The 55,492-nt window shown below is 65.1% G+C and carries 63 protein-coding genes, 3 tRNA genes, 1 riboswitch and 1 other annotated feature (1 of these 68 cut by a window edge); of the genes, 24 read left to right on the top strand and 42 right to left on the bottom strand.

The annotated features are described in order from the left end of the window. Positions 1-465, bottom strand: the 5' end (the start) of a protein-coding gene (locus QME71_05500; protein MDI6857752.1) for an ATP-binding protein. It extends 1,461 nt beyond the left edge of the window; only the first 465 of its 1,926 coding nucleotides appear in the window; the start codon lies at positions 463-465; the stop codon falls past the left edge of the window. Positions 466-826: 361 nt separating this feature from the next. Here QME71_05500 and QME71_05495 point away from each other — a divergent pair, with 361 nt between their 5' ends. Together QME71_05495 and QME71_05490 are read left to right on the top strand one after the other, a co-directional pair. Next, entirely contained in the window at positions 827-1,609 is a 783-nt protein-coding gene (locus tag QME71_05495) for a FliA/WhiG family RNA polymerase sigma factor (protein MDI6857751.1), read from the top strand. Positions 1,610-1,712: 103 nt separating this feature from the next. Next, entirely contained in the window at positions 1,713-2,861 is a 1,149-nt protein-coding gene (locus tag QME71_05490; protein MDI6857750.1) for a hypothetical protein, read from the top strand. Between the two features lie 28 nt (positions 2,862-2,889). On the opposite strand, the gene QME71_05485 is transcribed toward QME71_05490, so the two are convergent. From QME71_05485 to pdxS, 14 genes are all read right to left on the bottom strand, one after another. After that, positions 2,890-3,087, bottom strand: a complete 198-nt coding sequence (locus QME71_05485) for a carbon storage regulator (protein ID MDI6857749.1) — start codon at positions 3,085-3,087, stop codon at positions 2,890-2,892. Between the two features lie 191 nt (positions 3,088-3,278). Continuing rightward, entirely contained in the window at positions 3,279-3,533 is a 255-nt protein-coding gene (locus tag QME71_05480) for a hypothetical protein (GenBank protein MDI6857748.1), read from the bottom strand. 60 nt (positions 3,534-3,593) lie between these two features. After that, the gene (locus tag QME71_05475) at positions 3,594-4,370 is read right to left on the bottom strand and encodes a response regulator transcription factor (GenBank protein ID MDI6857747.1); all 777 of its coding nucleotides are present in this window, start codon (positions 4,368-4,370) and stop codon (positions 3,594-3,596) included. Positions 4,371-4,451: 81 nt separating this feature from the next. Beyond that, complete coding sequence (locus QME71_05470; protein MDI6857746.1) at positions 4,452-4,688, bottom strand: hypothetical protein; 237 nt, start codon at positions 4,686-4,688, stop codon at positions 4,452-4,454. A gap of 216 nt (positions 4,689-4,904) precedes the next feature. Continuing rightward, positions 4,905-5,306: a DUF3870 domain-containing protein gene (locus QME71_05465; protein MDI6857745.1), complete on the bottom strand. Its 402-nt coding sequence runs from the start codon at positions 5,304-5,306 to the stop codon at positions 4,905-4,907. Between the two features lie 207 nt (positions 5,307-5,513). Further along, entirely contained in the window at positions 5,514-5,678 is a 165-nt protein-coding gene (locus QME71_05460) for a hypothetical protein (protein MDI6857744.1), read from the bottom strand. Between the two features lie 87 nt (positions 5,679-5,765). Then, positions 5,766-5,886, bottom strand: a riboswitch (cyclic di-AMP (ydaO/yuaA leader). 195 nt (positions 5,887-6,081) lie between these two features. Then, positions 6,082-6,873, bottom strand: a complete 792-nt coding sequence (locus QME71_05455; GenBank protein MDI6857743.1) for an SDR family oxidoreductase — start codon at positions 6,871-6,873, stop codon at positions 6,082-6,084. A 47-nt stretch (positions 6,874-6,920) separates the two neighbouring features. After that, a complete protein-coding gene (locus tag QME71_05450; GenBank protein MDI6857742.1) occupies positions 6,921-8,033 on the bottom strand; it encodes an ABC transporter permease in 1,113 nt (370 codons plus the stop codon). After that, the gene (locus QME71_05445) at positions 8,026-8,760 is read right to left on the bottom strand and encodes an ABC transporter ATP-binding protein (protein MDI6857741.1); all 735 of its coding nucleotides are present in this window, start codon (positions 8,758-8,760) and stop codon (positions 8,026-8,028) included. The genes QME71_05450 and QME71_05445 overlap by 8 nt, the downstream gene beginning before the upstream one ends. After that, positions 8,757-9,437 carry a dTMP kinase gene (tmk, locus tag QME71_05440; GenBank protein ID MDI6857740.1) on the bottom strand — a complete coding sequence of 227 codons (681 nt, stop codon included), beginning with the start codon at positions 9,435-9,437 and terminating at the stop codon, positions 8,757-8,759. The genes QME71_05445 and tmk overlap by 4 nt, the downstream gene beginning before the upstream one ends. Next, on the bottom strand, positions 9,415-11,013 hold the full coding sequence (locus tag QME71_05435) for a R3H domain-containing nucleic acid-binding protein (GenBank protein MDI6857739.1): 1,599 nt from the start codon (positions 11,011-11,013) through the stop codon (positions 9,415-9,417). The genes tmk and QME71_05435 overlap by 23 nt, the downstream gene beginning before the upstream one ends. A gap of 12 nt (positions 11,014-11,025) precedes the next feature. Continuing rightward, positions 11,026-11,973, bottom strand: a complete 948-nt coding sequence (locus QME71_05430; GenBank protein ID MDI6857738.1) for a hypothetical protein — start codon at positions 11,971-11,973, stop codon at positions 11,026-11,028. 12 nt (positions 11,974-11,985) lie between these two features. After that, the gene (gene pdxT / locus QME71_05425; protein ID MDI6857737.1) at positions 11,986-12,591 is read right to left on the bottom strand and encodes a pyridoxal 5'-phosphate synthase glutaminase subunit PdxT; all 606 of its coding nucleotides are present in this window, start codon (positions 12,589-12,591) and stop codon (positions 11,986-11,988) included. An 8-nt stretch (positions 12,592-12,599) separates the two neighbouring features. After that, entirely contained in the window at positions 12,600-13,487 is an 888-nt protein-coding gene (gene pdxS, locus QME71_05420; GenBank protein MDI6857736.1) for a pyridoxal 5'-phosphate synthase lyase subunit PdxS, read from the bottom strand. A 501-nt stretch (positions 13,488-13,988) separates the two neighbouring features. Between pdxS and QME71_05415 the strand changes: the two genes are divergently transcribed. The 5 genes from QME71_05415 to QME71_05395 are packed head-to-tail and all read left to right on the top strand — an operon-like array spanning position 13,989 to position 17,207. Continuing rightward, positions 13,989-14,429: a universal stress protein gene (locus QME71_05415; GenBank protein ID MDI6857735.1), complete on the top strand. Its 441-nt coding sequence runs from the start codon at positions 13,989-13,991 to the stop codon at positions 14,427-14,429. Beyond that, the gene (locus QME71_05410; protein MDI6857734.1) at positions 14,426-14,848 is read left to right on the top strand and encodes a TrkA family potassium uptake protein; all 423 of its coding nucleotides are present in this window, start codon (positions 14,426-14,428) and stop codon (positions 14,846-14,848) included. Before QME71_05415 ends, QME71_05410 begins: the two co-directional genes overlap by 4 nt. A 1-nt stretch (position 14,849) precedes the next feature. Then, positions 14,850-15,536 (top strand): TrkA family potassium uptake protein, encoded by a 687-nt coding sequence (locus QME71_05405; protein ID MDI6857733.1) that lies wholly within the window; start codon positions 14,850-14,852, stop codon positions 15,534-15,536. Between the two features lie 4 nt (positions 15,537-15,540). Continuing rightward, entirely contained in the window at positions 15,541-16,392 is an 852-nt protein-coding gene (pheA, locus tag QME71_05400) for a prephenate dehydratase (GenBank protein MDI6857732.1), read from the top strand. Between the two features lie 5 nt (positions 16,393-16,397). Continuing rightward, complete coding sequence (locus QME71_05395; protein MDI6857731.1) at positions 16,398-17,207, top strand: DNA-formamidopyrimidine glycosylase family protein; 810 nt, start codon at positions 16,398-16,400, stop codon at positions 17,205-17,207. Positions 17,208-17,348: 141 nt separating this feature from the next. Here the strand turns inward: QME71_05395 and QME71_05390 are convergent, their stop codons facing one another. The 3 genes from QME71_05390 to QME71_05380 all read right to left on the bottom strand — a co-directional run bounded on the left by QME71_05390 (position 17,349) and on the right by QME71_05380 (position 19,293). Beyond that, positions 17,349-17,876 carry an HNH endonuclease gene (locus tag QME71_05390; GenBank protein ID MDI6857730.1) on the bottom strand — a complete coding sequence of 176 codons (528 nt, stop codon included), beginning with the start codon at positions 17,874-17,876 and terminating at the stop codon, positions 17,349-17,351. An 82-nt stretch (positions 17,877-17,958) separates the two neighbouring features. Further along, complete coding sequence (locus tag QME71_05385) at positions 17,959-18,459, bottom strand: CvpA family protein (protein MDI6857729.1); 501 nt, start codon at positions 18,457-18,459, stop codon at positions 17,959-17,961. A gap of 174 nt (positions 18,460-18,633) precedes the next feature. After that, positions 18,634-19,293 (bottom strand): phosphatase PAP2 family protein, encoded by a 660-nt coding sequence (locus tag QME71_05380; protein MDI6857728.1) that lies wholly within the window; start codon positions 19,291-19,293, stop codon positions 18,634-18,636. Between the two features lie 132 nt (positions 19,294-19,425). On the opposite strand from QME71_05380, the gene menA reads away from it, so the two are divergent. Together menA and QME71_05370 are read left to right on the top strand one after the other, a co-directional pair. Beyond that, entirely contained in the window at positions 19,426-20,934 is a 1,509-nt protein-coding gene (gene menA / locus QME71_05375) for a 1,4-dihydroxy-2-naphthoate octaprenyltransferase (GenBank protein ID MDI6857727.1), read from the top strand. A gap of 32 nt (positions 20,935-20,966) precedes the next feature. Then, positions 20,967-21,671 carry a ubiquinone/menaquinone biosynthesis methyltransferase gene (locus QME71_05370; GenBank protein MDI6857726.1) on the top strand — a complete coding sequence of 235 codons (705 nt, stop codon included), beginning with the start codon at positions 20,967-20,969 and terminating at the stop codon, positions 21,669-21,671. On the opposite strand, the gene QME71_05365 is transcribed toward QME71_05370, so the two are convergent. Continuing rightward, on the bottom strand, positions 21,672-22,283 hold the full coding sequence (locus tag QME71_05365; GenBank protein ID MDI6857725.1) for a helix-turn-helix domain-containing protein: 612 nt from the start codon (positions 22,281-22,283) through the stop codon (positions 21,672-21,674). 295 nt (positions 22,284-22,578) lie between these two features. On the opposite strand from QME71_05365, the gene QME71_05360 reads away from it, so the two are divergent. From QME71_05360 to QME71_05300, 13 genes are all read left to right on the top strand, one after another. After that, complete coding sequence (locus QME71_05360) at positions 22,579-22,971, top strand: hypothetical protein (GenBank protein MDI6857724.1); 393 nt, start codon at positions 22,579-22,581, stop codon at positions 22,969-22,971. A 124-nt stretch (positions 22,972-23,095) separates the two neighbouring features. Further along, positions 23,096-25,267, top strand: a complete 2,172-nt coding sequence (locus QME71_05355) for an HDIG domain-containing protein (protein MDI6857723.1) — start codon at positions 23,096-23,098, stop codon at positions 25,265-25,267. 101 nt (positions 25,268-25,368) lie between these two features. Further along, positions 25,369-26,073 carry a phosphoribosylformylglycinamidine synthase subunit PurQ gene (gene purQ, locus QME71_05350; protein MDI6857722.1) on the top strand — a complete coding sequence of 235 codons (705 nt, stop codon included), beginning with the start codon at positions 25,369-25,371 and terminating at the stop codon, positions 26,071-26,073. Between the two features lie 56 nt (positions 26,074-26,129). Continuing rightward, a complete protein-coding gene (locus QME71_05345) occupies positions 26,130-26,711 on the top strand; it encodes a DUF4389 domain-containing protein (GenBank protein MDI6857721.1) in 582 nt (193 codons plus the stop codon). Between the two features lie 11 nt (positions 26,712-26,722). Continuing rightward, the gene (locus tag QME71_05340) at positions 26,723-27,868 is read left to right on the top strand and encodes a DUF4389 domain-containing protein (protein ID MDI6857720.1); all 1,146 of its coding nucleotides are present in this window, start codon (positions 26,723-26,725) and stop codon (positions 27,866-27,868) included. A 4-nt stretch (positions 27,869-27,872) separates the two neighbouring features. Next, positions 27,873-30,098, top strand: coding sequence for a phosphoribosylformylglycinamidine synthase subunit PurL (gene purL, locus QME71_05335; protein ID MDI6857719.1), 2,226 nt, complete (start codon positions 27,873-27,875; stop codon positions 30,096-30,098). A gap of 46 nt (positions 30,099-30,144) precedes the next feature. Then, entirely contained in the window at positions 30,145-30,936 is a 792-nt protein-coding gene (locus QME71_05330) for an enoyl-CoA hydratase-related protein (protein MDI6857718.1), read from the top strand. A 275-nt stretch (positions 30,937-31,211) separates the two neighbouring features. After that, positions 31,212-31,793: a 50S ribosomal protein L9 gene (gene rplI / locus QME71_05325; GenBank protein ID MDI6857717.1), complete on the top strand. Its 582-nt coding sequence runs from the start codon at positions 31,212-31,214 to the stop codon at positions 31,791-31,793. Between the two features lie 21 nt (positions 31,794-31,814). Further along, positions 31,815-32,021 carry a hypothetical protein gene (locus tag QME71_05320; GenBank protein MDI6857716.1) on the top strand — a complete coding sequence of 69 codons (207 nt, stop codon included), beginning with the start codon at positions 31,815-31,817 and terminating at the stop codon, positions 32,019-32,021. 27 nt (positions 32,022-32,048) lie between these two features. After that, on the top strand, positions 32,049-33,449 hold the full coding sequence (gene dnaB / locus QME71_05315; GenBank protein MDI6857715.1) for a replicative DNA helicase: 1,401 nt from the start codon (positions 32,049-32,051) through the stop codon (positions 33,447-33,449). Positions 33,450-33,474: 25 nt separating this feature from the next. After that, a complete protein-coding gene (locus QME71_05310) occupies positions 33,475-34,932 on the top strand; it encodes an ATP-binding protein (GenBank protein MDI6857714.1) in 1,458 nt (485 codons plus the stop codon). 259 nt (positions 34,933-35,191) lie between these two features. Continuing rightward, positions 35,192-35,488, top strand: coding sequence for a helix-turn-helix domain-containing protein (locus tag QME71_05305; protein ID MDI6857713.1), 297 nt, complete (start codon positions 35,192-35,194; stop codon positions 35,486-35,488). A 33-nt stretch (positions 35,489-35,521) separates the two neighbouring features. Then, positions 35,522-36,871: a DUF2851 family protein gene (locus QME71_05300; GenBank protein MDI6857712.1), complete on the top strand. Its 1,350-nt coding sequence runs from the start codon at positions 35,522-35,524 to the stop codon at positions 36,869-36,871. A gap of 285 nt (positions 36,872-37,156) precedes the next feature. Here QME71_05300 and tsaD read toward each other — a convergent pair whose 3' ends face one another. Then, positions 37,157-38,182: a tRNA (adenosine(37)-N6)-threonylcarbamoyltransferase complex transferase subunit TsaD gene (gene tsaD, locus QME71_05295; protein ID MDI6857711.1), complete on the bottom strand. Its 1,026-nt coding sequence runs from the start codon at positions 38,180-38,182 to the stop codon at positions 37,157-37,159. After that, entirely contained in the window at positions 38,182-40,251 is a 2,070-nt protein-coding gene (locus QME71_05290; protein ID MDI6857710.1) for a hypothetical protein, read from the bottom strand. Before QME71_05290 ends, tsaD begins: the two co-directional genes overlap by 1 nt. A gap of 89 nt (positions 40,252-40,340) precedes the next feature. Between QME71_05290 and larB the strand changes: the two genes are divergently transcribed. After that, positions 40,341-41,105 carry a nickel pincer cofactor biosynthesis protein LarB gene (gene larB / locus QME71_05285; protein MDI6857709.1) on the top strand — a complete coding sequence of 255 codons (765 nt, stop codon included), beginning with the start codon at positions 40,341-40,343 and terminating at the stop codon, positions 41,103-41,105. Positions 41,106-41,134: 29 nt separating this feature from the next. Further along, the gene (gene larC, locus QME71_05280) at positions 41,135-42,343 is read left to right on the top strand and encodes a nickel pincer cofactor biosynthesis protein LarC (GenBank protein ID MDI6857708.1); all 1,209 of its coding nucleotides are present in this window, start codon (positions 41,135-41,137) and stop codon (positions 42,341-42,343) included. A 15-nt stretch (positions 42,344-42,358) separates the two neighbouring features. On the opposite strand, the gene QME71_05275 is transcribed toward larC, so the two are convergent. From QME71_05275 to QME71_05175, 21 genes are all read right to left on the bottom strand, one after another. Continuing rightward, positions 42,359-42,910: a hypothetical protein gene (locus tag QME71_05275; GenBank protein ID MDI6857707.1), complete on the bottom strand. Its 552-nt coding sequence runs from the start codon at positions 42,908-42,910 to the stop codon at positions 42,359-42,361. A 107-nt stretch (positions 42,911-43,017) separates the two neighbouring features. Further along, on the bottom strand, positions 43,018-43,725 hold the full coding sequence (gene radC / locus QME71_05270; GenBank protein ID MDI6857706.1) for a DNA repair protein RadC: 708 nt from the start codon (positions 43,723-43,725) through the stop codon (positions 43,018-43,020). An 11-nt stretch (positions 43,726-43,736) separates the two neighbouring features. Continuing rightward, the gene (locus tag QME71_05265) at positions 43,737-44,171 is read right to left on the bottom strand and encodes a hypothetical protein (GenBank protein MDI6857705.1); all 435 of its coding nucleotides are present in this window, start codon (positions 44,169-44,171) and stop codon (positions 43,737-43,739) included. Between the two features lie 12 nt (positions 44,172-44,183). Continuing rightward, positions 44,184-44,696, bottom strand: coding sequence for a LysM peptidoglycan-binding domain-containing protein (locus QME71_05260; protein ID MDI6857704.1), 513 nt, complete (start codon positions 44,694-44,696; stop codon positions 44,184-44,186). 68 nt (positions 44,697-44,764) lie between these two features. Further along, positions 44,765-45,190: a 50S ribosomal protein L7/L12 gene (gene rplL / locus QME71_05255; GenBank protein ID MDI6857703.1), complete on the bottom strand. Its 426-nt coding sequence runs from the start codon at positions 45,188-45,190 to the stop codon at positions 44,765-44,767. Between the two features lie 37 nt (positions 45,191-45,227). Then, complete coding sequence (gene rplJ / locus QME71_05250; GenBank protein MDI6857702.1) at positions 45,228-45,788, bottom strand: 50S ribosomal protein L10; 561 nt, start codon at positions 45,786-45,788, stop codon at positions 45,228-45,230. A gap of 11 nt (positions 45,789-45,799) precedes the next feature. Continuing rightward, positions 45,800-45,938, bottom strand: a sequence feature (ribosomal protein L10 leader region). 9 nt (positions 45,939-45,947) lie between these two features. Next, the gene (rplA, locus tag QME71_05245; protein ID MDI6857701.1) at positions 45,948-46,661 is read right to left on the bottom strand and encodes a 50S ribosomal protein L1; all 714 of its coding nucleotides are present in this window, start codon (positions 46,659-46,661) and stop codon (positions 45,948-45,950) included. Next, positions 46,661-47,095 (bottom strand): 50S ribosomal protein L11, encoded by a 435-nt coding sequence (gene rplK, locus QME71_05240; GenBank protein MDI6857700.1) that lies wholly within the window; start codon positions 47,093-47,095, stop codon positions 46,661-46,663. Before rplK ends, rplA begins: the two co-directional genes overlap by 1 nt. Before the next feature lies 1 nt (position 47,096). Next, positions 47,097-47,672 (bottom strand): transcription termination/antitermination protein NusG, encoded by a 576-nt coding sequence (gene nusG / locus QME71_05235; GenBank protein MDI6857699.1) that lies wholly within the window; start codon positions 47,670-47,672, stop codon positions 47,097-47,099. 82 nt (positions 47,673-47,754) lie between these two features. Further along, positions 47,755-48,057, bottom strand: a complete 303-nt coding sequence (gene secE / locus QME71_05230) for a preprotein translocase subunit SecE (GenBank protein MDI6857698.1) — start codon at positions 48,055-48,057, stop codon at positions 47,755-47,757. A gap of 33 nt (positions 48,058-48,090) precedes the next feature. Then, positions 48,091-48,255, bottom strand: coding sequence for a 50S ribosomal protein L33 (gene rpmG, locus QME71_05225; GenBank protein ID MDI6857697.1), 165 nt, complete (start codon positions 48,253-48,255; stop codon positions 48,091-48,093). A 37-nt stretch (positions 48,256-48,292) separates the two neighbouring features. Further along, positions 48,293-49,492 (bottom strand): elongation factor Tu, encoded by a 1,200-nt coding sequence (gene tuf, locus QME71_05220; GenBank protein MDI6857696.1) that lies wholly within the window; start codon positions 49,490-49,492, stop codon positions 48,293-48,295. Between the two features lie 23 nt (positions 49,493-49,515). Next, positions 49,516-49,591 (bottom strand) — tRNA-Thr (locus QME71_05215). A gap of 188 nt (positions 49,592-49,779) precedes the next feature. Then, positions 49,780-49,865, bottom strand: a tRNA-Tyr gene (locus tag QME71_05210). Between the two features lie 15 nt (positions 49,866-49,880). Next, positions 49,881-49,956, bottom strand: a tRNA-Thr gene (locus QME71_05205). A gap of 120 nt (positions 49,957-50,076) precedes the next feature. Then, entirely contained in the window at positions 50,077-51,444 is a 1,368-nt protein-coding gene (gene cysS / locus QME71_05200) for a cysteine--tRNA ligase (GenBank protein ID MDI6857695.1), read from the bottom strand. After that, positions 51,441-52,103: a serine O-acetyltransferase gene (gene cysE, locus QME71_05195; protein ID MDI6857694.1), complete on the bottom strand. Its 663-nt coding sequence runs from the start codon at positions 52,101-52,103 to the stop codon at positions 51,441-51,443. The genes cysS and cysE overlap by 4 nt, the downstream gene beginning before the upstream one ends. 141 nt (positions 52,104-52,244) lie before the next feature. After that, positions 52,245-52,718 (bottom strand): 2-C-methyl-D-erythritol 2,4-cyclodiphosphate synthase, encoded by a 474-nt coding sequence (ispF, locus tag QME71_05190; protein ID MDI6857693.1) that lies wholly within the window; start codon positions 52,716-52,718, stop codon positions 52,245-52,247. Between the two features lie 4 nt (positions 52,719-52,722). Then, a complete protein-coding gene (gene ispD, locus QME71_05185; protein MDI6857692.1) occupies positions 52,723-53,415 on the bottom strand; it encodes a 2-C-methyl-D-erythritol 4-phosphate cytidylyltransferase in 693 nt (230 codons plus the stop codon). 29 nt (positions 53,416-53,444) lie between these two features. Then, positions 53,445-54,500 (bottom strand): PIN domain nuclease, encoded by a 1,056-nt coding sequence (locus QME71_05180; protein MDI6857691.1) that lies wholly within the window; start codon positions 54,498-54,500, stop codon positions 53,445-53,447. Between the two features lie 219 nt (positions 54,501-54,719). After that, positions 54,720-55,349 carry a VTT domain-containing protein gene (locus tag QME71_05175; GenBank protein ID MDI6857690.1) on the bottom strand — a complete coding sequence of 210 codons (630 nt, stop codon included), beginning with the start codon at positions 55,347-55,349 and terminating at the stop codon, positions 54,720-54,722. Positions 55,350-55,492 lie beyond the last annotated feature (143 nt).

Raw genomic sequence — 55,492 nt, 5'->3', positions numbered from 1 at the left:
CTCGTCGCGGCTTTCGAGGAGGGACGATGCCTGGTGGGCGGCGGCGTAGACGAGAGTACTTTTCTCGCCTTCGAAAGCGTTCTCCCCGGCCGCGATCACCCGCACCAGGCCCATCACCCTTCCCTTTACGATGAGCGGCGCGTCCAACGATGACAGGGCGGGGCCTTTCCACGCCGGGCCTGTGGGCGTCTTGTCCCTGGCTAGCGGGACGATTTGCAGCGGCCCTCTCGCGCACCCCGCATGAGAGTCGCCCGAGAACCGGCGAACGCTATCGACGAGGTCGTCGGCCAGGGCCTCGGCAAACCCCTGGTCTACGGCGCCTGTCGTGAAAAGGAGGGGGTAGTCCTGCTTCTCGAAGCAGAGGACGGCCGCAACAGCGTCGAAGCCGACCAGCGGCCGCAGCGGCTCGAACAGGAGCCGCAGCGCTTCACGCTCGCTTCTCAGGATGTCCGGGGCCGCCGTCACGTCGGCGCCTCCATGCCGTTCTCCGCCGGAAGGCCTCAGCTAATGTAGCACAAGAGTGGACCCCCAGCAATTCGAGATCTCCCTTAAGAACGTGTTCGAGGAGGGACTGGTCATCTCCCTCGAGAAGCATCAATAGAGACTGCGATGCGCCTGTCCCGCGTCCGCGTGGAGAAAAACGAGCGGCGCGACTGCCCAACACGGTTCTCATCAGTGGCGGCGGCGCCCCACTTCAGCGCTTGCGGCCGTCCTATTAAGTGCATTCCCTCATATCACCGGAAGCGCTCGGTCGCCGATACTGGTAGACGTAAAAGGAAAGCCTGTGGCGGGGTGATCCAGATTCACTTAGACTTGGAGGTGCCATTTGCCTTCCCAAGCCGACGCCACAGCGGCCAGCATCGGCAGTTCTCCCCCTGACGACCAGGAAACCGCTCTCTCCCAGCTTGTACGTGATTACATGCCGTTGGTGCGCCACGTGGTCAACCGGATCCTCATCGGGGCGAGCAGCTCGTCCATCCTTCAGTACGAGGATATGGTGAGCTGCGGTGTGCAGGGGCTGATAGAGGCCTACCATTCGTTTGACGCGAACAAGGGGGCGAAGTTCTCGACCTACGCCCTGCCGCGCATCCGCGGCTCCATCCTCGATGCGCTGCGGGCCGCGCATCCGCTGCCGCGCTCTCTACAGAAGTTCGCCTCCGACATCGAGGCGGCGACAAGCGCTCTCCATAACGAGCTGGGCAGGGGCCCAAGCAAGGCGGAGATCGCCGAACGGCTCGGCGTGCCTCTGCCCCAGTTCCTGAACTCCCTTAGACACTGCAACGTCAGGATCGTGTCGCTCGACAATCTGGCGGACGTAGCGGTAAACGGCAACAGCGAAAGGCTCTGCGAAATGGCGGACGAGGACCCGAGCATCGACCCGAATCGGGTGGTGGAACGCTCGATGGTGAAGACAAAGCTTCAGGAAGCGGTGAGCAACCTCCCGGAACGGGAGAGAGTCATCGTGCAGCTCTATTACATCGAGTCGAAATCGCTGAAGAGCATCGGGCAGGCGCTGGGCATATCGGAATCGAGGGCGTCGCAGCTTCGTCAGCGGGCGCTGCGCCGGCTGCGGGCGGCGTTGATGGAAGACATGCCGGAAGCGGCGTAGCGGTGTCCGTTCGAGTGCGGGAAACCTCCATTGGATGCGCTGTCCGCCTCTTTTTGGGGATCCTCCCGCAGCGCGTCGCATCCGGCGCGCACAGGATGAAGCCATGACGAACGGTGGTCAGCCGAAGTTGAGAGTGGCCCTTGCCGGCGCCGGCAGCGGCTGCCTCGCTTACGCGCGCGCGCTGGCGGCAGTCGAGGGCGTCAGCATCAGCGTCGCCGCGGCCCAGCCGACGCTCGGCGTCGAGCTGGCAAAGGCGGTCCCCGGGCTGCGGATCGAACGCGACGCCGCCGTGCTGAGCATGGGCGCTGAGAACGACGCCATCGTCTTCGCAGACCCGCCGCGCGAGCCGTTCTCCGTGATACGGAAGGCGCTTCTTCATGATAAGCACGTGCTGGCATGCGGCGTCGCGCCTTTCGTCTCCAGCGAGCAGATGCGGGAGCTGGCGCGAGTGGCGGCAAGGCGCTCGCTCGTGCTTATGCTTGCCGAAGAGCGTCTCTTCCATCCCGCCCTGACGTTCCTGCGGCGGATGCTCTCGGAAAAGAGCGGATTCTGGCGCTTTCGCTATCTGCGCGCCCTCGTTGCTCCCGGGGCTGCCGGCCAGGCGTTCACGGCCGCCCTTACGCTGGAAGAGATGGCGCTCGTGGCTCGACTGGTCGAATCGCATCCCGAGAGCGTGAACGCCAGCGCCTGCTACGGACAGAGCGCTATCGAGCCCGTTGCCCTGTTTGTCACGATGCGCTACCCCGAGGGGAGGCTGGTATCGCTGCAGGTGAGCGCGCTCGAGGTGCAGGAGACGAGGCAGTGGGCGCTTGTTACGGATTCGAAGACGGTCCTGGTGGACGAACGCGACCCGCGGGGACCGCTAAAGATAATCTCCGCCGGCTCCGACTCTGCCGCCGGAAGCCTCCTTCACCTTAACCCGCCCGTTCCTTTGGGGGACTGGTCGTCGGAAAGTACCGTTACGCCTCCCGTAGTGGCGGTGGACGCCAGACTTGAGCAATGCAGGCAGTTCGTTTCTGCGGTGGAGAGGAGCGACGCCGGGCAGGGCAACGCCGCCTTCTGGGCGGAGGTGATATCGACGTGGGAAAGCGCGCAGGAGTCGGTCGCTCTGGCAGGAGCAGCGGTGGAAGTACGGGCGCAGGCCGGAAGCGCAGCCGTGTCCGGCAGGCCAAAGCTGAGAATAATCCGCGGCAGGGGAACCGGCGCGGTTGTGAAGGGCGAAAGGCCGAGCCTGACTCTCGTCACACGCTAGTCGACCGTGCGGTCTCGCATCTGGAAGTCTAGCCGTTCGCCGCCCTCTGAGGCGCTCTCCTGTTGTTCCCACCGTTGTCCTGGCAGAGCTCTTCCCTGAGGATGACGATTTCTTCGGCGGCGGCGATCCCCAGCTTCACGCGGTCGCGCTCAATGCCGAGGACCCTCACCACGATGTTCCCCTGGATTACTATCCCCTGGTCGACCTTACGGGTCAGAATAAGCATCTTCTCATCCTGAGCAGGCGATTGTGTCCGTCTCGCCCGCCGCCGGCTTCTTGGAGTGTGCGGCGAGAACCTTTCTGCCTGCACCGACATTATCGGCATCGGCGCGGGAAAGATCAGAGGGAATTGCCCTTAAAGAAGAAGGGCGAAAACAGGCCCGTCGAAGGGGTGCGGCGCTGCGGGGGGTGCCGCGACTACAGACTGAATTCGTCGGGGAAAGCGGAGAGGGTAACGGGGAAGCGACGCAGCACTTCCTGGGCGGCTTCCGGCGCGCCCACGCTGATGCAATCGCAGTATGTGGCGTAGATGGAGCGGTCGAGCAGCCGGATACCTTCGATGTTGAGCTGCCCCTCGTGGTCTCTGCGCAACTGAAGCAGGCGCCTCAGCCGGCGCAGGAATATGCCCTGCAGCTCAATGCTTGTCTTGTCCGTTTCCAGGGGAGTCGGCATCCATCTTCCTCCGTCGCCGGGTTCACTGCCGTGGGCGCTCATCTTCGTCGCAGACTCTTCTCAAACAGCCTTTCGAGGTTCCTCCGACGCGAGGTCCGGCGCGGCCTCGAGGTTAACGATGCCTTTCCGGATGGCGTACCGGATGAGGTCGGTGCGGTTTTGCGCGTGGAGCTTGCTCATAATGTGCGCCTTGTGCGCTTCAACTGTCTTCACGCTGATAAACAGCTCGTCGGCGATGCGCTGGTTGGAGTATCCCTCGGCGATGAGTTGCAGGACTTCGCGCTCCCTGCTCGTGAGAAGCTCGAAACCCGCCTTGCCGTCCCCTTTCTGCGCCTGCCACAGAAGCTCGCTTATGGCAACGTTGTCCGATATGGCGGAGCTGAAGTAGGTGTTGCCGCGGTGCACGGCCTGGATGCCCAGCAGCAATTCCGTCACGTCGGACTTCTTGACCACGTACCCGGAGGCTCCTGCCCTGAGCGCCCCCATGATCTGGTCGTCCTCCATGTACCCGGTCAGCATCAACACCTTGGTCTTGGGCACCCGCCGTCGGATCTGGCGGGTCGCTTCCAGGCCGTTAAGGCCCTGCATGACCATGTCCATTAGCACTACGTCCGGCTGCAGCTTTTCCACCGCCTCGACCGCTTCGCGGCCGTTGCTAACGTCGCCGATGACCTCTACTTCGTGGTGTGCGTCGAGCAGCAGCCGCAGCGCCTGGCGCAGGACGGCGTGGTCGTCGACTATGAGGACCCGAATTCGCGCGCCCGGGCGCCGCCAGTTCGACGCGTCGGTGCGGCCTACCTTCCCTGCGCCTGGACCTTTTGCTGTTGAGCCTTCCATCCGAGCACTCCTTGCCTCAGTCGCTGCTGCTGCCTACGTGTCTTCCCTGCCAACGGCCGCAAAATCTATCACAAGCCGCCCCTACTGACAAGTGCGGCCTTCAAGGGGGTCATCCATCAGTTGTTGGTAACGCCAGTGCTGTATGGGCTCACCCCCGGCCGTCAGCTCGCGGTAATCGTCGAAGCGCTCCACCAGTTCGAGCCGGTCGGAGTAGCGTCTCGTGGCGTGGCAGCGCCGGCAGACGGCCTCAATCGACCCGTTCCGGGGCTCGCTCAAGAGCCAGTGGTGCTGACATTGGCTAACTGCCGTTTGTGCCATCGGTCGCTCCTTCGCCGATGTGTGCTGGCTCTAACAGAAGCTGGCGGCAGCATTCTACCCTTGTTCAGGAAGTCTGCTCTATCAGCGAAAACCCTTACGCGGAAGTCAAGTCGCCCTTATTTCTCCTGGTTCGAGAAGGCGATCGGGGACAGGAGGAGCGGTCGCAGGGGCCCCTGGTCGAGGAAGCCGCAGGGAAGGTGTGATCAGAGGGGCTTATCAGCCTGTACAGTTGCCGTTGTGTTCGCCGTTGCCGTGAGGCGGCCGGATGACGTGGCGCTTGTAGGCGTCGTAGACGTTTGGCAGGGCGGTGCAAAGCGCCTTCTGCGGGAGCCCGATGTACCGATGGGGCAGCTGCTCTATAACCCGTGGAAGCTCGTCGTCGAGTCTCCTATTGCGTAGCAGGTCGCGCAGGACGCGTCCTGCCCTGGTGGGTAGGCCGTTTACGATGACGCCGAGGACCCGGTGGTCATCTTCGCCAATCTCTATTTCGACGGCGACAACTCCCGCCGAGCCGACGGGCGAAAGGGCTTGAGGCAGGCGGGCGTAACCGAAGAATATGAGAGTTAGGCCTTCATGTTCGAGAAAACTCGCTCTTTCCTCACTGCCGGTTTCCGGCATCGAGGTCCCTCCAATGTCACTCCGTTTTCGGGGTATTCTTCCGGATGCGGCTGACTGGAGCGAGCGTATGGCAGGGAGAGACAGCGAGACTGTGAAACGAAGCTAAAGATGAGGCAAGATCCATTAAGGAGTCATATACAGCGGTCCGCCGCCTTACGTTTTGGACGCGGAGAGGGCGTCAGGAAGCGGTGAAGCGAGGTGCGAAGACTATAGCCGCAGCTTTCCGTGCGAGGGCTGGCGCCGGCGCTGCCGTACGCGGCCGGTTTCGTCTTCTTCCAGAAGCTCGATTGCAGGCGGCGATACGGCTTCGTGCACGTAGCCGCAGGAGAGGCAACTGCTATAGGTACCGTACCAGTCTCTCTCAGCGATCATGGAACCCCGGCAACGGGGACAGACTCTGGGCAGCGTCGTCTCCATCATCTCTCCTTCGGCACAGAAATCTACCAGAACCTCCTGCTGGCCAAATCCCTTCGCTGCCTCTCGGGGTTAGCTATCGGGTTAGGGTTGGGCGCCCTACTCACTGGCGTGAGATTCACCCCTGCGGAAATCGGATCCCCCGTTCACTAGGCACGGGCCTGTGCGATACGTACCAGCTGGACAAGTTGAACCCTGTCGTTAGTATAATCTTTCTCTATTTCCGATGTCAAATCTAGCCTAACTTGCAGAAGAACCGGCGGAGTCGGCAGCGATAGCGGCTCAAGAGGCCGTCTTTGCGCAAAATGCGATGGCAGCCATCGATGCCCTTGCGCGCGGCGCTCGCGACCGCTCGATGCTCTCAGAAGACGGCCGCCGTCGCGCCGCCGTCGACCTGGATCGTCGCCCCCGTGATGTGACGCGCCGGCTCCGACGCCAGGAACACGACGAGGGCCGCCACGTCCTCCGGCGCTCCCATGTGCCCGACGGGGATTTGCGCGTTCTCCTGCGCCAGTATTTCCTCGTAGCTCTTCCCCTGCGCCGCCGCCCGCGAACGCATAAGCGACTCCATCCGGCCCGTCAGCGTCGGTCCCGGACAGACGTTGTTCACGAGGATGTTCTCCGGCCCCAGTTCGCGGGACAGCGTCTTCGCCAGTCCGACTACCGCGAGGCGCACCGAATTCGAGAGGATCAGGCCGTCCAGCGGCTGCTTCACAGCGTAAGAGGTGAGGTTGATGATCCGTCCGCCCCCCTGGCGCCGTAGATAAGGTAGCGCTTCGCGGATTGTGCGCACGGCGCTCAGGAAGTTCGTCTCGATGGCCGCCTGCCACGCCTCTTCCGAATGCTGCTCGAAGCTGCCGAACGGCGGCCCGCCGGCGTTGTTCACCACGATATCGAGCCGTCCGAAGCGCTCCACCGTCTGCGCCACCAGACGGCGGACGTCGTCGTGCTTCGCCATGTCGCAGACAACCGGAAGCGCTTCCGTGCCCGTCGCATCGATGATCTCGACGGCCGCTTGTCGCAACGCTTCCTCGCCGCGGGCCGCGATGGCGACCCGGCACCCCTCCTTCGCGAGCCCCATCGCGATCGCCTTGCCTATGCCGCGGCTGCCGCCGCCGACGATTGCGACCTTTCCCGCAAGTCCAAGCTCCATGTCGCCTCCCTTCTTCGGAAAAGTCCGAAATGTACAACGCGCGGCGCTTAGTCCAGCCGCCGCCGCAACGTCAGAGCGCTGAGCACGACAAAGAACAGCGCGAATGCCAGCAGGACGGCCAGGTTCGTCAACAGCTCCCTGCTCGCCAGGTCCTGTCCCTCCAGCATCACGCCGCGCAGGGCGTCGTTCGAGTACGTGAGGGGCAGCGCGTGCGCAATCCCCTGCAGCCAGTCCGGCATGCTTTGGATCTCCCAGATGACGCCGCTCAGCAGCGCCTGCGGCACGATCACCAGGGGGATGAACTGGATCGCCTGCAATTCGTTGCGAGCGAACGTCGAAAGGAAGATGCCCAGGTTGACGGCTGCCACTGTCAGCGTGATGACGAGGAGGAAGACGAGTCCGAGGTTCCCACGATAATCGATATCGAGGACGAACAGCGCCACCAGCAGGATAATGACCGATTGGAGCACGGCGAGAACGCCGAAGCCCAGCATGTAGCCGACCACAAGCTCGCTGCGGCGCGTGGGAGTCACCATCAGGCGCTCGAGGGTGCCGCCCGTGCGCTCGCGGAGGAAGCTCACGGCAGTGAGGAGGAAGACGAAGAAGAAGGCGAAGAAGCCGATCAGCGGCGGCGCCTGGAAGTCCACCGTATCGAACTCGGGCCCGCCGAACACGTAGCGCACATCGACCTCCGGAACGGACGCGTCCCCCCCGGCGGGTGGCGCCGGCTGCACCGACTCGAGCAGAGAAGCGAAGGCGGCGCTCTGCGAGACGAGCCTGCGGACCGCCATGCTCTTCTGCGGGTTGGCGCCTTCGAGGACGAGCCGGACCTCCTGGCGCCCATCTTCCGTCTGCCCGACGAGCGCCGCCCCGTCGAAGTCACCGTCCTCCACCGCTTCGACCGCCTCTGCTTCCCCCTGAAAGACGCGCACGTCCCAGTCCGCCTGCGCCGCCGCTCTCTCGACCAGTGCAGAAAGCGTCGACCGTCCGCCGTCCTCAACTAACGCTAGGGAAACGGTGGTCTCAGTGCTGCGCAGCAGGTACCCGACCAGCGACAGCACGACCGCCGGCACGATGACGATGAGCGCCAGCGTGCGGGGGTCGCGCCGGAACTGGCGCACGATGCGGACGGCGATCGCCAGCGTGCGGCGTCTATCCATGCGGCTCACCCGCGTAGGTCAGGAACGCTTCCTCCAGCGTCGCCGCGCCCGTTGCGCGCTGGAGCTCGTCCGGCGTCCCCTGCGCCAGCAGCCGCCCGTCGCGCATCAGTAGGAGGCGGTGGCAGCGCGCCGCCTCGTCCATGACGTGGCTGGTGACGATAACGGTGGCCCCCTCGGCGTTCAGCTTGTAGAAGTGGTCCCAGAAGACGGCGCGCAAACGGGGGTCGGCGCCCACCGTCGGCTCGTCCAGGAGGAGCAGTCGCGGCCGGTGGACGAGGGCGCAGGCGAGGGAAACGCGCCGCTGCATCCCGCCGCTGAGCTCGTGTACGGGGCTGCCCGCCCTGTCCGAGAGCTCCATCAGGGCGAGCGCATCGTCCACCTCGCGGCCGCCGGCGAGGCCGTACAGCCGGGCGAAGAAGGCGACGTTCTCGCGGGCGGAGAGCTCGGCGTAGAGGGCGAGGTACTGCGGCATGTAGCCGATCCGGCTGAGCAGCCCCTCTGAAGGGAGACGTTCTCCCCAGACCGCTATCCGGCCCGCCGACGGCTTGAGTATGCCGAGGATGAGGCGTATTAGCGTTGTCTTGCCGCAGCCGCTGGGGCCGAGGAGGCCGTAAGTGAGGCCGGGCTCGATGCTGAAGGTAACGTCTTTGACCGCCTCGACACGGCCAAAGCTCTTGCTGATTCCCTCCGCAACGACAGCGCTTTCCACCGGCAGCGGCGGCCTCAACCGCCCGGTTCCAGAAGAGACTGCACCCGCTCCCAGATTAGATCGGCGACCGCCTCGACGGGAAGCGCGGCGTCAACGATCAGCCACCGTCGCGGCTCCTTCGCCGCAAGGTCCGCGAAGCCCCGGCGCACGCGCTCGTGGAAGGCGCGACTCTGCCCGCCCACATGGTCCTGCTCCTCCCTCTCGCCCTTGCGGCCGAGGGCGGTCTCGACGCGAAGGTCGAGGAAGACCGAGAGGTGGGGCTTCAGGCCGCCCGTTGCCAGCCTGTCGGCTGCCTCCAGCGCCTCGATGTCGAGGCCGCGGCCGTAGCCCTGATAGGCAAGGGTGGAGTCGCTGTAGCGGTCGCAGACGACGATTTCGCCGCGCTCGAGGGCGGGCCGGATGACGTCGCGGACGAGCTGGGCGCGGGACGCCTCGAATAAGAGCGCCTCCGTCTGGGGAGCGAGCGAGGAAGGGGAATGGCCTTCGCCCTCCTTCCGGGCTGCGCTGAGAAGGACGCCGCGTATTTCCTCGCCGACGGGCGTGCCCCCCGGGTCGCGCGTAAGCACGACCTTCCGTCCCGCGGCTTCGAGCCGTCGTTGCAGGAGTGTCGCCTGAGTGGTCTTTCCTGCGCCGTCGCCCCCTTCGATGGTGATGAAGACGCCCGACCCTTGCTCAGGAGGCTTTGTGCTCGGCACCTTCTGTCCTGTCTTCGTCTTCCGGCGATGCGCTCCCCCGGAAGATGCGGACGCGCCGCAGGGGTTCGCGGCCCAGGCTTCGCGAGGAGAGGCTGTACTTCTGCGCTAGCTGGTGCTGGAGGCGGCGGATGTAGGCGTTCTGCGGGGAAAGCTCCACTTCGCCGTCTCCCGTCATGACCGTTGATATCGCCTTCTCCGCCTCCTGAAGGGCGGCGGACACGGGATCGAACCGGCCGTGGTCGCCCTGCATGGCGATAAGGCTTTGCTCCATCTGCGAAATCGTGTTGCTCCGCAGGACGTAGATCGGCAGCCCCCTGGCCTCCGCTTCCCGGAGGACCTGCGGCTTGCGCCGGTAGAAGCTTCGCAGCGTCATCACCACATCGGCGTCGTCGAGGTGGTCGCTGACGAGAGCCGGCGAGGCCGTCTGCCGTATCGCCTGCTCCAGCCGTTTTCGTGAGATGCCGAAGGGGTAAATCGTGCGGGAGATGGCGGCGGGGCTTGCCCTCGTTTCGGCGGCAGGCGGCCCGAACGTTTCGAGACTCGACTTCTCGCGCGCCAGGTCGGCGGGGCTGAGCCGGCGCACCCGCCCTTCCTCATCGAGTTCCCGCACTTCCGCTTCCACCTGGTACCCGCGCAGAATGGCGTCGACCGTCTCGGCGACGTTGGGGTGGACCGCCACCCTGTCAAACGTCTGGATCTCGACCACGACGTTGAACGTGGGCGGCGCCTTCCGCTCGAGGATCGACTTCTGGGTGCGCCGCCGCCGCGCCTCCTCGTCGCTCAGGGTAACGGACTGGATGCCGCCGATAAGGTCGGAGAGCGTGGGGTTCATCATCAGGTTTTCCAGCGTGTTGCCGTGGGCCGTCGCCACGAGCTGGACGCCGCGCTCGGCGATCGTGCGGGCGGCCAGCGCCTCGAGCTCCGTGCCGATCTCGTCGATGACGATGACCTCCGGCATGTGGTTCTCGACCGCCTCGATCATGACGGCGTGCTGCATGAGGGGGCTCTTCACCTGCATCCGGCGGGCGGTGCCGATTGCAGGGTGCGGGATGTCGCCGTCGCCCGCGATCTCATTCGACGTGTCGACAATGACGACGCGCTTATTCATGTCGTCGGCGAGCACGCGGGCCACCTCGCGGAGCATCGTCGTCTTGCCGACGCCGGGCCGCCCCAGAAGGAGCGTGCTCTTGCCGGTGCGGATGATGTCCTCGATCACCTTGATCGTGCCGAAGACCGCCCGTCCGACGCGGCACGTTAGTCCCACGATGCGCCCCTGCCGGTTGCGGATGGCGGAGATGCGGTGCAGTGTCCGCTCGATACCCGCCCGGTTGTCCTCGCCGAACTCGCCGATCCGGTGCACCACGTACTGGATATCCTCTTCCGTCACCTCGTCGTCGCTGAGGACGATCTCTTTCTTTGGATACCTGGCCTCGGGCAGCCGCCCCAGGTCGAGGACGACCTCCAGCAGGTCGTGATTGTCCTGTTGCTCCTTGAGCGGGTCGAGTATGCGGGGCGGTATGCAGCGCATGAATTCATCGAGGTCGTCTGTTATTCGTTTGATGGCGGTGGCTTCCATAGCGCTCGCCCCCTAACCCCAGATGGCCGGCGCAAGTTGGGCCGCCTTCACGGGAACGGCGGTCCTCTTTATGAGCAGCGAGTACTCTTGCCCCAGGTGGAAGCCGCGTCGCAGCAGACTGCGGGCGATGCCCTCGGCGTACTTCGGCAGGAGGGCGAGCAGGAGACCGCTGCCTTCGAGCTGCGAGAGAAGCTCGTCGAGGATGGCTTCCTGGCTGGCGCGCTCATGAGGGTGTAGCGTCAGGTCGAAGCGGGCGGTGTCGCCGCTGGTGGCCGCGCGCGCCCGGGCGATGATGCGTCCGTCCCGCTCCGCTACGCTCTCCGATATCCGGCTTTCCAGCCATTTTCGTTCCTGGTTCGCCTTCCACTCGCCGAAGGTCATCCCCTCGGCTGCCCGCACCAGCTCGGGGACGCACAGATTGTAGAGCTGGAAGAGCGCAAACTCATCCGCCCGTGTCTTCTTGCGAAGGACAGGGCCGGCGGGCCTTCGCTCTCGACGGCTGATTCTGGGCGAGCGGCAGGCGTAGAGTCTCTCCGTGAGGTAAGGTGTGAAACCCGCCCGCGCCGCTACAGGCAGGAGCGGGCTGTCTTTGCAGAGCCGGAGGAAAACTCGTTCAGCTCCTTTTCGAGCGACATGCTGCGCCATTTCTTCGAGCAGCGACATTATGGTCTCCCGCTGCCCGTTGGATGCGTCGACGAGGCAGTCTATCTCCCAGGCGGTCCGATAGCCGCGCCTGTGCGCCGACAACAGCCCCTTCACCGCTGCGCCCTCGATGCCTACGAGGGTATGCCGGCCGGTGGCGAATGAGAACCACTGCTCGACAGCCTTTTCGATGGGGCGGCTCTCCACCTCTCTCTTGCCCACCTGCTCGCAGCCTCGCGCCTCGTTGGGGCAGGCGCTACTGTCGAGGGAGGCGAGGGCCACGAGGTCGGTGGGGCGGATGGCGCGGATGACTGTCATGTCGCGTTCCGGCTAGCCTCGCTTTCCCGGCTTGCTGGCGGAGTCGACCATCCGAAGGAAGTACTGATGAAACCGCATATCATCGGTCAGTTCGGGGTGGAAGGCGGTGGCCAGCAGGTTCGCCTCTTGCGCGGCGACGATGCTGCCGCCGTCGATTTCGGCCAGCGCTTTCACGCCTGCCCCGATCTTCCTGAATACGGGCGCCCTGATGAAGACGCCGCGGAACGGGGGGTCGCCGAGCGCGGCGATCCGCAGTTCGGCTTCGAAGCTGTCCACCTGCCGGCCGAACGCGTTCCGCTCCACCACCGCGTCCATGGCGGCGAGCGTCGGGTAAGGGATGCTTCCGTTGTTTTGCGCGAGCATAATCATGCCGGCGCAGGTGCCCCAGACGGGGATCCCTTCCTCGATCATTGCCTTGATCGGTGGAGTCAGCGCGTAGTCGTTCATCAGGCGGGCGATGGTAGTGCTCTCGCCGCCGGGAATGACGAGACCGCGCAGGCCTTCGAGGTCTCGCGGCAGGCGCACCTCAACCGCTTGAGCGCCGAGGCAGGAAAGGGCCCTTACGTGTTCAATAAACGCACCCTGCAGGGCCAGCACGCCGATTCGGGTCTCACCCATCTGCAGTTCTACCAGCCTCGGATGGCGAGAAGGGCCTCCTGGGGGATCTCCTTTATGTCCAGACCCGGCATCGCCTCGCCGAGCCCGCGCGATACCTCCGCGATGATCTTGGGGTCGTTGTAGTGGGTCACCGCCTTGACGATTGCCCGCGCCCGCTTTTCGGGGTCCGTCGACTTGAATATACCCGAGCCGACGAAGACGCCGTCGGCGCCGAGCAGCATCATCAGGGCCGCGTCCGCGGGGGTGGCGACGCCGCCGGCAGCGAAGTTCACGACGGGCAGTACACCGGTCTCGTGTATCTCCTTCACCAGCTCGTACGGCGCTTGCAGAGTCTTCGCCTCCGCCATCAGCTCATCTTCGGGCAGGGCCTTGATGCGGCGGATGCCGTCCATCACCGCCCGCATGTGCCGTACTGCCTCCACGATGTTTCCGGTACCCGCTTCGCCCTTCGTGCGGATCATCGCCGCCCCTTCGCCGATGCGTCTCAACGCTTCGCCGAGGTCGCGGCAGCCGCAAACGAAGGGGACCTTGAACGCGTGCTTGTTCACGTGGTGGGCCTCGTCGGCCGGCGTGAGCACTTCCGACTCATCGATGTAGTCGACTCCCAGCGCCTCCAGCACCTGCGCTTCCGCAAAATGCCCGATGCGGCATTTCGCCATCACGGGGATGGTAACGGCGTCCATTATCTTGAGGATGACGTCGGGGTCGGCCATGCGGGCCACGCCGCCGGCGGCGCGGATGTCAGCGGGTACCCTCTCCAGCGCCATGACGGCGCAGGCTCCCGCCTCCTCGGCGATCTTCGCGTGCTCGGGCGTGACGACGTCCATGATGACGCCGCCCTTGAGCATCTGCGCCAGGCCCTTCTTGACGACCCACGTGCCCTTCTCCGCCTCCATCGAATGGCGTCCTCCCTATTCCTAGCCTGACCTAATTCTACGATCAGCGGAAGCAGGCACGCAAGGGCGTTAAATCGCTTACGCTGCTGTCCTTTCCCCCGCGTTCTGGTTGACACCCTGGTGGCGGCGGCCTACGATCATATTCTAGAGAATCGCCAAACGGGGGGACGGGAACGGAACAAAATGCGGGGATTCCGGCAATTTCTGGCCTACGCCTCTTTATTCATCGGGGCCGTTGTGCTTGTGTTCTCCCTGCTGCAGCCGGACCGGCCCGCGCTGGGGCTTCTCTTCGGAGGGCTGCTGATTTCAAACGGTCTCCTTCGTCTCTACATCGGCGCTGCCGGCTAGACCATTGAAGTCCTTTTGCCGGCCTAGCCGATTAGGCCCGGAGAAGAGGGACGTGCCTTGCCCTGAATTCTGTTGCGGCTTTTCGAAACAGCAACATATAATTATGTGCAGCGGTTCGAAATGAGTACTCTCGCTTCCTTAATAGGGAGAACCTTGCCGCGAATCGACCCCGTAGGGCAGATGAAGACGATTCTCGTGCCCGCCGATGGGTCCGGCGCAAGCATGGAGGCCGTGGCGCTCGGCTGCAACATTGCCAAGCGCAACAAGGGACGAGTATACGTCGTGCACGTCATCGAGGTTCGCCGGTCGCTACCGCTGGATGCCGATCTCACGCCGGAAACGGAACGGGGGGAGGAAATACTGCGCCAGGCAGAGAAGATAGCCCGCGAAATGGACTTCGAGGTAGAAGGCGAGCTTCTGCAAGCGCGCGAGGCGGGCCACGCCGTCGTAGACGAAGCGGTGGAGCGGAAAGCGGACCTGATTATCGTCGGCGTTGAGTACGACCGCTCTTTCGGAGGGTTTCACCTGGGGACGGTCTCGCAGTATGTGCTGAGAAACGCCCCCTGTCATGTATGGATCTGGCGGCACAAATGAAGATCATTATCATGGGCTCCGGCCGAAGGGGCGCCGAGGTTGCGGCCGCACTCGATAGGGAAGGCCATGAGGTCACCATCCTCGACACCGAACCCGCCGCCTTTTCGTTCCTGCCGGACGACTTCGGCGGCACCAAGATAGTCGGCAACGGCATCGATGAGGACGCCTTGCGGAGAGCGGGAATAGAAGAAGCAGACGCCTTCCTTTCCACCACCCGCGGCGACAACCGCAACGTGATGGCGGCCCAGATCGCGAAGCACTTGTTCAATGTTCCCCGTGTCATCACTCTCATCCATGACCCGATAAGAGAAGAGATGTACCGCGCGTTGGGCCTGCGCACGGTGAGTCCCACGCGTATCGTCGCCCACAGCCTGAAAGAGGCGCTGGAAGCGGACGACACTCTGTCCGACGAGGCGTAAAGTGTACATCATCATCGTCGGCGGCGGGAAAATCGGTTACTATCTTGCGCGGCAGTTGCTGGAAGACCAGCACGAAGTGCTGATTATCGAGCAAGACCCGGAAAAGTGCGCGCAGATAGCGGAGGACCTGGGCGAAGTGGTGATGCTCGGGGACGGCTGCGAGGCGGCTACACTCGAGCGGGCGGGAACGGCGCGGGCCGACATGGTTATCGCCCTCACCGGCGACGACGAAGACAACCTTGTGGCGTGTCAGGTGGCGAAGCACAAGTTCACCGTCCCGCACACCGTCGCCCGCATCAACAACCCTAAGAACGAGCGCATCTTCAAGAAACTCGGCATCGACGCCACCATCAGCTCCACGGCCGTCATCCTCGCTCACGTCGAGCAGGAGTTGCCCTCTCACCCGCTGATCCCGCTGATGACGCTGCGGGGCAGCGGCCTCGAGATCGTCGAGGTCAAGATCCCACCCGACGCCTTTGTAGTGGGGAAGAAGATAAAGGATATCCTCTTGCCCCAGCAATCGCTGATAACACTGATCATCGGCGAAGACGGACAGCCGCGGCTCCCCACGTCCGACACGGTCATCCAGGCGGGAGACGAAGTGGTGGCGGTGACGATGCTCGAGAGCGAGGAGGCGCTGCGCTCTGCCCTCACCGGTGCCCCCGCGTCTCCCAAGACCTTGAGATAGGCCGATGGTGAACCGCCTCGCATATTTGGGCCCTCCCGGCACCTTCACGGAGCAGGCAGCCCTGCTCCATGACCCGCAAGCGGAGAGGCTGCCGTTCGCCACCGTTGCCGCTGTCGCCTCCGCCGTCGACTCCGGGATGGCCGATGAGGGCGTGGTGGCGATCGAGAACAGCCTGGAGGGCTCGGTCACGGATACGCTCGACGTTCTCATCCACGAATCGCGCCTCTCGATCCGCCGCGAGCTCGTGCTTCCCATCGAGCACTGTCTTCTCGCCAAGCCGGGCACCGCCGCCCCCGAGATTGAGACCATCTTCTCGCACCCTCAGGCGCTGGGGCAGTGCCGGCGGTTTCTTGAGCGCTGTTTCCCCAAGGCGCGGCTGGAGGCGTCCCTCTCGACCACGGCGGCGGTCGAGCAGATGATGCAGCACGAGAAGAGCGCCGCCATCGCCACCCTGCGGGCGAGCGAGCTGTACGGGATCGACGTGCTGGCGAGGGGGATACAGGACAACCGCAACAACGAGACCCGCTTCGTCGTTCTGGCGGCGGACGATAGTCCTCCGACCGGACGCGATAAGACCTCCATCGCCCTTTCCGTCGCCCACGACCGCCCGGGTAGCCTCGTCGACGTGCTGCGCGAGTTCTCGGAACGCAACATCAACCTCATGAAGATCGAGTCGCGGCCGACGAAGCAAGAGCTGGGGAAATACGTCTTCCTGATCGATTTGGAGGGGCACCGCACGGACCCCGTGGTGTCCGAGGCGCTGGAAGGGGTGCGTTCACAATCGTACTTCTTCAAGGTCTTCGGCTCATACCCCCGGTTCGAGAACGCGGGGCCGGCCGCAATCACCTCCCTTTAACGTCGATGCCTGAGCTCCCCGACCTGGAGGCGATGAAGAGCTTCCTCAACCGCCGCCTTCCCGGCCTGGTAATCGAGGAAGCGCAGGCGCTCATACCCGTCGTGATCCGCCTCCCAAAATCCGATTTCGAATCGCTTCTCCGGGGCAACGCCTTCGCCGAGACGCGGCGTTTGGGCAAGTTCCTCCTCTTCCCGCTCAAGAGCGGACACGTCATGGCCCTCAACCCCATGCTCACCGGCCGCTTGCAGTACTCCTCATCGGACGAGAAGAGACCGGCGCGCACGTGCTTTGTGCTCGGCCTCTCCAACGGTTATCAGTTGCGCTACGTCGATGAGCGCTTCATGGGGAAGCTGTACGTTGTCCCCTCCGACAGGCTGAACGACGTGCCGCAGTTCGCCGAGATGGGGCCGGACGCCCTGTCGCCCGAGCTATCGGAGGAGGCGTTCGAGGAACGGCTGAAGCGGTTCAACGGGCAAGTGAAGAACATCCTACTGAACCAGCGGTTCATTGCCGGCATCGGCAACGCCTACGCCGACGAAGTGCTGTTCGCCGCCGGTATCTTCCCGTTCCGCAAGCGTTCCACGCTCACCTCCGAAGAGGCACGTCGTCTCTACGCTGCGATGCGTTCCGTGCTCACCGAGGCGGCTGCCATCGTGGAGGAACGGACGCGCGATAAGCTTCCCCTGGAGGAGGTGCGCGACTTCGTGAAGGTGCATCGCCGTGGGGGAGAGGCCTGTCCGAACTGCGGCGGCCGCATCAGCGAAATAACGGCGGGCAACCGCGTAACAAGCTTCTGCCGTCGCTGCCAAACGTGATGCCCTGGTGCGGGTGTCGCGGGGCCCGTTGCCGGCCCGGCGGCGAGACGTCATCCTGTGAGAACGTCATCCCATCAGGCGGCTTTGGCGGGAAATGAAAAAGGCCTGGCGGCCCTTTCAGTCTTCCCCGTTCAGTCCTGACTAGGCGTAGCCGTCGGGCATCTCCCAGCCGGGGATGAACTTGCGCCACCCCTCTTCACGTTCCAGGTAGTCGTAGAAGAGGTAGTAAGAGGTCGCAGGCGGTCTGGCGGGCTCCCGCATCAGCTTCATGTGCGCTTCCTGCGGCGCTCTGCCCGCCTTTCGATGGTTACACGCCTTGCACGCCGAGACCAGATTGTCCCACACGTGCTGTCCCCCTTTGTTGCGGGGGATCACATGGTCGAGGGTCAGGTCGTGGGTACGCTTTCCGCAGTACTGGCACGTGTAGTGATCGCGGTTAAAGATCTCTTTCCGCGTGAGCCGCATTTGGGGGCGCGGCCTCTTTATCAGGTACACGAGGCGGATCACGGAAGGCAAGCGGAACGTCAGGCTGGGACTGTGAAGAGAGGCGCTGTTGTGTTCCAGCACCTCTGCCTTTCCGCGATCGACCAGAACGAAAGCGCGTCTGGCGTTGCAGACGTTGAGCGGTTGGTAGTTCTGGTTCAGGACGAGAACAGCGGAATTAACCATGGGACCGAAAATGAGCTTTACTCGCAGTTATGATATCAGAAGCTCTGACGGCAGGCAACGACGCGGGAAGGGACAGATTGCGTCAGACGAAAGCCTCGACGGCGCTATCGAATTCCGAGGGCAGCACCTTCAGCACGAACGGGATGCCGTCTAGGAAGAGGGGGCCGAAGAGTGAGCCGTCGATCGCGTCTTTGAGGCCGAGCGCGGGGAACGTCACGAAGACGATCAGGAGCACCTCCACGACCACAATCCCCTTGAAAAGGCCGAAGACCGCGCCGAACAGGTGGTCGAAAGTCCCCAGCATGAGTATCGAGGCCGTGTGCTTGAGCAGCATCGCCGTCAACTGGCCGGCAAGGGTGCAGGCGCCGAAGATTAGCAGAAAGGCGATTATCCGTACCGCGTTCTCGTCGAGGTCGACAAGCGATTGGATGTCCTCTGCCAGGTCGTCGTAGAAGAACCCGGCCAGGACGATGCCGAGGGCCACCCCCACAATGGTCACGACTTCGCGTATGATGCCGGCCCAGAAGGCGGCGAAGGTCAACCAGGCGACAATCGCAATTATTACGAAGTCGACCCAATTCATCGCTGCTGCCTAACCCCTCACGTCCACCTTTGCTGCTGCCGCTCCCTCCGGGCCCTGGCTAACGGTCACCTTACTCCTGGAAAACTCATCGGTCAACCCGAAAAGGCCTTCTCAACAGTATTGTCGGAGCAACGGGAGCCGGGAAGAAGTGAAGACGCGCGCCAACACTCAACGTCAGCGGTGGACCTTGCGCCGAACGAAGCCGCCCGACTGAAACCGTCGCCGGACGTGGCGGTAACCCAATATTAGCAACGCCAGCGCCAGCGCCCCGTACAGGTGCCCTCCCAGCACGTCGCTCGGCCAGTGCACGCCGACGTACACGCGGGCAGGCCCGGCGGCGAAGATGACGAAGGCGAGGACGATTTGCAGCGGCGCCCGCAGTTCTCGCCTGGGGACGGCGATCTGCACAAGGTAGAAGAGCAGGCCGTAGAGCACCATCGCCCCCACGACGTGGCCGCTGGGAAAGCTGAAGCCGGCGGCTTCGTCGCGCACCTCCACGAGCTCCGCGTCGGGCCGCGGCCTTGCCACGAGCGCCGATATGGCCTCTCTGAGCGCCCGCGGCACGAACGAAAGGACGATGAACGCCCCCTCGACGAAGCGCCGCGTTAGCCCCAGCCACGCCAGCGAGACGAGCGTCACCGCCAGCGTCAGGGGGAAATCGCCGGCAGCGTTCACGGCGTCGGCGACAGCGGACAGCCCGTCGATGCCCTGCACCCACTCCGCGACCGGGAGGTCGCCGGGAAAGCGCGAAGCGACGGTCGCGAAACCTGCCATCACGCCGAATAGCGCCAGCCCGGCAAACCACAGGGGCCAGAAGAGCGATCGTAGGTTCATCTGGTCACAGCGCAGGCCGTTCGTCCGATTATGCCACTCGTCTACCCGCCTGACAACGACCTGCCCCCGGGGTGGAACGTAACAGATGCCCTCTCTAGAATTTACGAAGACGCTTGTTTGGAGGAGCATCACATGCAGACGGCTCACGATGAGGACCTGCGAACGGAGATCGCGGCTACCCTCGCCGCCCGTAGGGAGATAGCGATGGCGGCATCGATCGGCGGGCAAGCGCGCGTCAACCTCATCCCGTTCGCCTTCAGTGAAGACCTTACCTTTTACTCCATCGTGAGGAAGGGCCCTCCCTCCCTGCAGCTCCACCATCACCCCCGGCTATCGCTTCTTGCGACGCCTGCGGGCGAGGGCGGGAGTCTGCGCGAGGTCGAAGTGACGGCTACCGCCGTGCTGTTGCGGGACGAAGCAGAGAAGGCGGCGGCGCGGCGCCTGCTCGAAGAGCGGAGCGTCGTCGTCGAGGATGCGGCTGTCGAATACGTGCGGATCGTTCCCCAGCGGATAGAGCTGCGCGAAAAGGCGGAGGACGGACGCCTCCTCTCCTGCCGCTCTATTGACTTCCCGGACAGCGGGCAGGCGCCGGGCGACGCGGCCCTGTTCCGTCGAAAGGCGTTCGCCTGGCTCCTGGCCGTGAGGGCGCCCTTCCTTACCGCCAGCGTCGTGCCCGTCCTGCTGGGCGGCGCCATCGCCTGGGCCACCCGCGACGCCTTCAACTGGGGGCTCTTCTTCCTCGCCCTCATCGCCGGCGCGCTGCTTCACCTGGCGGTCAACGTTTACAACGACTACTTCGATCACCGCAGCGGAAACGACCCCCTGAACGTCGACTTCGTGCGGCCGTTCAGCGGCGGAAGTCGCGTCATACAGTTGGGGCTGCTGAGTCCGCTGGAGATGATTTCCGGCGCCATCCTCCTCTCCGCGGTGTCGGCGGGGATCGGCGCCGTGCTGGCGTGGGCCGCCGGGCCCTGGGTCCTGGCGTTCGGCGTGGCCGGCCTGATTTCCGGCGTCTTCTACGTGGCGGGCCCCTTCAACTGGGCGAGCCGCGGAGTGGGTGAGCTGACGGTGGGCCTCAACTTCGGGACCCTGATGACCCTCGGCTCGTACTACGTCCAGACGGGGAGGGTAGACTGGACGCCCGCCGTAGCGTCGATCCCGGCTGCGGCGCTGATCGCCGCCGTGCTATACGTCAACGAGTTCCCCGACTACGCCGCCGACAAGGCTGTCGGCAAGCGCACATGGGTAGTGCGGTTGGGCCGGCAGCGGGCGGTAATCGTCTACGCTCTCCTGATGGCCATCCCGTACGTGACCGTCCCACTGGGCGTGGCCTTCGACGCGCTTCCCCCGCAGACACTCATCGCGATGCTGACGCTTCCCTTCTCGCTGCGCGCCGTGCAGGTCGCGGCTCGCCACCACTCACAGCCGTTGGAGCTGGCGCCGGCCAATGCCCTCACGATCGTCAGCCATCTTGCCACCGGGCTCCTGCTGACCCTCGCCTTCGTCTGGGAAGGTTCCGGGCTGACTGAACTGGGCTACGTCATCGGGCTGGCGCTGCTGTTCGCGGGCATGGTGCTCTTCGTCAGCCGCGGCATCGAGCAGGAGAAGAGAGCGTTTCTCGCCGCCCGCGAAGCAATGTGAGCAGCAGGCGTCTTTGTGGAGGGAAAGAAGGGGTGAGATCGCCGCGAAGCGCCCCCTTCGTTCGCTCCCTGTTTGACGGCATCGCCTCTCGTTACGACCTCACGAATCAGCTCATCACGCTCGGGCAGATAGGACGCTGGCGGCGACGGATCGCCCGCGAGGCGAGCCGCGAGCGGCCCGGCGTCGTCATCGATCTGGGCACCGGCACGGCCGACCTGGCCGTCGCTCTCCTCAGGGAAGCCAGGGTGCCCGTGCGCGTGATTGGGGTCGACCTGTCGCCGGAGATGGTGCGCCTCGCCCGCAAGAAGGTCAAGCGGCGCGGACTGGAGCGTCAGGCGTCGTTCGTCCTCGCCGACGCCTGCGCCCTCCCGTTCAAGGACGGGACGGCGGGCTGCCTGGTGAACGCCTTCTTTCTCCGCCACGTTCCCGACCTGTGGGCCGCCTTCACGGAGTTCTACAGGGTGCTGGAGGACGGCGGACGCGTGATCTCTCTCGAGCTATCGCAGGAGCAAGCGCCGGGATTCCGCAGGCTGTTCCGTTTCTGGTTCCGGCGCGTCGTTCCCCTAATCGGCGGGTGGGTAACGGGAGACCGCCGCGCCTACGAATACCTTCCGCAGTCGCTGGACGCCTTTCCCGATTCGCAGCGGCTTGCGAAAGCGCTGGAGGACGCCGGCTTTCGGGCCGAATACGAGCGGTTCGCCCTTGGCATCGTGGCGATAAGCAGGGGCATCAAGTAATCAGAGCGGACGGATCCGATACGTGCAGGAGCGGTCGCCGCGCAGGATGCAGCTCGTCAAACGCGCGTCGGCCTGCAGGAGAAGGCGCAGGAACTCTACATCGAGGGCGCAGACGCAACTGTGATTCGAGGCGACGTCAGGGAAGGGGCAGGTGTAGCGGATGATGCCGAATTCGCCTTCGCCGGTGATCGCTTCCACCAGGCAGCCCTGTTCCTCGAATATGCGGGCCGCTTCCCGGACTCTCTCCGGGAGGCTCTTATTCTCCATTCTGGTGGCCAGCGGCTCCGCCAGCCGCCGCGCCGCCCGTTGCATCAGGCTTTGGACGCCCTTGCTCCCGGTCATCGCCCTGATCTCATCGAGGAGCAGACTGGCCAGCATGTCGTACCGCTTGGGGTAGAGAGCGTCGCCGTCCTTCGTGAGGCTGAAAACGAGAGCGGGACGCCCGACGCGTCCCCGCTCTTCCCTCGCCTGGATGAGGCCGTCGCGCTCAAGGATGGTGAGGTGCTGGCGTATACCCGTGGAGGTGAGGCCAAGAAGATCGCCCAACTCCTTGACGGAGGCCTGTCCTTGCCGCCGCAAGTAGTCGAGAATGTCCTTCCTCGTTGCCTGCATAGCCGTAGTAAGAGTACCTTCGGACAGAAAAGCCAATAAGTTCTGTCAAAATATGCTAGCATAGACCCCTCTTTCTGGCAACGACGCCCGGCACTCCACGCTCGCTTCTGAAGTCGCGGTGCCCGTTGTGCTAGGATTGAGGGCGCGGACAAAGCGGAAGGCGCGTTTCGCAGGAATGCCCGGCCGAACCGCGCCGCGCAGGCGTCTGCTCGCGTCCTGCCGCCGCCCTCGGTTCTCTGGCGCCCCGCGCGGGGCCGTCCTATAATTGACGTGTACGTCTGAGCGAAGGCGGAGTATGGTCATTGACAGCGATCCCATGGCCCGCAAGCGACGGGCCGACCTGATCATCGAGACGACGGCGGGCGAGCTTCGCGAGTTGCTGCAAGAGGCCGTAGCGCGACTCCAACCGTTCCCGCCCCTGCCGGGCTCCTTCTTCACTTACGGCATAGAGATAGAGGGAGGCTGCGTCGACAGCCCCGAGCGCGGCTGCGTGATCCTCGCTCCCGATGGCGAGCTGTACGAGCTCGAGCTGAGCATCGATTTCAGCGACGGAGGCTGCGACCCGGTCGCCGCCCGTGACGAGACGCTGAAAAAGCTCGACCTTCACCCTCGCGACTATATCGTCTTCGCCTACAACGCCCTCACCCGCGTCACCGAGCTGCTGATGGAGCAGGAATCGACCGAGTAACCGCGCGCCGCGCTTTGCAGGTCGAACCGCAGCCTCGTTTTCGCCTGTTACGCCGGCCGCTGATTCTGCTATCATTGACCGTGTTATTGCGCGTAGCGGCGGAATTGCAGGGCGGAGGCTCCTCTTGAAGACCAGTTCCCGTATCGGCGCCCCAGGCGGTCTCAGGACGGCCCTCTTCGGCGTGGGACTCGCCGGCGTTCTCGTCCTGGCGCTGTTCCCTTTGTTCCCGCGCGTCCTCGAGCTTGAGGCGGGCGATGTCGCCTCACGCACTTGGCAGGCGCCACGCAGCTTCTCGTTCGAGAGCGAGGTCTTAACGGAGAAGCAACGCGAGCAGGCGGGCCAGGCGGTGCCCGACGTCCTGGTCTTCAGCGATACGGTCAGGACCGACCAGATAGCCAAGCTTGAGAAGCTGATCAGCGAGGTCAGCGCCGTGCGGGACTCGACCGAGCTCAGCCGGTCACAGAAGGTCGGCGCTCTTCTGGAGACGGAGGGCCTGTTCATCCCCGGCTACGAGACGGTTCTCGTCGACATGGGCCCTGAACGATGGGAGTCGGTCTCCAGGGAGGTCAGACGCGTGCTGGAAGAGGTGCTCAGCGAATCGGTGGCGAGGGGCGAGGAGAGCTTGATAGGGGAGCAGCTCGCGGCGAAGTTCTCCGAATCCCTCTCCGCCGACGATGCTCTGGTGGCGGAGCTGATGGTGAGGCCTTTCATCGTCCCCAATCTCGTCGTCGACGTCGAAAAGACGGAGGCGGCGCGGATGGCGGCGGAGCAAGCGGTGGTCCCCGTGCGGGTGTCCTACACAAAGGGGCAGACCATCGTGCGAAGCGGCGAGACTATCGACAGCACCGCCATCGAGGCGCTTCGAGAAGCGGGGCTTCTCAGTCCGCGGTTGGAGTGGACGAGCGTCGCTGCCGCAACGATTGTCGCCGTCGTCGCCGGCGGCACGGTCGCCCTGTACCTGCACGCGTTCTCGCCCGCGCACGTGGGCCCGCGGCGGCTGTTGCTCCTGCTGCTCGTGATCGGCGTGGCGACGCTGGGCGCTAAAGTCTACTTTCCTCTCTTCTTGCCCGACCACGACCGGCATTTTCTCGCCTTTGCGCTGCCTCTGGCCGCCGCGCCGATGCTGGTCGCTGCCGTGCTCGAGACGCGCCTCGCCGTGACCGTAGCCGCCGTGCTTGCGGCGCTCGTCACCTTTGTCATCATCTATCTCCCCGACATCTCGACGGCAGTCGTCTCCACTCCCCTCGATTCCTTGCGCTCGCTGGCCGTGTTCGGGTTCGGCGGCGCTGCGGGCGCGCTGGCCTTGCATCGCGGCGAAAGGCTTAACCGCTACCTGTTCGCCGGTCTTGCCGTCGCCATCGTCTCGTTGCTAATGCTCCTGGCGGCCTGGTTCCTCGACCTGAACCGCGAGATGTGGGACCTCCCCTGGATGGGACTGACGGCGGCGATAAACGGCTCCGTATCCGCCGTGCTCGCCGCGGGGGCGTTCGTTACCCTGAGCTCCCTCTTCGGAATTACGACGCGCGTTCAGCTCATGGAGCTCGCGCAGCTCAATCAGCCCTTGCTGCGCCAGCTTCAGGACGAGGCGCCGGGCACGTTCCACCACAGCATCATCGTCGGGAATCTGGGCGAGAGGGCCGCCGACCTCATCGGCGCCGATTCCCTGCTCGTGCGCGTCGGCTGCTACTTCCACGACGTCGGGAAGCTGAGGCAGCCGGGCTACTACATCGAGAACCAGTTGACGGGAAGCAACCCTCACGACGGCCTCAGCTCCGCCGGCAGCGCGGAGATCGTTATACGTCACGTGGAGGACGGCCTCGAGCTGGCGCGGGAGCACCGTCTCCCCTCGCAGGTACACGATTTCATCGCCCAGCACCACGGCACGGGCCGCGCCGTCTACTTCTACCGAAAGGCGATGGAAAACGAGGAGGAGCTCGATTCCGCGCGCTTCTCTTACCCGGGGCCGAAGCCGCAAAGCAAAGAAGTCGCCATCGTCATGCTGGCTGATTCGGTCGAGGCGGCGATCCGGGCCAGCGCCGACCGCTCGCCGGAGAGGATCGACGCGCTCGTTGACGAGGTCGTCGCCGAGCGGCTGGCAGAGGGCCAGCTCGACGAGTCGGACCTCACCCTGCGCGAGATAAAGATCGTCTCCGAGTCGTTCAAGTCGACGCTCAGGGGCGTGTACCATCCGCGCCTCGAGTACCCGGCGCTTCCTCCGAAACGGGAGAAGGCCGCGCGGCGGCTCGTGTTCCGTTCCTCCCGCACGGACGCTTCCTCATCGGGCACGCACCGGTGACTGCGCCGGCGGGCGGCGCGGGCGCACCGCGGCCTGTGCTGTAGGCTTCGGTTCGTATATAATCAGCATGGCCTCTTCCACAACGGCCGGAAGGTTATTAGATGCGCTTTGCGGTAGTGGTCTTCCCCGGCACCTGGAGTGACGGCGACTGCCACTACGTCCTCGACACCATTCTCGGGCAGGAGGTCGACTACGTCTGGCACCGCGAGCGCGACCTCCGGCGATACGACTGCGTGGTCCTGCCCGGCGGCTTCTCCTACGGCGATTACCTTCGCACCGGCGCCATCGCCCGCTTCTCGCCGGTGATGGACGCCGTGCGCGAGCACGCGGAAGCGGGGAAGCTTGTGTTCGGGAGCTGCAACGGGTTCCAGGTGCTTTGCGAGGCGGGGCTGCTCCCCGGCGCTCTGCTGCGCAACGATAGCCTGCAATTCCGCTGTCAGCCCGCGTACCTGCGGGTCGAAAGCGCGGAGACGCGTTTCACCAGCGCCTGCCGTCCCGGCCAGGTGCTCCGCATCCCCATATCACACGGCGAAGGACGCTACTACGCCGACGACGAGACGCTGCGGATGCTGGAAGACTCCGGGCGGGTGCTGTTCCGGTACGCCACTCCCGAGGGAGACGTGACGACGGACGCCAACCCCAACGGCTCGCTGAACAACATCGCCGGCATCATCAACGAGCGGGGCAACGTGCTGGGGATGATGCCGCACCCCGAGCGGGCGAGCGAAGCGTTGCTGGGCGGCGAGGACGGCCTGTTCATCTGGCGCTCGATCTTGTCGAGCGCGCTGGAGGCGGCGCGGCGATAGATGGCTCTTGAACACGTTTCGCGCCGTCTTTTCGATGCTCTGAAAGGAGGGACACCTTGAGCGCTGTCGGTACCGGCTATCCCCTCAGCTTCGACGTTGAGTATCCGGAAAGGCTTTCCCGCTGGCTGATATTCGTCAAGTGGCTGCTGGTGCTGCCACACTGGATCATCGTCGGTCTGCTTGGCTTCGTGGCGGAGGTGATGACTGTAATCGCTTGGTTCGCCATCCTCTTCACCGGCCGCTACCCCAAAGGGCTCTTCGACTTTGTCGTCGGCGTCTACCGCTGGTCTTACAACGCAAGCGTATACCCGTTCCTGATGCGCGACGAATACCCCCCGTTCTCGATGTCCACCGGTCAGTACCCGCTGACCTATGAAGTTGAGTATCCGGAGAGGCTTTCCCGCTGGCTGATATTCGTCAAGTGGCTGCTGGTCTTACCGCACCTGATCGTCTTGTCCATTCTGAGCATCGTGTATCTGTTCACCGTGTTCGTCGCCTGGTTCGCGATCCTTTTCACCGGACGATACCCCCGGGGGCTGTTCGATTTCGCCGTCGGCTACTTGCGGTGGAGTGCGCGGGTCAACGCCTATTTCATCTTGCTTCGAGATGAATACCCTCCCTTCAGTCTCCGGCCATAAGGAGGCGCAAAGTGCAGGAAGCTGAACGGTACCCCGTAGTCCTGGAGGTCGACTATCCGGAGCGGCAATCGCGCTGGAAGACCTTGCTGCGTCTGTTCCTCGCCATCCCGCTGATCATCTTTCTCGCCATCCTGGGCGGCGGCTCGGTCGCCTCCGTCGGCGACACTGAGGGACTGCGTTACAGCCTGGGGGCAACAGGCGCGGTCATAATCGCGATCTGGGCGGCTATCGTCGTTCGCGGCTACATCCCGCGCTGGCTGTTCAACTTTGAGGTCGCCTTCTTGCGCTTCTCCACGCGGGTGTCTTCCTACTTCGCCCTGCTTACCGACGTCTACCCTCCCTTCGAAGGCGATTACCCCGTGCGTCTCGAGATCGACTACCCGGAGCGGCTGGCGCGCTGGAAGGTGCTGATATGGAAGGGGATAACCTCAATCCCGCACTTCATCGTCCTTCTCTTCCTCGGCATTGCCGCCTTGTTCTGCGTGATAATCGCCTGGTTCGCCATTCTCATCACGGCCCGCTTCCCGCAGGGGCTGCATCGCTTCGTCGCCGGCGTCTTTCGCTGGAATACGCGCGTTTGGGGTTACTTCATTTCGCTCACCGACGAGTACCCGCCGTTTAGCCTCTCCGAGAGGGCGGGCCCCGCCGGCCGCGACACCTATGTCATTTCCGCCGTCATCGGCTGGCTGCTGACGGCAGGGATCGTCGCGGGGGCGATCACCGCCGCCGTTATCGCCGGTGAAGAGACGGTCGGGCGGGTGGACTACGAGGCGCTGACGGCGGGCGAGGGGGGAGTGACGATAGAGCGGAACGATCTGGGCCTTTCTATCATTGCCGCCGTCGATCCTGCGGACGACGAGCTTCCGCTCCTCCGTCCTGAAGAAGGAAAACGCCTCGTCGCCTTCGAACTCGAGTTGACGAACGACAGGAACAACGACGTGCAGATCGAGGAGTCGGACTTCCGGCTGGAGGACGCGGAGGGCGACAGCCGCGAGCCGTTGCTGACGCTCGTGGGAGGCCGGGTAGCGCCCGCCGACGTGGAAGAGGACGAGACCGGGGAGATCACACTCGTGTTCGAGGTGGAACGCGGTGTCGGCCTAGAAGAACTGCGGTTCCGCGGGCCCCTTGGAACGCGCCTGACATTTGAGTTTGAGTGAGGCTATGACCGTCGACCAACGTCTGATTGAAGAGCTATCGCTGTCGCTTGACGAATACCGGCAGATCGTCGACCTGCTCGGACGCGAGCCGAACGAGGTCGAGCTGGGCATGTTCGGCGCCCTCTGGAGCGAGCACTGCGGCTATAAGAACAGCAAGCCGCTGCTGCGCCTCCTGCCCAACCGCGGGCCGCGCATCCTCACCGAGATGGGCGGCGAGAACGCGGGCGCCGTAGATATCGGCGACGGGCTGTGCATCGTGATGAAGATCGAGTCGCACAATCACCCGTCCGCCATCGAGCCCTACCAGGGGGCGGCGACCGGCGTCGGCGGCATCGTCCGCGACATCTTCGCCATGGGGGCGCGGCCCATCGCCATCCTCGATTCCCTGCGCTTCGGCCCTCTCACCGACGCCCGCAACCGCTACCTGTTCGGCGGCGTGGTCGGCGGGATCGGCGGCTACGGCAACTGCCTGGGCATTCCCACCGTCGCCGGCGAGGTCTCCTTCGCCGAGGCGTATTCCGCCAACCCGCTGGTGAACGCCATGTGCGTGGGCGTCGCCCGCATCGATGACCTGGCGCGGGGTCGCGCCGAAGGGCCGGGCAACCCTGTCATGCTCGTTGGGGCGGACACCGGCCGCGACGGCATCGGCGGTGCGAACGTCCTCGCCTCCCGCGTCTTCGACGAATCGAGCGCCGAGCTGCGCCCGACGGTCCAGGTGGGCAACCCGTTCCTCGAAAAGCTGCTCATGGAGGCCTGCATCGAGCTGGCGGAGAAACATTCTGACTGGATCGTCGGCATCCAGGACCTGGGCGCCGCCGGCCTGACGAGCTCGTCGGTGGAGGCGGCCGCGCGCGCCGGCAACGGCATCGAGATCGACGTCGCCCTCGTGCCGCGACGCGAGCAGGGGATGGCGCCCTACGAAATCATGCTCTCCGAGTCTCAGGAGCGGATGCTCGTCTTCCCCAGGAAGGAGCACGAGGAGGACGTGCGGCGCCTGTTCCAGCACTGGGAGCTGCGCTCCGACGTAATCGGCCGCGTGACCGACGACGGCTTTGTGCGCGTCCTCGATGGCGGGCGCGAGGTAGCGAGGCTGCCGGTGCAGGTGCTGACCCGGCCGCCCGAGTACCGCCGGCAGGGAGAGGAGCCTTCTTACCTGCGGCGGCTGCAATCGTTCGACCTCGCCTCGCTGCCGGACCTGCCTGCTGCGTCCGCCGCGACGGCCTTGCTGCGGCTCCTCGCCACGCCCGAGATCGCCGACAAGCGCTGGGTCTGGCGCCAGTACGACCATCAGGTGCTGACAAACACCGTCATCGGCCCGGGGAGCGATGCCGCCGTCATGCGCATCAAGGGCACGAAGAAGGGCATCGCCCTCACCACCGACGGCAACGGCCTGTATTGCTACCTCGACCCCCAAGCTGGCGGCGCGATCGCTGTCGCCGAGGCGGCGCGCAACGTCGTATGCGCCGGCGCGACGCCTGTCGCCGTCACCGACTGCCTCAACTTCGGCAACCCCGAGAAGCCGGACGTCTACTACCAAATGGAGCACGTCATCCGCGGCATGGCCGCCGCCTGCGAGGTCTTCGGCACGCCCGTCATCTCCGGCAACGTCAGCCTGTACAACGAGACGAACGGCGACGCCGTCCTGCCGACGCCCGTCGTGGGGATGCTCGGCCTGCTGGAGGACGTGGAGAAGCGCTGCCCGATGGCGTTCCAGCAAGAGGGCGACGAAGTCTTCCTCCTCGGCGCCGCGCTTGACGCTCCCGTTTCCACGCTCGCCGGCAGCGAGTACCTGCGGGAGATGCATGGAGTGATCGCCGGCCGCCCCCAGATCGACCTCGGTCTGGAGGCGCGGGTGCAGGCGGCCTGCCTCGAGGCTATCCAGCAGGGGGTGCTCCATTCCGCCCACGACTGCTCGCACGGCGGGCTGGCGGTGACGCTCGCCGAGTGCTGCATCGAGGGCGGCGTCGGGCTCGACGCGTCGTCACTGACAGCGCCGGGCCGGCTGGACGCCGCGCTCTTCGGCGAGGGACAGTCGCGCATCGTCGTTTCCTGCGCCGCGGGGAACAGCGATAGGCTGCGGGAGATAGCCAAACGGCGGGACGCGCCGCTGACGCCGCTGGGACGCATCGGCGGCGACCGCCTGGTCATCGGCGATATCCTGGCCGTGCCCGTCGCCGAGCTGGTGCGCGCCTACCGCGAAGGGCTGCCGCGCGCCATCGAGGCCCGGTAGCCGCGCACGGCGGCTCGAGCAATCCGGATGAGCGAAAGGAGCAGAGATGGCCGAACAAGAGATAGTCACCGAAGTCAAGGGCCGGGTGGCGATTGTCCGGCTGAACTGGCCCGAGAGGCGGAACGCTCTCAGTTGGGAGTCGGGCCGGCGGCTGCGGAATATCATCGATGAATTCAATCAAGACAAAAAGATCGGGGCCGTTGTCTGGACGGGCACCGATCCGATCTTCTGCGGCGGCTGGGACGTTGGTAGCTGGAAGCGGGGGCTGGAGAACGAGGACGCCGAGGACGTGCGGCGCCCCGCGGACGACGAGAGCTGGCTGGCCTTCTGCGTGCGCTCCAAGCCCATCGTCTGCGCAATCAACGGGCCGTCGATAGGGGCCGGGATGACGATGACCCTGAACTGCGACGCGCGGATCGCCTCCGACAGGGCCCGTTTCTCCATGCGTTTCATCCGCGTCGGCATCGTGCCCGAGCTGGCGAGCACCATGCTCCTCGCCCATATCGTCGGCTTCCACCACGCGATGGAGCTGATGCTGACCGGTAAGACCATCGATGCGCAGGAGGCGGACCGGATCGGACTCGTGAACAGGGTGGTGCCGCACGAGTCGCTGATGGACGAGGCGGTGGCGCTGGCGCAGGAAATGGCGGACAACGATACGGAGCTGCTGCTGGCGGTCAAGAAGCTGGCGTGGACGAACCTGACGGAGCCCGATATCAGGAAGATCATGACGCGGGAGAGCGAGGAGCTGCTGGCCGGTACGCAGAGGCCGGCGTTCCGGGAAGCGGTGATGGCGTTCATGGAGAAGCGCAAGCCCGATTTCCACAGGGAGTCCTAGTCCTCTCGCTTTGTTGCGCGGGAATCCGGCCTGATGAGCGGTCTCTCATTCCGTCGGCTGTGTCCTTTCGTCCTCCAGGGTCGGCTTGACGGCAGCGAATATGCGTTCTACAATTTGCGGGTGAATCGAGACCGTTTTCCACAGTCCCGCCGTCTTGTGTTTCGGCCTGTGGAAAGATTTTCGGAGCCACTTGACCCCTTCTCCATTGACGGCGAGCGCGCCGGCAATATGATGGGGATGGCCCTCGGCAACACCCAGCTAGTGGAGGAGTTCACGTGAAGGTTGTTTTTCTGCAAGACGTCGAAGGATCGGGGCGGATCGGCGAGATAAAGAACGTCGCCGATGGCTACGCTCGCAACTTTCTCTTCCCCAAGGGCCTCGCCGCTCCCGCTACCGCCGACGCCATACGGAAGGCAGAGGCGCGGGCCATCATCGAGGCGCGCAAGCAGGCGGCGCTCGACGAGCAGGCGCAGGAGCTGGCGGCGCGGCTGGAGGGCGCCTCGGTGAGCATCACCGTGAAGGCGGGGCGCCGCGGCCGCCTCTTCGGCTCCGTCACCGCCGCCGATGTCGCCGAAGCGGTAACCGACCTGCTGAAAGAAGAGATCGACCGCCGCCAGATCGTGCTTGCCGAGCCGATCAAAGAGGTCGGCGCTTACGAGATCCCGATACAGCTCACCCGCAACGTGCGCGCGGTCGTGCCCCTCGAGGTGATCGCGGAAGGCGCGGAAATCGAGAAGGCGGAAGAGAAAGCGGAGCAGGCGGAGACGGCAGGCGAGGAGCCGATGGTGGAGGCGGAGGTGGAAGAGGCCGCAGCGGAGGTGGAGGAGGAGACAGAAGCGTCGGAGCAGGGAGGCTAGCCTGCAAGGGGGCGAGGGATCATGAGAGAGAGGACGCTTACCCAGTCCGAGTACGAAGAGGCGGTGCTGGCGGCGGACAAGGAGCTGGGACAGGCGGAGACGGCCGACGATGTGCGCCGCATCTGGAAGAAGTACTATCTCCTCATCGGCCATCGCGCCATGGGGCGCTTGCTCCTCGGCAGGCCGGCCGGCGAGCTTATCGCCCGCCGTCAGGCCCGTTCAGACTGACCCGTTTTCACTCGCAGGGAAGAAAGGATGCTACCTGACAAGCTCCCTCCTCACGATATCGAGGCCGAAGAGGCCGTTATCGCTTCTCTTCTCGTCGACAACGAGGCGATCTTCAAGGTCGCGTCCATTCTCCAGCCCGCCGACTTCTTCGGCGAGAAAAACGCCTGGACGTATGAGGCGTGCCTCGCCCTCTGGGACCGCAACGAGCCCTTGAACGAGGTCACGGTCGGCCACGAGCTGGCGCGCCGCGACCGCCTGGAGGAAGTGGGCGGCATCGCCCACTTGAGCCGTCTCGTCGCCGAGCTGCCCACTCCCATCGGCGTCGAGCACTACGCCAACATCGTCAAGCGCGACTCTCTCTATCGCCGCCTTATCGGCGCCGCCGCCAAGATTTCGCAGATCGCCTACGCGGGCGGCCCCGACGTCGACGGCGCGCTCGCCCAGGCGGAGAACCTCATTCTGTCGCTCCGCGGCGGGCAGCGCCTGCGCGACTTCGTGCACATCAGGGACATCCTCGACGAGTACTGGGAGGGGCCGGGCCTCGAAGCCTACAAGGGCGGATTGCAGGGCAACGTAAGGACCGGCTTCATGGACCTCGATACCCTCCTCGGCGGCCTCAAGCGCTCCGACCTCATCATCCTCGCCGCCCGCCCCAGCCTTGGGAAGACCAGTCTCGGCCTGAACATCGCCCGCAACGCCGCCGTAGGGCAAAACGCCAGGGTGGCGCTCTTCAGCCTGGAGATGGCGGCGGAGCAGCTCGTGCAGCGCCTCCTTGCCAGCGAATCGGGCGTCGATTCCACGCGCCTGCGGCTCGGCCTGCACTCGGAGGCGGAGGAAAGGCGGGTGATGAACGCGCTGGGTGTGCTGGCGGCAACAGAGATCTATGTCGATGACAGCGCCGTCCTCAGAGTGAACGACATACGCGCCAAGGCCCTGCGGCTCGCCCGCGAGCAGGGCGTCGACCTGGTGATAATCGACTACCTGCAACTCATCCACGGCGCTGAGCGGGGCGATAACCGCGTGCAGGAGATAAGCTACATATCGCGGGCGCTGAAGGAGCTGGCGCGCGAGCTCGACGTGCCCGTGATCGCCGTCTCCCAGCTCTCGCGCGCCCCTGAGATGCGCTCTCCCCACATCCCCATGCTGAGCGACCTGCGGGAGAGCGGCAGCATCGAGCAGGACGCGGACGTAGTCATCTTCATCTACCGCGAGGAGGTGTACGTCCGCAAAGAGGACTGGGAGATGACCCATCCCGACGGCTCTCCCTATCCCGCCGGTGACGCCCAGATAATCGTCGCCAAGCACCGGAACGGCCCCACCGGCACGGTCCATCTCCGTTTCCGGCAAAAGATCGCCCGCTTCGAAGACCTGCTCCTCCGCGACGAGGGCGAGGAGCAGCAGTACGCCCGTATTGGCCTGGATGGATAGCAGCGGCCAGGAGAGGCCCGCAGGGATGCGACGTATCGACGAGGTGATGAGAAGGGCCGGCCTGACCGGCGGGCTGGCCCCAAGAGCGGCGGAGGGCGAGTGCCCGCCTGCGCCTGATGACGAGGACGGGGAAGCCTGCCCGCGCTGCGGCGGCGCCGGGTTCGTGCGCCGGGCCGTCCCTCTCGATCACCCCGATTTCGGCAAGGCCTTTCCCTGTTCGTGCACGCTGAACGAGCAGGAAGAGGGCCGCCGCAACCGTCTGGAGCGGTACAGCCAGATCGGTCCCCTCAAACGATGCACCTTCGACAACCTCAGCAAGAAGGGACGCACCGCCAATATCCGTGACCAGCAAGTCTTCGAGAAGTGCGTCGACGATGCCCTGAGCTTCGCCAGTAACCCTGCCGGGTGGCTGGTCTTCGCCGGTCCCAGCGGAAGCGGCAAAACTCACCTCGCCGCCGCTATCGCCAACCGCCTGCTCGAAAGCGGCAACGCCGTCCTCTTCGTCATCGTGCCCGACCTGCTCGACCGGCTTCGCGCCGCCTACCATCCCGACAGCGAGTCGGGCTTCGATACCACTTTCGAGCAGGTGCGCAACGCTCCCGTCCTCGTCCTCGACGACCTGGGAGCGCAGAGCGCCACCGAGTGGGCGCGCGAGAAGCTGTTCCAGATAGTGAACCATCGCTTTAACGCCCGCCTTCCCACGGTCGTCACCACCAACGTCCCGCTGCGCCGTCTCGACGAGCGGCTGCACACCCGCCTGAGCGACCCGTCGTTGAGCCGTGTGTATGAGCTCGAGCCGGCGTCGCGCGGGGCCATCCAGAGGCGGCTCGACATGTTCGAGCAGCCGCGGTTCAAGAACATGACCTTCGCAAGCTTCGACACGCAAGGCTTCCACCTTTCGGCGGGGGAACGGCGGCGGCTGGAAGACGCCTACCGCTTCGCGCTGGAGTTTGCGCAAACCCCGGAGGACTGGCTGCTGTTTACGGGGCCGCGCGGCAGCGGCAAGACCCACCTGGCGGCGGCGATAACGCAGTACCGCCGGGAGATGGGGGACGCGCCTTACTTTGTAGGGGTGGCGGAGCTGCTCCATTTTCTGCGCCGTTCCAGAGAGGGAGACGACCGCCACGACGCCTATGAACAAATCGAAGAGATAGAGCAGGCGTCGCTGCTTATCCTCGACGACCTCGATTACCGCCGTCCTCATCCCTGGTGGGAAGAGATTCACCGCATCCTCAGCTACCGCCACAACCGCCGGCTGCCCACCGTCATCACCACCTCGCAGACGCTGGCGAACCTCTCCCTCGATGGGATGGGGGAGCGGCTGGCGGCCCTCCTCGGGGACCCCTCGATCTGCTCGGAGGTCTGCCTGCCCGGCCCGACTCAGCCGCGGGCAAGGACGGGCGAAGAGGCATCGGATGGGAGCGGGCGCGCGGGAGGGCGGAGACGAAACGTCCGGTTGGTGAGAGACGGAGGCGGCGAGTAGCCTGCGAGCAGCCTCTCGGGTGGGTCGGGCGCTTGCCTGCTGGCAGGCGGGTCTCTGCCCGGGGCTAGCCGCCGATACTCCCCCCGCGTTTGCGCCGATTGTGCCGCGCTCTTTAGGGCGCGGCAGAGAAAGAGGCCATCGCATCATTCTTCCCAAGCACCGGGGCCGATGACCTCTGGCGCTGAACGTGCCCACTTCGCTGCCATCCTAAGTCCTCTTGCTTCTTGACGCGATACACGTTTCCGTGTAAGATGGCGCCGTGGCGAAGAAGAGGAGCGGCCGGCCCGAGTGGCGCGCCCCCGATATCCGGGCGCTGCGGCGCCACCTGCGCATGACGCAGGAGCAGCTCGCGGAGGAGATGGGGACCCGCCAGCAGACCATCAGCGAGTGGGAGCGGGAGCTATACCGGCCGCGGGGGGCGTCGGCAAAGCTGCTGAGCCTCATCGCTGAAAGAGCGGGATTCACCTATCAGGCCGAGGGGACCGAGCGGCCGGAGCAGGCAGGGGAACAGCAGCGGCCGCCCACGGCGAGGCGGAAGCGTGACCGCCAGGGGTAGAGGGCGGGGTGCCCTACCGCCGCGGGGCGCAAAATGACGAGAGGGCTGTCGTCGCTTGCCGTGGAGCCGGTTGTGCTTCCCCGTCCGAAGGCGGTTTTCCCTCCCTTTCCTCTTCGCGAAGAAGACCTCGCGCACCTGTGGGAAGGACAGCGCTTCCCGCGCGAGGCGCTGAGAACGGCCGGCGGGCGCCTGCTGCGGGTCATATACAGGGGGAGACGCAGCGCCGGGCCCGGCCCCGACTTCACGGACGCAGTCCTTGCCGACGAGGCGGGGAACCTCCTCAAGGGGGACATCGAGCTGCACGTGCTGGCGAGCTCTTTTCACGCCCACGGCCACGACCGCGATCCGCGCTATGACCGGCTGGCCCTGCACATCGTCTTCCAGGACGACGTAGGCGGAGAGACGGTCCTAAACTCGGGGCGGCGCGTCGAAGTGCTGGCGCTGGCGCCGTGGGTAGCGCGCCGCCGCGAAGAGCTGAACTTCTGGCTGGCGCAGCCGGCGCTGTGGGAGGAGCCGTGCAAGGGAGCGGTGGCGAGAATGGGCTGGCCCGCCGTCAAAGAGAGGGTCCTCCGTCTGGGGGAGATGCGCTTCCGTCAGAAGGAGGGGCAATTCGCCGCCGCCTTGAAGCAGGAAGACGGGCAGCAGGTCATGTACAAGGCCGTGCTCAGGACGCTCGGCTACAGGGAGAACGCGGACGCTTTCTCCGCGCTCGCCCGGCGTTTGCCGTATCGGAAAGTCCGCCCGGCCGTCTCGTCGAAGTCTGCGGCAACAGTCGAGGCCCTGCTCCTTGAGGCGGCCGGCCTGACGGCTGGCCAAAGGGCTTCTCCGCTTGGGGGACGGACGCCTCGCGACGCGGCCGGGGAGGGCGCGGACCCGCCGGATGAGCTCCCCGTCATTCGCGGCCTGCGCCCCGCAAATCATCCCCGGCGGCGTCTCGCGGGCGCGGCGCGGCTCCTCGTCCGCAAGGGGCCTGACCTATTGGTGAGCCTGGACGGGCTGCGGGAAGCGGTGGACGGAAAGCCGCTGGCGGAACTCGTGGGGTCGTGGGAAGTGGCGGCGGACGGCGCGCAGCGAACGGGCGCTACCGCGCCTGCTCTCATCGGCAGGGGGCGCGCCCTCGAGCTACTGGTGAACGCCGTCCTTCCCTTTGCAGCGGCTTGGGGAAGGACAAAAGACCAAGCGTCGCTGAGTTTGGCGGCTGCATGCGTGTTCGGGCGGTTGCCCCGTTCCGGCTCGTACGGCCCCGTCCGTTTCCTGGAGTCGGCTTTGCGGCCCCCGGCGGGACCGCGGGAGAGCGTCGGGGCGTGTTTTCAGCAGGGGCTACTGTATCTGTACCACCGTTATTGCACGCAGGCCGGCTGCGATTCCTGTCCTCTCCGATGAGAAAGCGGGGCGGTCCCGCTCGCCCCGCTGACATGCCGTTCGTTCTCTCGTCTAGGCCGCTTTCCCATTCCCAGCATCTGCTTGATCTTCTCGATCGTCGTGCCCGTCTCCTCTTTCACGTTGTTCATCAGCGTTTCGCTGATCGTCTCATCGGGGTCGGCCGTGCCCGCGCGCACAGAGAAGTGCAGTTCCTCCGTCGTGACGCAGGATGGCAACCGCTTATACGCCGGTCGCAGTCTGTATCGTTTTGATAAACGATTTCCGGCGCCCGCAGTCGTTGGGCCGCTAGGGGGCAGGGAGAGGAGTCGAGGAAGGGGTGAGGCCGAGCCCGGCCATGACGTCAAGATCGAGGCCCGCCGTTTCTCCCCTTTGCAGACGGTAGTAGCCGCCGGCCGCTACCATTGCCGCGTTGTCGGTGCAGAGGAACAGGGGCGGCATGCGCACCGGCACCGGCGACGCGTCGGTGAGGGCATTGCGGAGGGCCTTGTTAGCGGCGACGCCTCCCGCGAGGATTATCTCCCTGGCCCGCTCCTCGCGCGCCGCCCGTACTGTCTTCGTGACCAGCACGTCGACCACCGCCTCCTGAAACGCCGCGGCCACCTCGCCGACAGGCAGGGCGCGCCCTTCGCGTTCCTTCGACAGGCGGAGGACCGCCGTCTTGAGGCCGCTGAAACTGAAGTCGTGAGTGCCGGGGAGCCACGCCCTCGGCAGGCGGACCGCTGGTCGCGCGCCGGCCGCCGCCTTCTCGATCGCCGGGCCGCCCGGGAAGCCGAGGCCCAGAAGCCGCGCCACCTTGTCGAACGCCTCACCCGCGGCGTCGTCACGGGTGCGGCCGAGCTCGCGATAGAGTCCGTGGCCCTTCATCAGCACCAGCTCCGTGTGGCCGCCGGAGACGACGAGGGCGAGCAGGGGGAACTGCGGTTCGTAGGCGTCCGTTCCTTCCGTTCTGAGCCAGTTGGCGTAGATGTGGGCCTCTAGGTGGCTGACCGCAACGAGGGGCAACCGGTAAGCGAAGACTATAGCCTTGGCGACGTTCACGCCCACCAGCAGGGCGCCTGAGAGCCCGGGACCCATCGTCGTCGCCACCGCTCCGATGTCGCTCAGGCGGCAGCCGGCCTCGTTTAGCGCGGTATCGATAACGGGAAGGATGCTCTCGAGGTGCTTTCGCGATGCCACCTCCGGCACCACGCCGCCGTAGCGCGCGTGGAGGTCGACCTGCGAGGCGACGACATTTGAGAGAATCGTCCGGCCGTCCTCGACCACGGCGGCGGCGGTCTCATCGCAGGAGGTCTCGATGCCCAGTACCTTCATCAGCCCACCCCGGTGTCCGGGCCGGCGCCCGGAGTCTCTTCCTGCAAAGCGGGAAGGACGCTCTCGTATACCGCGTTCCCGTCCAGGACGTAGAGCCGGCCGCCGACCTCGTCGACGGCGACCGCCCGTGGTTCCCCCAGGTGGCTGCCCGTGAACTGGCGCTCGAAACGGCCGTCGAGAGCGAGCAGGACGATGCGCCTGTTCCCGCTGTCGACAACGAGCAGCCCCTGTCCGGTGGCGACGAGCGAAGACGGCGATTTCAATTGCGCGGCCGGACTGGCGATAACGAAGGGCTTCTCCGCCCCATCCGAGAAGCGCCTGATCGTCCCGTCCCGCATCAACAGGTAAACGTCGCCGTCGCTTACGGCGATGTCGATAGCATTCTCCGTCTGCTCCCCGGCAGCGGCCAGCGTGGGCTCGCTGGCGAAGCCGCCTTCCGTTGACAGGTAGCGCCAGACCCGGCCGGCGTCGGTGTCGAGCACGTACAGCGCGCCGCCGTCGCACGCCAGCCCCTTAATCGTCCCCAGGCTCTCCGGGTCGCGCAGTTGCATCGGTTGCGGGGCCCTGGCGGCGGGGAACGAGAAGAGATGACGCTCGCTGTCGAGCACCAGGAGCTGCCCGCCGTCGGCGTCGGGGCACCACGTCATGAAGGCGGGCCGCGCCGCTTTCAGGACCCCGACGAAATCGCCTTCCGTCAGGATGACCTCGGCCTCCGCTGTCTCGCCCGAAAGCGGCAGCTTCAGCGCTCGCCCGTTCTTTGCGTCGAGCGCGTAAAGGGCGTCGCCGCCGGCAGCGAGTGCCTTCACGTCGGCGCCGGTCTCGCCGAGGTCCGCGAGGAGCCTTGCGTCGTTGATCTCGTAGACCGAATCGATCTCCGCCAGCGCTTCCGCAACGTCGAGCCGAAGGTCCTGCAGCTCCGCGCTCTCGGAATCGCCGCCTTCAGCGCCCGCCAGTATCGCCTCCGCCTCTTCCAGCAGCGCCCGCTTCTCGTCAAGGCTTGTGGCGGCGAGGGCGGCGGCATATGACTCCAGCGCCCGCATGAGGGGGGAGCCATCGCTTTCTCCGCCCGGGTCGCTGGGCGCCAGGCACCAGGCGGCTGCTACGGCGATAAGCGCCAACGCCAGCACGCCCGCCAGCCACTTCCCGACAGGGACGCGGCGCGGCCTCGCGAGAGAGCCGTAATCGACGGCGGGAACGGGGGCACGCGCGGGCGCCGCGGAGCCGGAGGATGCGCCGCCTTCTTGAAAGAAAGCCGTGGGTTCCCCGGGCGTCTGTTCTTCCTCCTCCGCTCCCTGCGTGTCTTCGCCAGGGGGAGGGAAAGCCCCGGCGGAGTATCCTCTGTCCGGCTCCTCCTCCCGCGTCTCTTCCGGTCCGGGCTGCGTCCGATCCATTAACGCCGCGGGCTCGGTCTCCGGCTCCTCGAAGCAGACAAGCAGGAATGCGGAGAAGTCCTCCTGATCGCGTGTGAGCAGATAGAGCTCGGAGAGGATCTGCTCGCCGCCGCCCGCGAACAGCTCTTCGATCGCTCCGTCGTCGGCGATATCGGACAGCGTGGGAGAGGCGAACAGCAGCAGGTCACCCGGGGCGAGCTCGAAACGCGTCAGGTGGGGACGCAGCGTATCGCCGAGGCCAACGACGGCGCTCGCTTCCGGGTCCTCCGGCGTGAGGCGGCGAAAGCCGTCGCCGCTCTTGTGGAAAGCGAGGCTCGGCCCGGCCTGCGCCAGATAGGCGAGGTTCTCGCGCAGCACCAGGCATGTAATACCCGCTCCTACCTGGTGCTCGCGCAGGCTCTTGCGGTTCCAGTCGCGAAGGTTGTCGTGGGCGGCGCCTATCGCCTTCAGGAGGTCGCCCGTAAGGGAGAGGCTCTGCCGTTCGAACAGCCGGCCGATAACGGCGACGATCTGGCCGCAGAACTCCTCGCTGGCGGGCAGGGCGGGGTGAACGAGGACGTAGAGGTCGACCTGCTCATCGCCGGGGCGGACGCGGGTGAACGCGCCCTGGAAGGGGCCCATCTCCTGCGCCTGCCCCCGGCTGATCCCGAAATGCCCGACCCACGTTCTGACCGCCATCCCGCGCTGATTATAGCCTTTCTTTGCCCGCCGGACACGTCGATGTTATGATCTTTCTCGCTGCTAACGCTGCGGAAGAGGTGTGAACGATAGACGAATCGGCGCTGCGCGATTTCCTGAAGGCGGTGGCCGAGGGCGCCATCGGCGTCGACGAGGGCGTCGAAAAGCTGCGCTTCCTTCCCTACGAGGACATCGGCTTCGCCAAGATCGACCACCACCGCGCCCTCCGCGATGACCTGGCGGAGGTCGTGCTTGGACAGGGGAAGACGCCGGAACAGATAGCCGGCGTGGCCGAGAAGCTCGTCGCGCGGTCCGGCAAGCTCCTCGTGACGCGCATCGACGCGGCCGCCTTCAAGGTGCTGAGAGAGCGGGTGCCCGAAGCGGTCTACCACGAGGTCGCGCGGGCCGCCACCGTCGACCGGCATCCGCGGCCGAAGACGGCGGGCGTTATGGTCCTGTGCGCGGGGACGGCGGACCTGCCCGTGGCTGAGGAAGCGGCGGTGACGGCAGACCTCATGGGCCATGCCGTCGAGCGGGTCTACGACGTCGGAGTGGCCGGTATCCACCGCCTGTTCGACCATGTGGAGCGCCTGAGGGACGCCAACGCGCTGGTGGTCGTCGCCGGAATGGAAGGCGCGCTGCCCGGAGTTGTGGCCGGGCTGGTGTCCGCGCCGGTCATCGCCGTCCCCACCTCGACCGGCTACGGCGCGAGTTTTCGAGGGGTCGCCCCCTTGCTCACGATGCTCAATAGCTGCGCGCCCGGCGTCGTCGTCGTCAACATCGACAACGGCTTCGGCGCCGGCTACGCGGCCGCCGTCATCAACCGCCTGGCCTGTTCGCAGCCCGGCGCCTGACTCCGGGTATCCCCCGGCTGGAGCGTTCTGTGCCGACAGTCGCCTATCTCGACTGCTTCGCCGGCGTCAGCGGCGATATGCTGCTGGGCGCGCTGATTGACGCCGGCCTTCCGCTGCCCGCGCTGCGGGAAGAGCTCGCGAAGCTGGGGATCGAAGGGTATGCGCTGGAGGCGGTGAAGGTGCGACGCGCGGGACTGGCGGCGACCCTTCTTCAGGTGCACATCGAAGAGGGCGCCCCCCATCGCTCGGCGACCGAAATGATAGCAGTGGTGCGACGGAGCGGCCTGCCCGATGGCGACAGGGAGAAGGCGGTCGCTGTCCTGGAGCGGCTGGCAGAAGTGGAAAGCGCGGTGCACGGCGCATCTCCCGAGTCCATCGAGCTGCACGAGTTGGGCTCGCCGGACACCCTCGTCGATATCGTCGGGACTGTGGTGGGCCTGCGCCTGCTGAAAGTCGAGGAGCTCTTCGCGTCTCCCCTTCCCCCGGGCAGCGGTTTCGTGAAGACCGCGCACGGCACCCTTCCCGTCCCTGCCCCCGCCACTCTCGCGATCATGACGCGCGCGGGCGCTCCCCTCGCGAGCGCGGAATGGCAGGGAGAAGTGACGACGCCCACGGGGGCCGCCATCATCACGACGCTGGCGAAGTTTGAGAGGCCCTTAATGAGACTGACCGGCCTGGGCTACGGCGCCGGCAGCCGCGACCCGGAAGACCATCCGAACGTGCTTCGCCTCTGGCTGGGCGAACGGGCGGGCGCAAGGGGGGCGATGCTTCTGCTGGAGACGAATGTCGATGACATGACAGGCGAGGTTCTCGGCTACGTGCAGGAGCGCCTCTTCGCCGCCGGCGCCGCCGATGTCTGGTTCACCCCCATCCAGATGAAAAAGAACCGTCCCGCCGTCAAGCTCTCCGTCCTCTGCCCGAGCGAGAGGGAGAGCGAGATCGTTGCGCTCCTTCTGGAGGAGACGTCGACGCTGGGGGTGAGGACGGTGGACGTTCGTCGCCACGAGGCGCAGCGTGAGACGTTCCAGTTCGCGTCCAGCCTGGGGCAGGCGATCGTGAAAGTGAAGCGCCTGGGCGGCCGGGTAGCGCAGGCGGCGCCGGAATACGAGGCCTGCCGGCGCCTTGCGCAGGAAACGGGTCTTCCGCTGATCGAGGTATACCGGATCGTGCAGGCGGAGGCGCTGGCGGAAATAGAAAAGAGAAGACGCCCATCACAGGCGCCCTCTTCGGACAAATGATGCTCTTGCCTGCTGCTACTGAGTGCCAGTCGCTATCACCAGGCTCGTGACTTCGTCGTCCTCGCTGACCATTACCCAGGCAGCGGTCTTGCCGCCGTCCTTGGTCCAGACGCCGACTCCCGCCTCGCCCGTGTCTTCGTCGCCGCCGCTGAACGTCCACTCCTCCTTCCAGTCGCCCATCTTGTCTTTGTACCATTCGAAGACGTCGCTTGGCGGGTCATCGACCTCGTACATGGCGAACGTGACCTTCCCGTAGTCCTCGGGGTCCGTGGGGGCGCCGACCATGGGGATCGGCATCTCGGAACCGGACCACTCGCCGGAAGAAACGCGCTTCGCCCCCGGGTATATGGGCACGCCCGCCAGCGGCTCTCCTTCACCGTCCTCCTTATCGCCATCTTCAGCCTTCGTTGGCTTCGCCTCCGGCGTCTCTTCCTCTGCGTCGGCGGCTTCTCGCGTCTCCGCGGCCACGGGCTCCTCTTCATCTCCGTCACCGCCGCCGCAGGAGACGGCCAACGCGCCCGCGAACAGCGCCAAGATTATGAGGACGAACGCCAGTCCTCTCTTCACGCTACACCTCCTTGCATGCCTTCCTGTAGAAGTCGCCTGGATTATCGTTTATGCGCCGTGCTCCGGTCAATCGGGGTTATCCCTTAGCGCCGGAACGGCCTTCACGGTCACGAGAAGCCCAGTTTCCGTTCTTTCAGACTGACGTAACGCCCGTGCCCGACAACAAGATGATCGAGGACTTCAATGTTGAGGAGCCGGCCAGCCTCGATGGCGGAGCGCGTGAGGGAAATGTCGTCGTTGGAGGGGGTAGGATCGCCGGAGGGATGATTGTGCACGATGACGATGGCGGGGCAGTTTCGCCTTATCGCTTCCCGAAATAGCTCGCCGATCCGCACCTGCGAGCTGTTGACGCTGCCCTTGTAGACCTCCGGCACACCCATCACCTCGTTGCGCGCGTTCAGCAGCACAACCCGCAGGTGCTCCTGCTCCAGCAGCCCCATCTCTGTGAGCAGCAGGTTCGCCACGTCGGCGGGGGAACGCACGGACGCCCTCGCCTCCGGCTGCATGGACGACAGGCGCCTCCCCAGCTCGAGGGCCGCCTTGAGCTGGGCCGCCTTCGCCTCGCCTAGTCCTTTTTCATTGCACAGCTCGGCGAAGCCCGCCTTCGCCAGTCCCGCCAGTCCCTGGCGCTGCGAGAGCAGCCTCGCCGCCAGCGCCAGGACGCCTTCGCGGCTCGTTCCCGTGCGCAGGATGATGGCGAGAAGCTCGGCGGTGGACAGCGCCTGCGGGCCATAGTCGCGCAGGCGCTCGCGCGGACGCTCCGACTTCGGCATGTCGCGTATGAGTGCGTGGTACTCAACGACATTCGCGTCCATGGTGTCGCCTCTCACTCCTCACGGACGTGCCGGCTCTTCTTCCCTGTTTTCCGGACCGAAACGACGGCGTTTGTGTGAGGGTAATGCGTCACGGCAACGAGATCGCCTTCCTCGAGCTGTTGGTGCTCGAGCGGGTCGATCTTGAAGACCTTTCGGTTGACATAAATGTAATGACTGCGGAGGACAAACATGTCGGTGCCCCGCCACTTGCGCGATATCTCCCCCTCCGTCACCTGCGGCTTTGCGACGAGGTCGCGCAGCGCCTGCACGCTCTGGTAGCCGGAGAGCAGCGTCACCAGGCCAAGGATGACCAGCAGCGGGATGGCCCCGTTCCCTTCTGAGATGAAGGCGGCGATCCAGGCCGCCGCGAAAGCGAGGAAGAACGGTGTGAATATGATGGCGTCGCGGATTACGGAGCCTCTGGCGGAAGGGGTCTCCCCGTTCAAGCGTCGGCCGCCTTATCTTGGTATCAGCAGCGTCTGGCCGGGTTGGAGCACCGGGTCCGCAGGGTCGAGGCCGTTGAGTTCAGCGACCCGGGTCGCGAAGGCGGCCAGGTCCTCGCCGGGGGGGAGATTGCGCTCGGCGATGTCGAAGAGGGTGTCGCCTTCGCCGACGATGTACTCAATGGGGCCGCCGGGTGTTGGCGTGGCCGTGGGCGGGGGGACAGTCGGCGTCACCGTGGTCAGCGCCGAAGTTGCCTCAGGAGTCGGAGACATTCGGGCAGCCGTCGGCGCCACGATCTCGGGAAGCGACTCCCTCGGCTCCTCAGCGGGCTTGAGCAGTAGCCACATCGCGACGGCGGTGCCGACCAGCAGTGTGAGCAGTGAGCCCCGATAGAGGAGGTACGACGGCAGGGCGCTGACGGGCTTCAAGCATTCGGCGCACAGCTCGTCGCCGTGCTCATCGCAGTACAGCCTGCCGCACCGCCGGCACTCCGCGACCGCATCCTCTTGACAGGCGTAGCACTTCATGCGGAGTGCAATATAGCAGCTTTTCGCCTGTCTGACCAGACATCAGGGCCCGATTCAGCGGAGGACTTCTAGGTAAGCTCTACCGTTGCCCCCGCCTCGCGCAACTTGGTCGCGGCGACTTCGGCCTCTTCCTTCGGCACGCCCTCTTTGACGTTGGTGGGAGCGCTCTCCACCAGGTCCTTCGCCTCCTTGAGCCCGAGGGTCGTGACTTCGCGGACGGCCTTGATGACGTTGATCTTGTTCGGCCCCATGTCCTTGAGGACGACCGTCCACTCGGTCTTCTCTTCCTCCTCGGCGGCGGGAGCAGCCTCAGCGGCGGCCGCGGGAGCGGCGGCGGCAGCGACCGGCGCGGCAGCGACGGCGACCGGCGCGGCGCTCACCCCGAACTCCTCCTCGATCCGCTTGTTGAGGTCGCGTATCTCCAGGATCGTCATCTCCTTGATGAGATCGAACGCCTGCTCGACGCGGTTTTTGTCGGCCTTCTTCTCCGCCATGTTGTTCCTCCTTAAGGAAGTCGTGGTCTCAGTCTTGTTATGCCCGCTCGAGTTGCTCGGCCCGCGCCCTGAGCAGGCCTCCCAACTGAGTGAGGGTCGAATTGAGCAGCGGCGCGGTAGGATGATGCGTCGCCGAGCCCAGCAGGCCGGACAGGCGGGATACACCCGCCTGCAACCCGCCCATCAGGCGCGCCACGAGCACGGGGCGAGGGGGCAGCATCGCCAGGTCGTTCAGGTCGCGCGCGGAGAGGATGCGTCCGCCGGCGAAGGCGCGTCGCGGCACGAAGGCGTTCTTCGCCGCCTGGACGTACTCTCTTATCGCTTTCGCCGTCTCCACCTCGTCGCCGGCCGCGAAAACGATTGCCGTGGGCCCCTCCGCCAACTCCGCCACCTCCGGCTTCTGCGCGGACTCGGCGGCCAGCTTCAGGAGGGTGTTCTTGACCACGCGTACCTGCATGCCCTTCGCTTTGAGCTGGCGCCGGAGCTGTCCCATCTCGGTGACGCGCAGCCCCTGGTACTCTGCCCCGATCAGGACGTTGCTGCGGGAGATCTCTTCGCTCAGTTCCCGGACGATCTGGCGCTTCTTATCAGTCGGCATCTCCGCATCCCTCTGTCATACAAAAAGGCCCTTGCCGTCACAGACAAAGGCCCCAGCGCCTCACCAGCGCCCTTCGGTTCCTCTTCGCCTCGGCGGGCTGCTTTAACCCGGAACGGGACCCGCTGTCTGTGGCGACCGTGTTGATATTGTAACCGCGTGTTAACCTGTGCTCAAGCTGAGCGTCGACCCCAACTCAAGCTTGATCCCCGGCCCCATGGTGGTGGCCAGGGTCATGCTCTTGATGAACTGCCCCTTAGCGCCGCTGGGGCGCGACTTGACAATCGCCTCCACCATGGCCGCCAGGTTGTCCCGCAGCTTGTCGTTGTCAAAGCTGACCTTTCCGATGGGCACGTGAACGAGGGCGCTGCGATCAAGCCGGAACTCCACTCGCCCCTGGCGGGCGTCGCGGACGGCCTTCGCCAGGTCCGGGCCATCGAGCACGGTGCCCGAACGGGGGTTGGGCATGAGCCCGCGGGGACCGAGGATCCGTCCCAGCCGGCCCACCTTGCCCATAAGCTCGCGCTGCGCAAGCGCCACGTCGAAGTCCGTCCAGCCTCCCTCGACCTTCTTGATGAGGTCGTCGCCGCCGACGTAATCGGCGCCCGCCTCTTCGGCCGCTTTCGCCGGCTCCCCTTCCGCGAACACCGCTACCCGCACTGTCCTGCCCAGGCCGTGGGGCAGCAGCACCGAGCCGCGGAGCTGCTGGTCGGCGTGGCGCGGGTCAAGGCCGGTGCGCACGTGAAGCTCGACCGTCTCGTCGAAGTTGGCGTACGCGGCCTTCTTCGCCAGGTCGATCGCCTCGTCCGGCGGGTACGGCCGCTGCCGGTCGACGAGCGACGCCGCTTGCTCGTATTTCTTGCCTGCCTTGACCATTATTCCTCGTCCCTGCCGATCTCAATCCCCATGCTACGCGCCGTCCCCTCGATCATCTTTACCGCCGCGTCGAGGTCGATCGCGTTAAGGTCGCGCATCTTGAGCTGGGCGATCTCCTGCACCTTCGAGCGGGGGATGGCGCCCACCTTCTCGCGCTTCTGGGAAGCGCTGCCCTTTTCTATGCCCAGGGCCCGCTTCAGCAGGTCGGAGACGGGCGGCGTCTTCAGGACGTAAGTAAAGGAGCGGTCCTCGAACACCGTTATCTCGACAGGAACGATGGTGCCCGCCTGGGAGGACGTCTTCTCGTTGTAGTCTTTGCAGAACGCCATGATGTTGACGCCGTGCTGCCCCAGCGCCGGCCCGACAGGGGGCGCCGGGTTGGCCTTTCCCGCCTCGATCTGGAGCTTGATGACCGCCCTTATCTTCTTCGCCACGCTAGAGCCTTTCCACCTGCAGGAAGTCGAGTTCGACCGGCGTCTCCCGCCCGAAGAACGAGACGAGGACTCTCACCCTGCCCTTCTCCAGGTTGATCTCGTCCACCTGGCCCGCGAAGTCCTGGAACGGCCCATCGATGATGCGCACACTCTGGCCGACAGTGAAGCCGACCTTCACGCGCGGCTCCTCAGCCCGCATCTGGCGCAGGATCTTCTTCACCTCGTCGACGTCAAGAGGCGTCGGCCGGCTGCCCGACCCGACAAATCCGGTCACTCCCGGCGTGTTGCGCACGACGAACCAGGCGCGGCTGGACTTCGGGTCGTCCTCCCGCAGCTCGATCATCTGCACCAGCACGTAGCCCGGAAACACCTTCTTCTCCACCGTCCGCCGCTGTCCGTCGCGGATCTCGATCTCTTCCTCCGTCGGCACCACAACGTGGAAGATGAGGTCGCGCGCGTCCATCGACTCGATGCGGTGTTCGAGGTTGGTCTTTACCTTGTTCTCGTAGCCGGAGTAGGTGTGAATGACGTACCAGGCCCTGTCTTCGATGGAAACGTCGGCCAGCTCCTCCGACAGAGGGGCTTCCTCTTGTTTCTCCTCGGCCTGCTCCTCGACGACGGGAGTGCTCTTCTTCTTCTTTGCCACCTTCCCCCAACCCCTAACGTAATAGTGTGTTGGAAATGACCCAGTTAAATAGCATGTCGATGCCACCGAGGAAGAAGCCGATCGCCACGGCCACTACGACGACAACAATCGTGAGATTGACGGTCTCCTGCCGCGTTGGCCACGTCACCTTGCGCAGCTCGCTGATGATCTCCTCGACCCATCGCGGCACGAAGCGGCGCCAGCCCTTTTTCTTCGCTGCCGGCGGCCCCCCACGGACCGGCTTCGGCGCTTTCAACGGGGCCGGCCGCTTCGACGATTTCGTCGTCATCGGGTGCCGTCTCAAGGCGCGGCTCATGTCAGGGTCCTTTCACCGAGGAACGGACGCCGTTCAGCGTACCTCGCGGTGCAGGCGATGTACGCGGCAGCGCGGACAGTACTTGCGCAGCTCGATCCGGTCAGGGTCGTTCCTGCGGTTCTTGGTAGTCGTATAGTTCCTCTCGCGGCACTCGGTGCACGCGAGGTTGATGATTATTCTCTCTTCCTTCTTTGCCATTCCTTGCCCTTCCCGGCCGGGTCAGGCCACAGCGCCTCTATTCGAGGACCTTCGTCAGGACGCCTGCGCCCACAGTGCGGCCGCCCTCGCGGATCGCGAAGCGCACGCCTTCCTCCAGCGCTACCTCCTCGATGAGCTTGACCTTCATGTTCACGTTGTCGCCGGGCATGACCATCTCGACACCCTCCGGCAGCTCTACGGAGCCGGTAACGTCGGTGGTGCGGATGTAGAACTGCGGCCGGTAGCCGGCGAAGAAGGGGGTGTGCCGTCCGCCCTCTTCCTTCGACAGCACGTACACGCGGCCCTCGAAGTGGGAGTGCGGCTTTATGCTGCCCGGCGCGGCGATTACCTGGCCCCTGGCCACCTCATCGCGCTCGATGCCACGCAGAAGCAGGCCGACGTTGTCGCCCGGCTCCCCGAAGTCCAGCGTCTTGCGGAACATCTCCACGCCCGTGACTACCGTCTTGCGCGTCTCCCCCAGGCCGACGATTTCGACCTCCTCGCCGACCTTGACCACGCCGCGCTCGATCCGGCCCGTAACGACGGTGCCGCGCCCCTTGATGCCGAAGACGTCCTCGACGGGCATGAGGAACGGCTGATCGCGGGGCCTCTCCGGCTGCGGGATGTGCTCATCTATGGCGTCGAGCAACTGGAATATGCTCTGGAACTCCGGTGCGTTCGGGTCCTTGCTCTCCGACTCCATCGCCTGGAGAGCGGAGCCGCGAATGATCGGCAGGTCGTCTCCGGGGTAGCCGTAGCTTGTCAGGAGCTCGCGTAGCTCCAGCTCGACGAGGTCGAGGAGCTCGGGGTCGTCCATCTGGTCGATCTTATTGAGGTAGACGACCATCGCCGGCACCTCCACCTGGCGGGCCAGCAGGACGTGCTCGCGCGTCTGCGGCATCGGCCCCTCGGGGGCGGCGACGACGAGGATCGCGCCGTCCATCTGGGCAGCGCCGGTGATCATGTTCTTGATATAGTCAGCATGGCCGGGGCAGTCGATGTGGGCGTAGTGGCGTTTCTCCGTCTCGTACTCCACATGCTGCACCTGGATAGTGATGCCACGGGCGCGTTCTTCGGGGGCATTGTCGATGCTCCAGAAGTCACGGTACTCCGCCAGCCCCTTCAGCGATAAAGCCTTCGTGATGGCTGAAAGGAGAGTCGTTTTCCCATGGTCGACGTGACCGATGGTGCCGACATTTACGTGGGGCTTGGTGCGCTCGAACTTCTTCTTGGCCATGTTGCTTTTATCCCTCCTAAGCTTGGAGCCCACACCCGGACTCGAACCGGGGACCCCGTTCTTACCAAGAACGTGCTCTACCTGCTGAGCTATGTGGGCGCCTTAACTGAATAGCAGCGGCGGCAGCTGTCCCGCGCCGCTCTCCAATTATGACAGCGCGCGCCCTTTCGGGCCATCACGCCTGCTGTTCTCGTCATAGGGTGTGTCCTGGAGGCGCTTGCGTCAAGCCCGGAGCCGTTTCTCCGCTGCTTGCGTCTCGCCTCCTTGGGCTCCCTCAAGCTCAGAGTTGGTGGAGGGGGCAGGATTCGAACCTGCGTAGCCGTTAGGCTGCGGTTTTACAGACCGCCGGTTTTAGCCACTCACCCACCCCTCCGGGTAAGGCAGAGCTTGGAGCCCGAGGGGGGATTCGAACCCGCCAACCTACCGATTACAAGTCGGTTGCGCTACCATTGCGCCACTCGGGCGGCCTACTCAGGCGTAACAAAATTAGGCCCCCGATCAACGGGGCTCATATCATGCATTAGTATAGACTCTGCAAGATGCAAAGTCAATGCAAAGCGCGTCTACGGTGCTGCGCGGGCCCATCACTTCTTGCGCCGCCAGACCGTCCCCTCGCGCGTGTCCTCGAGCGCGATCCCCAGGTCACTCAGGCGGCTGCGGATCTTGTCCGCCAGCGCCCACTGTTGCGCTTCCCGCAGGTCGTTGCGCACTTCGATGAGCAGCTCGATGAACGGGGCCGCCGCAATCGCGCCCTCTTCTTCCTCGAGTCGCAGCCCCAGCACTCCCGCCAGCTCGAGAAGCGTCGCCTGCGCCTGCGCGACCGGCCGCCCTTCGTCGCGGGCGCGGTTTATCTCACGCGCCAGGGCGAACAGAGCGGCCAGCGCCTGAGCGGTGTTGAGGTCGTCGTCCATCGCCTCGATGAAGCGCTGCCGGTAAGGCGCTGCGTCAATGTCGTCTCCCGCGCCATCCGGCGACGGCGTCCGTGCGGCGATGCGCAGCCGCTCTACCCCTTTGCGCGCCGCATTCAGCGCCTCGTCCGCGTACGTGAGAGGATTACGGTAGTGTGAGGTGAGGATAAACAGACGCAGTGTGTCGCTGCCGTGCTCGGCAACGGCGTCGGCGATGGGCACGAGGTTGCCCAGAGAGCGCGTCATCTTCTCCTCGCTCTCGCTGAGACGCACGAGGCCGTTGTGCACCCAGAAGCGCACGAAGGGCTTCTTCCCCGCGTAGCTCTCCGATTGCGCCTTCTCGTTCTCGTGATGAGGGAAGATCAGGTCTTGCCCGCCGCCGTGTATGTCCAGCGTCTCCCCCAGGTACTTGCGCGACATCACCGAGCACTCGATGTGCCAGCCGGGGCGTCCTGGCCCCCAGGGGCTGTCCCAAGCCGGCTCTCCCGCCTTCGATGCCTTCCAGAGCGCGAAGTCCATCGGGTGCTCCTTGCGCTCGTCCACCTCGATGCGGGCGCCCGCCTGCAAGTCTTCCAGCGACCTGCCGGAAAGCTCGCCGTAGTCCTCATCGCGCGTCACGCGAAAGTAGACGTCGCCGTCGATCTCGTACGCGTATCCCCTAGCGATGAGCCCCTGTATCATCTCGATCATCCCCGGGATCTCTTCCGTCGCCCGCGGGTAGACGTGCGCCCTCTGGACGTTGAGTGCGTCCATGTCGTCGAAGAACTGCTCCGTGTAGCGCTCGGCGAGCTGATCGATGGTCACGCCGAGCGACTCAGCGCGGGCGATTATCTTGTCTTCGATGTCGGTAAAGTTCTGAACGTGACGGACCTTATAGCCCCGGTATTCCAGGTAGCGGCGGAGCACGTCGAAGATGACGTAGCTCATCGCGTGCCCGACGTGACAGGGGGCGTAGAGGTTGGGGCCACAAACGTACATCTTCACCGTGTCGTCGGCGGGCTGGAAATCGTTCTGTTTTCGCGTCAGCGTGTTGTAGAGTCTCATGCTTCCTCTGTCGTTCGCCGCTCGGTGGCTGCTTCGAGGGCGGCCAGTCGCGCCTCGAATTGCTGAATCTTCTTCTCAAGCTCATCGATGCGGTCCCACTCCGGATCGGGGAGACGCACAATCGTATCGTCGCCGGGATCATGGTAGGCGACGACGTGTCCGGGCACGCCCACCACCGTCGCGTTCGGCGGCACGTTCGTGACGACGACGGAGCCCGCGCCTATCCGCGCGTTCTCGCCGATGACCACGGCGCCGATGATCTCCGCCCCAGCTCCGACGACCGTGTTGTTTCCGAGGGTGGGATGGCGCTTCTCTCGCCTCGTGCTCGTGCCGCCAAGGGTCACGCCCTGGTACAGGTGGCAGTTGTCGCCGATCTCCGCCGTCTCGCCGATGACGATTCCCATGCCGTGGTCGATGAACAGTCCCTCGCCGATCTTGGCGCCGGGATGAATTTCAATGCCGGTGAGGAAGCGGCTCAAGTGCGAGATAAGACGCGGCAGCAGCGGGATGCGACGATTGTACAGGGTGTGGGCCAGACGGTGAAGCTGCCGGGCATGGAAGCCGGGGTAGGCCAGCACCACCTCCAGGTTGCTCACCGCCGCCGGGTCCCTTTCGCGGGCCGCCCGAATGTCCCTCATTATGCTCTTGATGACCGACACCTTACGTTGCTCCTTTCAGTGGGAAGCCTGTGCGCGCTGCCGTTTTGGGGCGCCCCGCGGGGCACCCCTGAAGACAGCCGCAGCCGTGGCCGCTCCCGCTCCGAAGGAGATTGCGGGCATTGCCCTCGAAAGGAAACCGATTCATCGTCGTTCGATGAGGGCGATCGCCAGCGCCGCGACGCCTTCGCCGCGGCCGATCGCTCCCATTCCTTCCTGCGTCGTCGCTTTCACGTTCACCTGTGTCTCGTCAACGGCGAGAGCGCCCGCGATGGCGCGTCGCATCTCCGGCATGTGCTCCTGCAGGCGCGGCCGCTCGGCGATGACCGTGGCATCGACGTTCTCGATACGGTATCCCGCGCCGGCGACCAGCTCTCCCACCCTCCGCAGCAGCTCCCTGCTGTCGGCGCCCGCGTACGCGGGGTCGCCGGGAGGGAAGTGCCGGCCGATGTCGCCGAGGGCGGCGGCGCCGAGCAGGGCATCGCAAATAGCGTGCAACAGGGCATCGCCGTCGCTGTGGCCGCTCAGACCGTCCTCGCCCCCGATTTCGACTCCGCCCAGCACTAGGCGGCGCCCCTTTGCGAAGGGATGCACGTCGTAACCTATGCCGGCGCGCATCTCCCTACGCCCGATGCCATCGCAGCAAGACCTGAGTGAGCAGCAGGTCCTCCTGCGTCGTTACTTTCAAGTTCTGGTATGACCCCATGTACACCTTGACGGGCACGCCGATCTGCTCCACAAGCGTCGCGTCATCGTCGGCGCGCAGCTTGCCGGCCTCGCGGTGGGCGCGCAGCAGCACCTCGTAGCGGAAGACCTGCGGCGTCTGGATAAGCCACAGACGCCGCCGGCTGAGACTCTTCTCTACCTGGCCCATGTCGTTGACGAGCTTGACGGCGTCGTTCAGGGGTACGGCGCAGGTGGCCGCGCCAGTCTCGCGCGCCGCCGCCAGCCCCTGTTCGATGAGGCGTCTGGTCACGAGCGGCCGCGCCCCATCGTGCACCACGACCCACTCGCACCGCTCCAGGGCGGCGAGACCGGCCCGGACGGAGTCCTGCCGCTCCTCGCCACCGGTGCATATGGACGCTACCTTGGTGTAACGGCCGCCTTTCACCAGCGAGTGCCCCAGCTTCTCGCGGCCCGACGCCAGCACGAGGACGACGCGGTTGACGGACGGGCAGTGCTGGAAAACGGAGAGAGTGTGGGCTATCAGCGGCCGTCCCGCCAGCGATGCCCACAGCTTGTCGCCTCCGCCCATGCGCCGGCTGCGTCCGGCCGCCAGCACGATTGCCCCGACGCCGACCATTCCGGTCTTCATCTCTGCTTCTTCGTTGGAGGTAACCACCGCTATCCGTTACCTTTTGGCTGGGCAAAGATCATCCGCCCTGCCACTGTTTGTAGCACGCGCGTAACGATGATGTCGATCTCTTCATTCAGGTAGCGCCGCCCGCCTTCCACCACTACCATCGTCCCGTCGTCGAGGAAGCCGACGCCCTGCCCGCTCTCCTTGCCTTCCTGGATGATGCGCGTTGTCATCTCCTCGCCCGGCAGGACAACCGACTTCACGGCGTTGGCGAGCTGGTTGATGTTGAGTATGCGGATACCCTGGAGCTCGGCCACCCGGTTGAGGTTGAAGTCGTTGGTGAGGATGGGGCAGCCGTAAATGGAAGCGAGGCGGACCAGCTTGCTGTCCACGTCCTGCACGTCCTCGAAGTCCTCGTCGGTTATCTCAATCGGCACCGGCGACTCCTTCTGCAAACGGTTCAGGATATCGAGTCCGCGCCGGCCGCGGTTGCGCCGCAGAGCGTCTGGAGAATCGGCGATGTGCCGCAACTCATCGAGGACGAACCGCGGGAGGACAAGGGTGCCGGGGACGAACCCTGCCTCGGAGATGTCGGCGATGCGGCCGTCGATGATCGCGCTTGTATCGACGAGTAGCTTCTGGCTCGAGCCGCTGTTCCCGAATAGAACGCCGGAACTGTATCGAAAGTTGATCGGGCTGCGCCGCCCGATGATCGCCGCAAACTCCTCCTGGCGGCTAAGCAGCAGCCACATGGCGAAGGCCGACAGCAAAAAAGCGGCCGCGAGCGGCGTAATCCAGTCAGCCGGCTCCGGAAGGCGCAAGAAGGCGGGCACAAGCAGCGCGGAGATGATAAGACCGATTATCAGTCCGGCGAGCGCGAGCGTCAGTTGCAGCAGAGAGAAAGACCGGAACCAGGCCTGGACCATTCTCAGCGGCCAGAACAGCAAACGGGGCAGGCTGATGGAGCCGGCCATCCCCAGCAACAGCAAACCCGGAAGCAGCGCTGCCGGGCCGTCTTCTCCACTTGCTGGGCGGGCTCCCCACAAGCCGCCGCTGCTCCAGACGACCGCCTCCATGCAGCGCACGACTAACTGTACCATGATAAGTGCTCCTCCCAAGCCGAATAAGAAAAAAAGCGCACCGAGGTGCACTCCCCAAAGTGAGAACCTCCCTAATTCCCGAAGACAGTTTCATCTGTCGGAATTCGCCCTTTCAAGAAATGATAGCAAGTACTTGAAGGGCTGTAAAGGAGAGTTTTCCCTAGCAATACCCGTGACGAACACTGAGGAGCCGGCCGCGCCGATAGCCCCCGCCTACCCTTAATCAAAGAGCTGTTCGATCAGGTTCAGGCTGGCCACGCCGGTGGCGGCTATGAGCATGTTCTTCGCCGTCTTCCCCACCCATACGGCGAAGAAGAAACGCCATACAGGCATCCTCGTCGCGCCTGCCAGCACTCCCGCCACGTCGAATATCGGGTTGGGAATAGCCGAGAACAGCAGCATCGTTATCGTCCCGTGGGCAGCCATCCAGTTCCGCGCGACCTTATAGAAGGGCCTCTGCTGCACGAAGGCGCCCCCGCCGTAGCCGGCCGCGTAACCCGTGAACTCACCCAGCGCCTCGCCCAGGCCCGCCGCCAGCCCGACGAGTACCGGCGTCGGTATCCCGAGCAACGGGTCGAGCAGGACGCCCCCGCTGAAGATCGCCGCGATGCTCGGCATGGGCAGAATGATGGAAGAGGCGCCCACCAGGCTGATAGCGAAGATGCCCAGGTACCCGTACTTCCGCAGTTCGGCGATGTCAAGGTCGAAGTAAAAGAAAGCAAAGGCGATCGCCGTGACAAGCAGCACGGCGCCGGCGAGGAACACGTATTCGCTTTGCCAGGAGAGCAGCGCCCTTCTCCCGACGGCGGAGCTCGTTTCCAGCGCGTCCTCGGTCTCGGGACGGGTCATGTACTCCCGCTCCCGGCTCTGTTCAGGCTCCTCACGCCTCCTCCTGCTTGAACCATTATAGGGGGGCCTTCGCTAAAGTATAGCGAAATGCGCTCGTCCAGATACATTCCGTACACCATAATGCCACGTGGGGAGAGGAAGAT

The organism is Dehalococcoidia bacterium (assembly GCA_030018455.1).
Classification (GTDB): domain Bacteria; phylum Chloroflexota; class Dehalococcoidia; order DSTF01; family JALHUB01; genus JASEFU01.
The sequence above is the reverse complement of the archived record's forward strand: the minus strand, read 5'-3'. Positions and strand labels throughout refer to the sequence as shown.

Coding starts and splice junctions, on each gene's coding strand:
- QME71_05175 (MDI6857690.1), bottom strand. CDS start 55,349: ATGACCCGTCCCGAGACCGAGGACGCGCTGGAAACGAGCTCCGCCGTC.
- QME71_05395 (MDI6857731.1), top strand. CDS start 16,398: ATGCCTGAGCTCCCCGACCTGGAGGCGATGAAGAGCTTCCTCAACCGC.
- rplL (MDI6857703.1), bottom strand. CDS start 45,190: ATGGCGGAGAAGAAGGCCGACAAAAACCGCGTCGAGCAGGCGTTCGAT.
- QME71_05360 (MDI6857724.1), top strand. CDS start 22,579: ATGGTCATTGACAGCGATCCCATGGCCCGCAAGCGACGGGCCGACCTG.
- secE (MDI6857698.1), bottom strand. CDS start 48,057: ATGAGCCGCGCCTTGAGACGGCACCCGATGACGACGAAATCGTCGAAG.
- QME71_05450 (MDI6857742.1), bottom strand. CDS start 8,033: ATGGATAGACGCCGCACGCTGGCGATCGCCGTCCGCATCGTGCGCCAG.
- QME71_05385 (MDI6857729.1), bottom strand. CDS start 18,459: ATGAATTGGGTCGACTTCGTAATAATTGCGATTGTCGCCTGGTTGACC.
- ispF (MDI6857693.1), bottom strand. CDS start 52,718: ATGCGCGCCGGCATAGGTTACGACGTGCATCCCTTCGCAAAGGGGCGC.
- QME71_05320 (MDI6857716.1), top strand. CDS start 31,815: ATGAGAGAGAGGACGCTTACCCAGTCCGAGTACGAAGAGGCGGTGCTG.
- QME71_05475 (MDI6857747.1), bottom strand. CDS start 4,370: ATGGAAGGCTCAACAGCAAAAGGTCCAGGCGCAGGGAAGGTAGGCCGC.
- QME71_05300 (MDI6857712.1), top strand. CDS start 35,522: ATGACGAGAGGGCTGTCGTCGCTTGCCGTGGAGCCGGTTGTGCTTCCC.
- QME71_05290 (MDI6857710.1), bottom strand. CDS start 40,251: ATGGCGGTCAGAACGTGGGTCGGGCATTTCGGGATCAGCCGGGGGCAG.
- QME71_05490 (MDI6857750.1), top strand. CDS start 1,713: ATGACGAACGGTGGTCAGCCGAAGTTGAGAGTGGCCCTTGCCGGCGCC.
- purL (MDI6857719.1), top strand. CDS start 27,873: ATGACCGTCGACCAACGTCTGATTGAAGAGCTATCGCTGTCGCTTGAC.
- QME71_05460 (MDI6857744.1), bottom strand. CDS start 5,678: ATGATCGCTGAGAGAGACTGGTACGGTACCTATAGCAGTTGCCTCTCC.
- purQ (MDI6857722.1), top strand. CDS start 25,369: ATGCGCTTTGCGGTAGTGGTCTTCCCCGGCACCTGGAGTGACGGCGAC.
- QME71_05180 (MDI6857691.1), bottom strand. CDS start 54,500: ATGGTACAGTTAGTCGTGCGCTGCATGGAGGCGGTCGTCTGGAGCAGC.
- QME71_05485 (MDI6857749.1), bottom strand. CDS start 3,087: ATGCTTATTCTGACCCGTAAGGTCGACCAGGGGATAGTAATCCAGGGG.
- QME71_05465 (MDI6857745.1), bottom strand. CDS start 5,306: ATGCCGGAAACCGGCAGTGAGGAAAGAGCGAGTTTTCTCGAACATGAA.
- QME71_05390 (MDI6857730.1), bottom strand. CDS start 17,876: ATGGTTAATTCCGCTGTTCTCGTCCTGAACCAGAACTACCAACCGCTC.
- ispD (MDI6857692.1), bottom strand. CDS start 53,415: ATGAAGACCGGAATGGTCGGCGTCGGGGCAATCGTGCTGGCGGCCGGA.
- rplJ (MDI6857702.1), bottom strand. CDS start 45,788: ATGCCGACTGATAAGAAGCGCCAGATCGTCCGGGAACTGAGCGAAGAG.
- QME71_05455 (MDI6857743.1), bottom strand. CDS start 6,873: ATGGAGCTTGGACTTGCGGGAAAGGTCGCAATCGTCGGCGGCGGCAGC.
- QME71_05430 (MDI6857738.1), bottom strand. CDS start 11,973: ATGACAGTCATCCGCGCCATCCGCCCCACCGACCTCGTGGCCCTCGCC.
- QME71_05330 (MDI6857718.1), top strand. CDS start 30,145: ATGGCCGAACAAGAGATAGTCACCGAAGTCAAGGGCCGGGTGGCGATT.
- QME71_05310 (MDI6857714.1), top strand. CDS start 33,475: ATGCGACGTATCGACGAGGTGATGAGAAGGGCCGGCCTGACCGGCGGG.
- QME71_05410 (MDI6857734.1), top strand. CDS start 14,426: ATGAAGATCATTATCATGGGCTCCGGCCGAAGGGGCGCCGAGGTTGCG.
- rpmG (MDI6857697.1), bottom strand. CDS start 48,255: ATGGCAAAGAAGGAAGAGAGAATAATCATCAACCTCGCGTGCACCGAG.
- pdxS (MDI6857736.1), bottom strand. CDS start 13,487: ATGGAGGCGGAGAAGGGCACGTGGGTCGTCAAGAAGGGCCTGGCGCAG.
- cysS (MDI6857695.1), bottom strand. CDS start 51,444: ATGAGACTCTACAACACGCTGACGCGAAAACAGAACGATTTCCAGCCC.
- tsaD (MDI6857711.1), bottom strand. CDS start 38,182: ATGAAGGTACTGGGCATCGAGACCTCCTGCGATGAGACCGCCGCCGCC.
- QME71_05365 (MDI6857725.1), bottom strand. CDS start 22,283: ATGCAGGCAACGAGGAAGGACATTCTCGACTACTTGCGGCGGCAAGGA.
- QME71_05470 (MDI6857746.1), bottom strand. CDS start 4,688: ATGGCACAAACGGCAGTTAGCCAATGTCAGCACCACTGGCTCTTGAGC.
- QME71_05480 (MDI6857748.1), bottom strand. CDS start 3,533: ATGCCGACTCCCCTGGAAACGGACAAGACAAGCATTGAGCTGCAGGGC.
- tuf (MDI6857696.1), bottom strand. CDS start 49,492: ATGGCCAAGAAGAAGTTCGAGCGCACCAAGCCCCACGTAAATGTCGGC.
- dnaB (MDI6857715.1), top strand. CDS start 32,049: ATGCTACCTGACAAGCTCCCTCCTCACGATATCGAGGCCGAAGAGGCC.
- menA (MDI6857727.1), top strand. CDS start 19,426: ATGCAGACGGCTCACGATGAGGACCTGCGAACGGAGATCGCGGCTACC.
- QME71_05380 (MDI6857728.1), bottom strand. CDS start 19,293: ATGAACCTACGATCGCTCTTCTGGCCCCTGTGGTTTGCCGGGCTGGCG.
- QME71_05260 (MDI6857704.1), bottom strand. CDS start 44,696: ATGAAGTGCTACGCCTGTCAAGAGGATGCGGTCGCGGAGTGCCGGCGG.
- radC (MDI6857706.1), bottom strand. CDS start 43,725: ATGGACGCGAATGTCGTTGAGTACCACGCACTCATACGCGACATGCCG.
- pheA (MDI6857732.1), top strand. CDS start 15,541: ATGGTGAACCGCCTCGCATATTTGGGCCCTCCCGGCACCTTCACGGAG.
- rplA (MDI6857701.1), bottom strand. CDS start 46,661: ATGGTCAAGGCAGGCAAGAAATACGAGCAAGCGGCGTCGCTCGTCGAC.
- QME71_05435 (MDI6857739.1), bottom strand. CDS start 11,013: ATGGAAGCCACCGCCATCAAACGAATAACAGACGACCTCGATGAATTC.
- pdxT (MDI6857737.1), bottom strand. CDS start 12,591: ATGGGTGAGACCCGAATCGGCGTGCTGGCCCTGCAGGGTGCGTTTATT.